This window comes from Enterobacter cloacae complex sp. IR53030, from assembly GCF_049238365.1.
GTDB classification, from domain to species: Bacteria; Pseudomonadota; Gammaproteobacteria; order Enterobacterales; family Enterobacteriaceae; genus Enterobacter; species Enterobacter kobei.
The window spans coordinates 1-46,969 of sequence record NZ_JBMKHA010000029.1; the positions used below are offsets into that span (position 1 = coordinate 1).

48 protein-coding genes, 3 tRNA genes and 3 pseudogenes are annotated in these 46,969 nt (G+C 48.3%); 20 read left to right on the plus strand and 34 right to left on the minus strand.

What is annotated here, in order from left to right:
- Positions 1 to 101: 101 nt before the first annotated feature.
- Genes ACOTXR_RS22135 through ACOTXR_RS22155 form a run of 5 tightly spaced genes read right to left on the minus strand, consistent with a single transcriptional unit; the run spans position 102 to position 7,649 of the window.
- Positions 102 to 857 carry a M48 family metallopeptidase gene (locus ACOTXR_RS22135; RefSeq protein ID WP_222834565.1) on the minus strand — a complete coding sequence of 252 codons (756 nt, stop codon included), beginning with the start codon at positions 855 to 857 and terminating at the stop codon, positions 102 to 104.
- Positions 854 to 4,138, minus strand: a complete 3,285-nt coding sequence (locus ACOTXR_RS22140) for a type I restriction endonuclease subunit R (RefSeq protein ID WP_222834858.1) — start codon at positions 4,136 to 4,138, stop codon at positions 854 to 856. The genes ACOTXR_RS22135 and ACOTXR_RS22140 overlap by 4 nt, the downstream gene beginning before the upstream one ends.
- A 52-nt stretch (positions 4,139 to 4,190) precedes the next feature.
- Positions 4,191 to 4,874, minus strand: coding sequence for a YecA family protein (locus ACOTXR_RS22145; protein WP_045619632.1), 684 nt, complete (start codon positions 4,872 to 4,874; stop codon positions 4,191 to 4,193).
- Positions 4,871 to 6,136 carry a restriction endonuclease subunit S gene (locus ACOTXR_RS22150; protein ID WP_047719921.1) on the minus strand — a complete coding sequence of 422 codons (1,266 nt, stop codon included), beginning with the start codon at positions 6,134 to 6,136 and terminating at the stop codon, positions 4,871 to 4,873. The genes ACOTXR_RS22145 and ACOTXR_RS22150 overlap by 4 nt, the downstream gene beginning before the upstream one ends.
- Positions 6,126 to 7,649, minus strand: a complete 1,524-nt coding sequence (locus tag ACOTXR_RS22155; protein ID WP_222834566.1) for a type I restriction-modification system subunit M — start codon at positions 7,647 to 7,649, stop codon at positions 6,126 to 6,128. The genes ACOTXR_RS22150 and ACOTXR_RS22155 overlap by 11 nt, the downstream gene beginning before the upstream one ends.
- 306 nt (positions 7,650 to 7,955) lie before the next feature.
- Here ACOTXR_RS22155 and ACOTXR_RS22160 point away from each other — a divergent pair, with 306 nt between their 5' ends.
- The 7 genes from ACOTXR_RS22160 to ACOTXR_RS22190 all read left to right on the plus strand — a co-directional run bounded on the left by ACOTXR_RS22160 (position 7,956) and on the right by ACOTXR_RS22190 (position 15,684).
- Positions 7,956 to 9,005, plus strand: a complete 1,050-nt coding sequence (locus tag ACOTXR_RS22160) for a hypothetical protein (RefSeq protein WP_421767117.1) — start codon at positions 7,956 to 7,958, stop codon at positions 9,003 to 9,005.
- A gap of 359 nt (positions 9,006 to 9,364) precedes the next feature.
- Positions 9,365 to 10,486 (plus strand): tyrosine-type recombinase/integrase, encoded by a 1,122-nt coding sequence (locus ACOTXR_RS22165; protein ID WP_222834567.1) that lies wholly within the window; start codon positions 9,365 to 9,367, stop codon positions 10,484 to 10,486.
- A 138-nt stretch (positions 10,487 to 10,624) separates the two neighbouring features.
- A complete protein-coding gene (locus ACOTXR_RS22170) occupies positions 10,625 to 10,813 on the plus strand; it encodes a helix-turn-helix transcriptional regulator (RefSeq protein ID WP_063135760.1) in 189 nt (62 codons plus the stop codon).
- Positions 10,814 to 10,844: 31 nt separating this feature from the next.
- Entirely contained in the window at positions 10,845 to 11,447 is a 603-nt protein-coding gene (locus tag ACOTXR_RS22175; RefSeq protein ID WP_222834568.1) for a hypothetical protein, read from the plus strand.
- A gap of 59 nt (positions 11,448 to 11,506) precedes the next feature.
- Positions 11,507 to 14,107, plus strand: a complete 2,601-nt coding sequence (locus ACOTXR_RS22180) for a hypothetical protein (protein WP_410023221.1) — start codon at positions 11,507 to 11,509, stop codon at positions 14,105 to 14,107.
- Positions 14,108 to 14,369: 262 nt separating this feature from the next.
- Positions 14,370 to 15,296 (plus strand): helix-turn-helix transcriptional regulator, encoded by a 927-nt coding sequence (locus tag ACOTXR_RS22185; RefSeq protein WP_222834569.1) that lies wholly within the window; start codon positions 14,370 to 14,372, stop codon positions 15,294 to 15,296.
- Complete coding sequence (locus ACOTXR_RS22190) at positions 15,289 to 15,684, plus strand: hypothetical protein (protein WP_222834570.1); 396 nt, start codon at positions 15,289 to 15,291, stop codon at positions 15,682 to 15,684. Before ACOTXR_RS22185 ends, ACOTXR_RS22190 begins: the two co-directional genes overlap by 8 nt.
- A gap of 81 nt (positions 15,685 to 15,765) precedes the next feature.
- On the opposite strand, the gene ACOTXR_RS22195 is transcribed toward ACOTXR_RS22190, so the two are convergent.
- The 7 genes from ACOTXR_RS22195 to ACOTXR_RS22225 all read right to left on the minus strand — a co-directional run bounded on the left by ACOTXR_RS22195 (position 15,766) and on the right by ACOTXR_RS22225 (position 20,152).
- Positions 15,766 to 16,158: a hypothetical protein gene (locus ACOTXR_RS22195; protein ID WP_023293999.1), complete on the minus strand. Its 393-nt coding sequence runs from the start codon at positions 16,156 to 16,158 to the stop codon at positions 15,766 to 15,768.
- A gap of 42 nt (positions 16,159 to 16,200) precedes the next feature.
- A complete protein-coding gene (locus ACOTXR_RS22200) occupies positions 16,201 to 16,521 on the minus strand; it encodes a hypothetical protein (RefSeq protein WP_045331642.1) in 321 nt (106 codons plus the stop codon).
- Between the two features lie 85 nt (positions 16,522 to 16,606).
- A complete protein-coding gene (locus tag ACOTXR_RS22205) occupies positions 16,607 to 16,843 on the minus strand; it encodes a DeoR family transcriptional regulator (RefSeq protein WP_077871873.1) in 237 nt (78 codons plus the stop codon).
- Positions 16,844 to 17,138: 295 nt separating this feature from the next.
- The gene (locus ACOTXR_RS22210; protein ID WP_222834571.1) at positions 17,139 to 17,573 is read right to left on the minus strand and encodes a DUF2787 family protein; all 435 of its coding nucleotides are present in this window, start codon (positions 17,571 to 17,573) and stop codon (positions 17,139 to 17,141) included.
- An 87-nt stretch (positions 17,574 to 17,660) separates the two neighbouring features.
- Complete coding sequence (locus ACOTXR_RS22215) at positions 17,661 to 18,176, minus strand: hypothetical protein (RefSeq protein WP_222834572.1); 516 nt, start codon at positions 18,174 to 18,176, stop codon at positions 17,661 to 17,663.
- A gap of 25 nt (positions 18,177 to 18,201) precedes the next feature.
- Positions 18,202 to 18,573: a hypothetical protein gene (locus tag ACOTXR_RS22220; RefSeq protein ID WP_021536919.1), complete on the minus strand. Its 372-nt coding sequence runs from the start codon at positions 18,571 to 18,573 to the stop codon at positions 18,202 to 18,204.
- A 376-nt stretch (positions 18,574 to 18,949) separates the two neighbouring features.
- Positions 18,950 to 20,152 carry a site-specific integrase gene (locus ACOTXR_RS22225; protein WP_047601065.1) on the minus strand — a complete coding sequence of 401 codons (1,203 nt, stop codon included), beginning with the start codon at positions 20,150 to 20,152 and terminating at the stop codon, positions 18,950 to 18,952.
- Positions 20,153 to 20,232: 80 nt separating this feature from the next.
- Here ACOTXR_RS22225 and ACOTXR_RS22230 point away from each other — a divergent pair, with 80 nt between their 5' ends.
- Positions 20,233 to 20,973, plus strand: a complete 741-nt coding sequence (locus ACOTXR_RS22230; RefSeq protein ID WP_063160733.1) for a hypothetical protein — start codon at positions 20,233 to 20,235, stop codon at positions 20,971 to 20,973.
- 241 nt (positions 20,974 to 21,214) lie between these two features.
- Here ACOTXR_RS22230 and ACOTXR_RS22235 read toward each other — a convergent pair.
- From ACOTXR_RS22235 to uvrY, 6 genes are all read right to left on the minus strand, one after another.
- Positions 21,215 to 21,301, minus strand: a tRNA-Leu gene (locus ACOTXR_RS22235).
- 11 nt (positions 21,302 to 21,312) lie between these two features.
- Positions 21,313 to 21,386: transfer RNA gene (locus ACOTXR_RS22240), tRNA-Cys, on the minus strand.
- A gap of 46 nt (positions 21,387 to 21,432) precedes the next feature.
- Positions 21,433 to 21,508, minus strand: a tRNA-Gly gene (locus ACOTXR_RS22245).
- Positions 21,509 to 21,660: 152 nt separating this feature from the next.
- Positions 21,661 to 22,209: a CDP-diacylglycerol--glycerol-3-phosphate 3-phosphatidyltransferase gene (gene pgsA, locus ACOTXR_RS22250; protein WP_008500348.1), complete on the minus strand. Its 549-nt coding sequence runs from the start codon at positions 22,207 to 22,209 to the stop codon at positions 21,661 to 21,663.
- A 56-nt stretch (positions 22,210 to 22,265) separates the two neighbouring features.
- On the minus strand, positions 22,266 to 24,098 hold the full coding sequence (uvrC, locus tag ACOTXR_RS22255) for an excinuclease ABC subunit UvrC (protein WP_032636125.1): 1,833 nt from the start codon (positions 24,096 to 24,098) through the stop codon (positions 22,266 to 22,268).
- Positions 24,095 to 24,751 carry a UvrY/SirA/GacA family response regulator transcription factor gene (gene uvrY, locus ACOTXR_RS22260; RefSeq protein ID WP_023330806.1) on the minus strand — a complete coding sequence of 219 codons (657 nt, stop codon included), beginning with the start codon at positions 24,749 to 24,751 and terminating at the stop codon, positions 24,095 to 24,097. The genes uvrC and uvrY overlap by 4 nt, the downstream gene beginning before the upstream one ends.
- A 370-nt stretch (positions 24,752 to 25,121) precedes the next feature.
- On the opposite strand from uvrY, the pseudogene ACOTXR_RS22265 reads away from it, so the two are divergent.
- A pseudogene (locus ACOTXR_RS22265) lies at positions 25,122 to 25,190 on the plus strand (hypothetical protein); the annotation flags it as partial.
- Positions 25,191 to 25,215: 25 nt separating this feature from the next.
- Positions 25,216 to 25,440 (plus strand): DUF2594 family protein, encoded by a 225-nt coding sequence (locus tag ACOTXR_RS22270; protein WP_058691011.1) that lies wholly within the window; start codon positions 25,216 to 25,218, stop codon positions 25,438 to 25,440.
- 66 nt (positions 25,441 to 25,506) lie between these two features.
- Here the strand turns inward: ACOTXR_RS22270 and sdiA are convergent, their stop codons facing one another.
- From sdiA to ACOTXR_RS22310, 8 genes are all read right to left on the minus strand, one after another.
- Positions 25,507 to 26,229 carry a transcriptional regulator SdiA gene (sdiA, locus tag ACOTXR_RS22275; protein WP_222834573.1) on the minus strand — a complete coding sequence of 241 codons (723 nt, stop codon included), beginning with the start codon at positions 26,227 to 26,229 and terminating at the stop codon, positions 25,507 to 25,509.
- A gap of 221 nt (positions 26,230 to 26,450) precedes the next feature.
- Positions 26,451 to 27,203, minus strand: coding sequence for an L-cystine ABC transporter ATP-binding protein TcyN (gene tcyN, locus ACOTXR_RS22280; RefSeq protein WP_014884379.1), 753 nt, complete (start codon positions 27,201 to 27,203; stop codon positions 26,451 to 26,453).
- Positions 27,200 to 27,868 (minus strand): cystine ABC transporter permease, encoded by a 669-nt coding sequence (gene tcyL / locus ACOTXR_RS22285; RefSeq protein WP_014884380.1) that lies wholly within the window; start codon positions 27,866 to 27,868, stop codon positions 27,200 to 27,202. Before tcyL ends, tcyN begins: the two co-directional genes overlap by 4 nt.
- A 21-nt stretch (positions 27,869 to 27,889) precedes the next feature.
- Positions 27,890 to 28,876: a D-cysteine desulfhydrase gene (dcyD, locus tag ACOTXR_RS22290; protein ID WP_023330807.1), complete on the minus strand. Its 987-nt coding sequence runs from the start codon at positions 28,874 to 28,876 to the stop codon at positions 27,890 to 27,892.
- 108 nt (positions 28,877 to 28,984) lie between these two features.
- The gene (gene tcyJ / locus ACOTXR_RS22295; RefSeq protein WP_014884382.1) at positions 28,985 to 29,785 is read right to left on the minus strand and encodes a cystine ABC transporter substrate-binding protein; all 801 of its coding nucleotides are present in this window, start codon (positions 29,783 to 29,785) and stop codon (positions 28,985 to 28,987) included.
- Between the two features lie 86 nt (positions 29,786 to 29,871).
- Positions 29,872 to 30,423, minus strand: a complete 552-nt coding sequence (gene fliZ / locus ACOTXR_RS22300) for a flagella biosynthesis regulatory protein FliZ (protein ID WP_014884383.1) — start codon at positions 30,421 to 30,423, stop codon at positions 29,872 to 29,874.
- A 54-nt stretch (positions 30,424 to 30,477) separates the two neighbouring features.
- Positions 30,478 to 31,197 (minus strand): RNA polymerase sigma factor FliA, encoded by a 720-nt coding sequence (locus ACOTXR_RS22305; RefSeq protein ID WP_014170714.1) that lies wholly within the window; start codon positions 31,195 to 31,197, stop codon positions 30,478 to 30,480.
- A 163-nt stretch (positions 31,198 to 31,360) separates the two neighbouring features.
- Entirely contained in the window at positions 31,361 to 32,671 is a 1,311-nt protein-coding gene (locus ACOTXR_RS22310) for a FliC/FljB family flagellin (RefSeq protein WP_222834574.1), read from the minus strand.
- A 269-nt stretch (positions 32,672 to 32,940) separates the two neighbouring features.
- Here ACOTXR_RS22310 and fliD point away from each other — a divergent pair, with 269 nt between their 5' ends.
- From fliD to amyA, 4 genes are all read left to right on the plus strand, one after another.
- Positions 32,941 to 34,353 carry a flagellar filament capping protein FliD gene (gene fliD / locus ACOTXR_RS22315; RefSeq protein WP_014884386.1) on the plus strand — a complete coding sequence of 471 codons (1,413 nt, stop codon included), beginning with the start codon at positions 32,941 to 32,943 and terminating at the stop codon, positions 34,351 to 34,353.
- 30 nt (positions 34,354 to 34,383) lie between these two features.
- Positions 34,384 to 34,794, plus strand: a complete 411-nt coding sequence (fliS, locus tag ACOTXR_RS22320) for a flagellar export chaperone FliS (RefSeq protein ID WP_014884387.1) — start codon at positions 34,384 to 34,386, stop codon at positions 34,792 to 34,794.
- Positions 34,794 to 35,165 (plus strand): flagella biosynthesis regulatory protein FliT, encoded by a 372-nt coding sequence (gene fliT, locus ACOTXR_RS22325; protein ID WP_014884388.1) that lies wholly within the window; start codon positions 34,794 to 34,796, stop codon positions 35,163 to 35,165. The genes fliS and fliT overlap by 1 nt, the downstream gene beginning before the upstream one ends.
- A gap of 97 nt (positions 35,166 to 35,262) precedes the next feature.
- On the plus strand, positions 35,263 to 36,750 hold the full coding sequence (gene amyA / locus ACOTXR_RS22330) for an alpha-amylase (RefSeq protein ID WP_058691014.1): 1,488 nt from the start codon (positions 35,263 to 35,265) through the stop codon (positions 36,748 to 36,750).
- A 93-nt stretch (positions 36,751 to 36,843) separates the two neighbouring features.
- On the opposite strand, the gene yedD is transcribed toward amyA, so the two are convergent.
- From yedD to ACOTXR_RS22345, 3 genes are all read right to left on the minus strand, one after another.
- Complete coding sequence (yedD, locus tag ACOTXR_RS22335; protein ID WP_014884390.1) at positions 36,844 to 37,257, minus strand: lipoprotein YedD; 414 nt, start codon at positions 37,255 to 37,257, stop codon at positions 36,844 to 36,846.
- A 229-nt stretch (positions 37,258 to 37,486) separates the two neighbouring features.
- Complete coding sequence (locus ACOTXR_RS22340; RefSeq protein ID WP_200923617.1) at positions 37,487 to 37,807, minus strand: hypothetical protein; 321 nt, start codon at positions 37,805 to 37,807, stop codon at positions 37,487 to 37,489.
- Positions 37,807 to 38,046, minus strand: a complete 240-nt coding sequence (locus tag ACOTXR_RS22345) for a hypothetical protein (RefSeq protein ID WP_013096002.1) — start codon at positions 38,044 to 38,046, stop codon at positions 37,807 to 37,809. Before ACOTXR_RS22345 ends, ACOTXR_RS22340 begins: the two co-directional genes overlap by 1 nt.
- Before the next feature lie 132 nt (positions 38,047 to 38,178).
- Between ACOTXR_RS22345 and ACOTXR_RS22350 the strand changes: the two genes are divergently transcribed.
- Genes ACOTXR_RS22350 through ACOTXR_RS22360 form a run of 3 tightly spaced genes read left to right on the plus strand, consistent with a single transcriptional unit; the run spans position 38,179 to position 41,284 of the window.
- Positions 38,179 to 38,565, plus strand: coding sequence for a GtrA family protein (locus ACOTXR_RS22350; protein ID WP_200923618.1), 387 nt, complete (start codon positions 38,179 to 38,181; stop codon positions 38,563 to 38,565).
- Positions 38,565 to 39,518 (plus strand): glycosyltransferase family 2 protein, encoded by a 954-nt coding sequence (locus ACOTXR_RS22355; protein ID WP_222834577.1) that lies wholly within the window; start codon positions 38,565 to 38,567, stop codon positions 39,516 to 39,518. The genes ACOTXR_RS22350 and ACOTXR_RS22355 overlap by 1 nt, the downstream gene beginning before the upstream one ends.
- Positions 39,515 to 41,284 carry a hypothetical protein gene (locus ACOTXR_RS22360; protein WP_257410883.1) on the plus strand — a complete coding sequence of 590 codons (1,770 nt, stop codon included), beginning with the start codon at positions 39,515 to 39,517 and terminating at the stop codon, positions 41,282 to 41,284. The genes ACOTXR_RS22355 and ACOTXR_RS22360 overlap by 4 nt, the downstream gene beginning before the upstream one ends.
- A 32-nt stretch (positions 41,285 to 41,316) precedes the next feature.
- Here the strand turns inward: ACOTXR_RS22360 and ACOTXR_RS22365 are convergent, their stop codons facing one another.
- From ACOTXR_RS22365 to ACOTXR_RS22385, 5 genes and pseudogenes are all read right to left on the minus strand, one after another.
- A complete protein-coding gene (locus ACOTXR_RS22365) occupies positions 41,317 to 43,299 on the minus strand; it encodes a glycosyl hydrolase family 28-related protein (protein ID WP_410023155.1) in 1,983 nt (660 codons plus the stop codon).
- A gap of 58 nt (positions 43,300 to 43,357) precedes the next feature.
- Positions 43,358 to 45,082 carry a host specificity factor TipJ family phage tail protein gene (locus ACOTXR_RS22370; protein WP_410023178.1) on the minus strand — a complete coding sequence of 575 codons (1,725 nt, stop codon included), beginning with the start codon at positions 45,080 to 45,082 and terminating at the stop codon, positions 43,358 to 43,360.
- A gap of 52 nt (positions 45,083 to 45,134) precedes the next feature.
- A pseudogene (locus tag ACOTXR_RS22375) lies at positions 45,135 to 45,275 on the minus strand (DUF2213 domain-containing protein); the annotation flags it as partial.
- Positions 45,276 to 45,341: 66 nt separating this feature from the next.
- Positions 45,342 to 45,920: an HNH endonuclease gene (locus tag ACOTXR_RS22380; RefSeq protein WP_222834581.1), complete on the minus strand. Its 579-nt coding sequence runs from the start codon at positions 45,918 to 45,920 to the stop codon at positions 45,342 to 45,344.
- Between the two features lie 67 nt (positions 45,921 to 45,987).
- Positions 45,988 to 46,197, minus strand: a pseudogene (locus ACOTXR_RS22385) (DUF2280 domain-containing protein); the annotation flags it as partial.
- Positions 46,198 to 46,221: 24 nt separating this feature from the next.
- Between ACOTXR_RS22385 and ACOTXR_RS22390 the strand changes: the two are divergent.
- The 3 genes from ACOTXR_RS22390 to ACOTXR_RS22400 all read left to right on the plus strand — a co-directional run bounded on the left by ACOTXR_RS22390 (position 46,222) and on the right by ACOTXR_RS22400 (position 46,947).
- Positions 46,222 to 46,416 carry a hypothetical protein gene (locus ACOTXR_RS22390; protein WP_047723658.1) on the plus strand — a complete coding sequence of 65 codons (195 nt, stop codon included), beginning with the start codon at positions 46,222 to 46,224 and terminating at the stop codon, positions 46,414 to 46,416.
- A 161-nt stretch (positions 46,417 to 46,577) separates the two neighbouring features.
- Positions 46,578 to 46,787 carry a hypothetical protein gene (locus ACOTXR_RS22395; protein ID WP_058683364.1) on the plus strand — a complete coding sequence of 70 codons (210 nt, stop codon included), beginning with the start codon at positions 46,578 to 46,580 and terminating at the stop codon, positions 46,785 to 46,787.
- 1 nt (position 46,788) lies between these two features.
- Positions 46,789 to 46,947: a hypothetical protein gene (locus ACOTXR_RS22400; RefSeq protein WP_179239895.1), complete on the plus strand. Its 159-nt coding sequence runs from the start codon at positions 46,789 to 46,791 to the stop codon at positions 46,945 to 46,947.
- Positions 46,948 to 46,969: the final 22 nt, after the last annotated feature.

Sequence of the window (46,969 nt, forward strand, 5' to 3'; positions counted from 1 at the left end):
AGAAACAGAAGCCACTGGAGCACCTCAAAAACACCATCATACACTAAATCAGTAAGTTGGCAGCATCACCGACAAATGAGCCCATTGGAATAGGTTAGAAACTACATATCTGCCAACAACATCCCAGCCATACCATCCAGTCGCTTCTTGACCTTTTCCCACCCCGGCATAACCTGCCCCATCAAGCGGTAAAACTCCTCACTATGGTTGTGCTCAGCAACATGACATAACTCATGTAGCAAGACATAATCGATACATTCTGAGGATGCCTTAACCAGCCATGGATTCAGGGTCAGACAACCTTTCGCAGAACAGTTTCCCCATTGCGTTTGCATCGCTCGCAAACGTATCGGCGGACGCTCACTAACCCAAAGGGTCTGCGCAATCAGTAAATCAAGCCTGCGCTGAAAAACATGTCTGGCACGTTCCCGATACCATTCAGCCAGCAACGCTTTAATCTTTTCTGCCGATTTGTGTCTGACAGTCACTTCCAGACGCCCACGCAACATTTTCACTCGTTGCGGCACAGTAGCGTCTTCTGTCACTTTCAACTGATATTGCTTACCGAGATAATAATGGCTTTCTCCGCTGACATACTGACGCGGAACAATGTGTGTCTGTTGCTCCCTGAAATCACGCAGTTGCTGGTATATCCAGCGCCCTCTTTTTTTCAGCGAAGACAACAGCTCGTGCTCCGGTGTTTCTGGAGGTACAGAGACAATAACCCGGCAGTCCGGATGCACCTTGATGAGCACCCTGCCCTTTACGACCTGACGCGGAACACACTGTACGACGATGACCTCATCACCATAGACAATGCGTAACGCTTTCATTGATGGCGATTCTTTTTCACTCATGATTTCATCAAACCAACGCGCAGTATCTGGATGATGGTTTCCACAATACGGTTAACCTGATTCATTCCGGCACCAATTTCCCGGCAGGCCGTAAACAGCAGTGGTAGCAGACTTGTCTTAACGACTTTCTCAATGTCCTGGGGGTTCAGGGAGTTTTCTGCCACCGCTTTGACGATAATGTTGTCCACTTCAAAAGCCAGCTTGGTCCACTTATCCTGCACCTGAACGTCGTTTACCGCAAAAACCTCAGGTAGCTCTTTTTTAAATACACCGTAATACGCCTGAGCATGCTTGTTTACCGCCAGTGCATCCGGGATATCGCTGAGCTTACGGGCTTCAACCTGTTCTTCAAATTCACGGAACAAAAGGTACTGTTTCAGCGGATGGTCAAACAGTTTTTCAGCCTCTTCGATAGCCATACGCAGGAGTTTTGAAAATGCCTCCTGAGCATACGGGTCATCACGCAATTCCTGCTCAATCATCTTCGTCACGCGGGTTTTAATGATGTCGGTTTCATTGCGGGTTTTGTTGCTGTCCCACTCTTCGGGCTTTTCGCTCTTGCCCATTTTACCGACTTCATACACGCCATCCGGTTCACGAACCTCAACGCCGGTGACATGCTTATCCAGCAGTTTTTTCACCTGCTCAGCGTAGTCGTCATAATTGACCTGCTCCCCACTTACCTGCATCGCCCACTGGCGCAGGCTGGACATCTGTTTTACGGTTTCTTTATAGAGATTTCGGTCTTGTTCCGTAAAGCTCTTGTCGGTGAAGAAGGTAGCGGACTGCAGTGCCACTTTCAGGCATCCGGCAAAGGCCGTTAACGCCTCGAAGAAATCATCACGGGTTTTCTGATGGATATCGACCATCTCTCCGTCACGTTCTTCCATTTTAGGCACCAGTACCGCACGTAACTGCTCAGTATCATTTTTGTTTTTAACACCGGCAAATATGGCCCACAGCTGGTTATACAGATGCGGTAGACGCTTGTATTCAGAGCTCATGGCGCTGTACAGCCCGTCAATATCCTTGATGTCGTATCCTCCCTGCGTTCGGGAGGCGAGGTCCTGATATTTGCCGATAGTCGTGTCCAGTTCAGCCAGAATGCCGCGATAATCAATCAGCAGGCCAAACTTTTTCAGTGGATGCAGTCGGTTCACCCGGGCAATCGCCTGGATAAGGTTGTGGGACTTAAGCGGCTTGTCGATATACAGCACGGTATTCTTCGGTTCATCAAACCCGGTGAGCAGTTTATCAACAACAATCAGCAATTTGAGCTTATCATCAGTATCGAAACGACTGATGATATTGCGGGTATACACAGACTCATCCTGCGTGCCGACATTATCCTTCCACCATTTCGTCACTTCCGGCAGTTTGCTTTCATCCACCTCGGTGTTCCCTTCCCGGGTATCCGGCGGACTGATAACTACAGCTGATTCAAATAATCCCGCTTCATCCAGATACTTTTTATACTTAATTGCAGAGATTTTACTGTCGCAGGCAAGTTGCCCTTTCAGTCCCTCATCAATGTTTTTCGAGAAGTGTGTGGCAATATCGAGAGCAATCAGACGGATGCGGTCATCTGCACTGTAGACCTCACCTTTACGGGCATATTTACGTTTAAGGTCGGCTTTTTGCGCTTCGCTTAATCCATCGGTAATACGGTCAAACCAGGCATCTATTGCCCGATCGTTAACCTCAAGGTCGGGAATACGTTCTTCATACAGCAAAGGTGTAACGGCTTTATCTTCTACCGCTCGCTGCATGGTATAAGCGTGGACAATCGGCCCGAATTTATTGGTGGTCTTATCTTCTTTTAGCAATGGCGTACCAGTAAATGCTACAAAGGCGGCGTTCGGCAGTGCCAGTTTCATTCGCACATGGTTCTCACCACCCTGGCTACGGTGTCCTTCATCAATCAGAACGATGATATCGGGGCTGGTATTGACGCATTCAGGAAGTTTTGTCGCTGAATTAAATTTCTGGATTAGGGTGAAAATGATGCGTTCTTTACCGGAGCCAATCTGTTTCGCCAGCATCTGCCCGGATGTCGCCATTGCATTGGCTTTGTCTTTTTTCCCGGCCAACTCGCCGCCGGATGCAAAGGTACTGCTGAGCTGTTCTTCAAGATCGATACGGTCCGTCACCACCACGATACGACACCGCTTCAGGCTGTCATGAAGAATCAGCGCCTTGCTGAGGAACACCATGGTGTACGATTTGCCAGAGCCGGTGGTATGCCAGATAACACCACCTTCCCTGCCCCCATCGGGTCTGCGGGTACTGATGCGCTCCAGCAGTCTTTTAATACCGAACACCTGCTGATAGCGGGCGACAATTTTCCCGGTCTTTTTATCAAACAGAGTGAAGAAGCGGGTCATCTCCAGCAGACGTTCCGGCGAAAGCAGGCTGATGAGCAATTTGTCCTGTCCACTGACAGCCAGTTCACCGGCGGCGATTAACTGTTGGTACCAGTTGAGATCGGCTGATGGACGATGATCAAACAACGCATGAATTTGTTCAGTCGATAACTGATGGTTGCGCAGCGCATACATCTGCGGATCGGTAATATCTTCTTCGCGCCATGCCGCCCAGAATTTCATTGGCGTATGGCATGTACCGTAGCGCCCGTCATGACCGTTAATCGAAAGTAATAACTGGCTGTAGACAAACAGCTGCGGGATTTCATCGTTGAACTGGTTGCGGATACTCTGGGATATCCCCTCGTCAATGGTTGGCCCTTTCTTGCCATGACCAGCCGGGCTTTTCGCTTCAATAACAGCCAGCGGGATACCATTAACAAAGCAGACAATATCTGGCCTCCGGGTTTCAACACCACCTGACCGCAATACCGTAAATTCTTCAGTAAAATGGAACTGGTTATTTTCCGGATGTTCCCAGTTGATCAGCGCAATGGTGGGGTTGACCTTCTTGCCATCGACAAACTCCGTGACGGCGATACCGTAGAGCAGATGGTTATACATCCGTTCATTGGCTTTGAGCAGCCCTTCATTCAGCGCCGGAGAACAGACCTGTGATATCAGGTTATCCAGTGCTTTTTCCGATAACTGGCAGGTTTTGCCACCCGCCATAAAGGAACGCTTCGACAGCTCTTCACGCAGAACCGGACGCAGCACCACCTCATCCTGTTTATAGCCCCGGTAATCCATAATCTGTTTCGGAGATAAAAACGTCCAGCCGAGGCTGGTCAGTAACGTCAGTGCCGGAATTTTGGCGCTGTATTCTTCCTGGAATTTTGGCGTGTACGTCTGGTTCATCATTAATCCTTTTCTTTCTGGCGCTACTCGCTACTGGTCACATGAAGATTCATCAATGCAGACAGCACTTCTTAAATTTTTTACCGCTGCCACACGGACACGGGTCATTTCGCCCGGGCATGTTTTCTGCCCCCTTCACTGGAACAGGCCGGGATGATGCCTCTGACATTCTCACTGACAACCAGTACTGATAAAGTGCCAGTGCAGCAGGCTGAATAAGGGAAATACTTTTCTCAAACTGCTCTCCGGTCATTTTCTCAAGTACAGGAAAATTCTTCTCCACGCCATGAAGAGCGATCACTTCCAGAGAAGGCCGTAACTCACCGGGAAGACCAGACCAGTCATCCAGTGACTTTCCTTTCATATAACCAAAACACCACTCTTCCACAATGGTATATTTTTCCCCCTTTACCTCACGCTCATTGAAAATCGGCTCAAACAGTTCAGGGGCGTCATAAAGGCAACCAGCGATATCGTTCATATGCTGAAAACACAGCCCCACAAAACGCGTCATCTCTTTTTCAGTGGTCCAGCGAGGGTGGTAATCACCTCGCCCCCAGATAGCACTGAGCCAGGTATTAGGGGAAATCGTATTCGGGCCAGAGACAATCGCTGTCAGAAAGCCATCCAGCTCAGAGAAACAGAGCACAGAGTCATCATTGCCGTATTTCAGCAACACCTCTTCCAGCCAGTCGATTTCCCGGTCAGTCAGTGGACCGCTTTTCGTCAGTTTCATTCGGCAACCGCCTCATCGACCTTAACACGACGTTTGCCAGTCAGTAGCTGTTGCATCAGGGCTTTTTTCTCATCTCTCAGGCAGGCGAGTTTTTTCTCAAGTGTGGAGATTTCAGCATCTGCAGCAGAAAGTACGGCTGCGATTTTTTGCTGTTCTTCAACACAGGGGAGTTTAAGCTCTAACTTTATCAATTGCCTTTTTGAGAGGTTGTAGCGAGTTGCTCCCTGACCTAATGTCGAAATTTGACGGCGTACATGTTCACTACGGAATAGGTAACGAGCATATTTTGGAATAAGAGTCTCGAAGTTATTCAATCGAAATCCGAAGCAAAATGAGTTTAAGAAAACCTCACTAACCTCTTCCAATAAAACCGAAGACATCCCAACCTCTTCTGGCGTCTCCGATGATGTAGTGAAAAATATATCGCCGTACTTTACAACGGATTGGCGCTCATCATCATTAACCTGTACGTACTCTAGGTTTTGAATATCGATTCTGGAATTTTTGAAAATATTGATGTAAGGGATATATGGCTTACCTGCACCAAAATCCTCCTTGGTCTTCCCTGTTAAACCGGTATAGGTATCACCCAAGTTGCCGAAAATGGTATATTCCCACTCCCCACTAAACCTCACCCCATTCTCATCCCGCAACCGCTTCCTTCCAGTAAGCAATTGCTGCATCAGGGCTTTTTTCTGCTGCTGACTGTTGGTGAGAAGCTTTTCCGTCACCGAAATCGCCTTATCCCAGATTGACAGGATTTCCGCGATTTTTTTTTGTTCCGCCAATGGGGGGATAAGAACTGGTAACTCCTGTACCTGTTTAGCGGATAAGTTAGCTTGCTTCGTTCCACCTGGAAATGAATACAATACAGATAGAATCAACTCACTCCGGAGTAGGTTCAAAATATAACCAGAGCTCGAATTATTTTTAGGAACTATCTTTAGTACCCGCTGGTTTAGCAATGAGTATTGAGTGTTTGAAGGAATTTCAACTGTAAAACCATAGTCACGTTTTCCCATTGTGCCCGTCATAGACATGACTAAATCACCTGGCTTCACCAAGAACTTTTTATAGTCAACTTTAAAGGAGTCCGGTAAATACACAGGGTTACGGTTTAAATCTAAAGAATTCTGGTATAGATTGCCCATCCTAAGCAAAGGAATACCTGTTGGAACAAAATCTTCACTTCTAAAGGCATATCCCATAATTGTATCTGCCAAATCATTTAAGGTTCCAAGCGTCCACCCCTTAGGCACCATAACCCAACTCCTCCAGATAACCCGCCATCTGCATTTCCAATTTCGCCAGTTCCGCTTTCAGTTGATCACGCTCAGCACGCACGGCCAGCAAATCAATCTCGTCTTCTTCTTCAAAGGTATCGACATAGCGCGGAATATTAAGGTTGTAATCATTGTCCTGAATCTCCTTCAGGCTGGCGAGATAAGCATATTTCTCGACGTTATCCCCTTCACGATAGGTGTTTACGATCTTCTGGATATTTTCTGCGCTGAGCTGGTTCTGGTTTTTTCCCGCCTTATATTCACGGCTGGCATCGATAAACAGCACCTTGTCATCAACTTTCTGCTTTTTGAAAATCAGAATCGCAGCCGGAATCCCCGTACCGTAGAACAGTTTTTCCGGCAGACCAATTACCGCATCCAGCAAATTTTCGTCGATCAGTTTCTGGCGAATTTTACCTTCGCTGGAGCCACGGAAAAGCACACCGTGTGGCACAACTACGCCCATACGGCCAGTTCCCGGTTTCAGGGTTTCGATCATATGCGAGATAAAAGCGTAATCTCCTTTAGTCTTCGGCGGTACACCGCGACGAAAACGGCCAAACTTATCGTTCTCGGCCTCGTCATGGCCCCACTTATCGAGGCTGAACGGTGGGTTAGCGGTCACGATATCAAACAGCATCAGGTCGCCATTTTTATCGAGCAGCTTCGGGTTACGAATGGTATCGCCCCACTCGATTTTATGGTTGTCTTCCCCGTGCAGGAACATATTCATTTTCGCCAGCGACCACGTAGAACCGATCGCTTCCTGACCGAACAATGCATAGTTACGACTATCATGCCCGGAGACAATTTTACGCCCACACTTCATCAATAATGAACCGGAACCACAGGCTGGATCGCAGATGGTATCACCCGGTTGCGGATCGAGCAGTTCTGCAATCAGGTCCGAAACTTCCGGCGGGGTATAGAACTCCCCGGCTTTCTGCCCACCGCTGGCGGCAAAGTTTTTGATCAGGTATTCGTAAGCATTGCCGATAACGTCCAGCGTACCGACACGACTCGGCTTCAGGTTGAGATCTTCACCGGCGAAGTCTTCCAGTAGCTGACGCAGGATGGTGTTTTTCTGTTTTTCTTCACCCAGACGGTCAGTGTTAAACGAGATATCCTGGAACACGCTTTTCCCGGCATCTTTAAGTTTGGTACCGTTGGCTTCTTCAATGGCATGTAATGCCTGATCGATGCGCTCACCGTTGCCAGGCTCATGACGTCGCTCGTACAACGCATAGAAACTGGCGCTTTTCGGCAACACGAAGCGCTCGTTCGCCATCATCGCTTCAATCAGTTCCGGCTCATCACCATATTGCACTTTATATTCGTCGTAGTGATCTTGCCAGACATCCGAAATGTACTTGAGGAACAGCATGGTAAGGATAAAGTCTTTATAGGTATCAGCACTGATGGTGCCACGGAACGTATCACACGCTGCCCACAGGGCTTTGTTGATCGTGTCCTGACTGATTTTGTCGTTCATGAATAATCCTGCTATGAAGGAAAGCTAACGATACAGGGCGTTGCATCGTAAAATTTGTGATCGATGATACCTCAAGAAGCGCCCCTGGACACACCTGAATCACAGTTTCTTTAGGGGGATTGTCCACCTGATACCGACAGATGACTTGCTGATCCCCTCATGTTTGCAAGTTAATAAATTATAATGATATTAGAAGGATAGACTCGATGTAAGCCATGGTGTAAAACTTCCGTTGGGGTAATGTTATACTCCCTTAACTCTCAACCAGCCAGCCTCACTAGGCATTGCATCACAAAGGACTTTATTATGTTCGAAACTTATCTGGATCTACCCAACCGCAATGCTAAAAACGCACGCCTTCTCGCAAACTATCAACCCGATATTGATGCCCTGTCTGATCTCTTCTCTGAAACTGATTTGCTAAATTTGATGCTCATAACCGATTCAAATGGCGATATATGGATGAAACCCTCGAGCGACATAATCAACGTCATCAACTCATCGGCGATAATGTCTAATCAGATTAATTTTTTTCAGGATACAACTGTTCTGAAAAAATGGTGTGAGCTTCAAAGTAAGGAATTTTCCCGACTGGCAATAGAGATTTATGCTCACAAAGTGAAACGCCAGAATAAAATACCCAAGCATGTAATTGATAAACTAGATTTGTTCATTGAAAATGAATTTCGTTATGTAGAAGTTAATGGCCATCCATTACTTATGCCCTTCATGGAATTACTTGCTGACATGGTCACCCCTGCAACGTTTAGCACCCTTGATGGTTTTTCCTTTGATGGAAAGAAAGCCATGCGGGAATATGTCAGATCGATTAAATACTATAAGTTATATATCACAAAACACTTAACATCAGAGGATTGGCTCAATAAATTCCATGAAGTTCAAGAGCTTAAACCTGAAGAAACTTCTTGGTTAGTTTTTTCTCATTTTTGTGAAAAATACCTTTTCAATATAATCAGTAAGACACTCGATGATATGAGAGCGAAGTTAATCATCGTTGATGACTATCTTCATCACCCCAATATGGTCATGTTAATCATATTGGCCATGTTACCTTATGAGATAATGCAGCCTGTTATATCCTATGAAAATTATAAAAACTCGCTTACTAATCCAGATACTTTCATTGTGAAAAGCACGATCAATCTTGGCAAAGCCAATTTGACAGGATATACAAAAGACATTGAACAGCTCCACCGTAAAGCCTACATTTATATTGCATTACTACTGAATCCTCAATGGATGCCGACTTCTAAAGAAATTATTTATTTTCTAGAGGGGCATAAATACTCTGAGGTTAAGGAGGGTGCGAATAAGTACCCTCCGCAACGAAAATGAAACTTTTAGTCAATTAAATTCAATCACTTACATAGGCGTTTTTTTGCGTTTGGTGACTTATTCGCACCTTCCTTAAAGGATTTTTAAAATTCCCTCCGATAACAAAGACCCCGACTCCATCACCTGATTCTCTGATTAATGATATTACCCGACTCAGTTCAGTAAACTACGTCGAGAAACTTATAGCGCGAGCGCATAATAAATAAGCACTGCAAATATCGCTTCACTATTTCTATTTCTCTCATTTCCTACAGTTTATCACTCTTGCAAATTGACATGATGAACTGTTAAAATGACAACTCGCAATTAGCTCACCTTTCATCGTATTTTTCCTGGCACACATTCACAGGAGAACTACGATGTCCATTATTGATCTGCGTTTCAGCACTAAATCACTTCAGCAACTACAGCATCCGACGACTGGTTGTCAGGAATACCGTGATATTCACTGCCCCCATCTGAGGGCGCTGGTCTATCCCAATCAAATCACGCTCGCGTTTCGGGCGACCATCAACAATCAGCGTATTTATGAAACGCTGGGCACTTTCCCGCATCTTGATATTGAAGATGCCCGCCTGAACACTATGATTCGGCTTGGTAATAAAAAACGCCTTGCCATACAGTCCCGCCGTCATACCGTCGAGCAGGCTATCAACGAGTTGTGGATTCCTGATATGCAGTTATATAAGAAAAGTCCACAGTCTGAACTATCGAAGCTCAATCGCCATATCCGTCCCTTCTGGGGGAAACGTCGCCTCTGTCATATCACCCCAGGGGAAATCGAAAAATTCGCCGCTGGCCTACGACCGAAATTAAGCCCGGCAACAATAAACCGCCTTCTGGCTCTGCTCTCAAAGATATGCTCTCTGGCTGTACGCGCTGAATGGATAAATCATTCTCCGATGACCCACGTTCGTTATCTGAAAGAGAACAACGTCCGGTATCGCACACTTTCTGCCACTGAAATTCCATTATTTATTGCTGCCGCTGAGGCCCTGAATACGCCCGCTGCTGATGCCATATTGCTTGCACTCTATACCGGTATGCGTATTGGTGAAGTTTGTACGCTGAAATGGGATTACTGGCATCCAGATGCACAGCAATTACTTCTTCCGGATACGAAATCAGGGCACCCATTCACCTGCCCGCTTGCAAATCCCGCAGTGGTCATTATTCAGCGACAGGCACAACTGGCACTCAGTACGACCTGGATTTTTCCACGCATTACCGACACGACTCGTCAACTGAGCTATCCGCGTGAAACCTTTGCACGTATCTGTCGGGATGCCGGTATAGAAAACCTGCGCATGCATGACCTTCGCCGGACGTTTGCCACCCGCGTGCTACAGGCAACCAGCGATATCGCCATGGCTTCCAGATTGCTGAATCACCATTCACTCACGGCCACCCGCCGGTATGCCTTTCATAATACTGCAGACTCTCAGGCGGTAGTATCACAAGTTGTTGATACATTTAAATAAAGTAAATCTGACAGCATGAGCTGTGAGTTTTATGGCGTGTAATCAAACTGTGCAGCTCGTATGGTTAGAGCACACCACTGCAGGGCCCGGCAGTGACTGACAACCCCCTAACGACTTTTAGCTCTGAGGAGCCCTGATATGTACCTCAATAGTAAAGAACTTGCGCAACGCTGGAGAATTTCGCCCAGCACGATTGCCAGCGATATCACCCGAAATCCGGCCAAGCTCCCTCCGTTCATCCGGCTGGGACGTGCGGTCCGTTTTCCCTTGGCTGAGGTGGAAGCCTGGGAAAAAAAGCAACTCACGAACATCCAAATTTCACGTTAGTTAAATTAATTTCTGATAAGGCGAAAAAATCATGACAACCGCAACAACACTCAGCACTGATTACCTGGTGAACTCAAGCGATAAGATCATCCCTGTCTCTGATGTCAGTGGCATCAGTATCGCTGAAAACCGGCTGTACTTTATAGGCCGAGCAAGCCGTGCACTGTACATTGAGCACTTTGATTCGGACGATGCTGCGAAAGCCGCATTTACCATCTATGCCAGCATTTTCAAAAGCAGCCTGTCTGACGAGGCTATTTACGAAGGAAATAGCTGCATTGCCCGACTGCGATTCGTATACGGTATCAGCCTGTTCCAGAACGATGAGCAGGCTACCCTCATGATCACTAACCGTTATGGCGGAACGCTCGTCAGTGAATCAGCCAAACCTGACACTCTTGATGAGGCATTTCAGGAACTGGCTACCACTCTTGGTGGTCGCGAATTTGAAGTAATGCACTTTCGTTGGGTGCATGCCAATTGTCTGCTTTCATCGCGACTCCTCCCAATGGTTGAAAAAACCCCCAACGGCGTCGTCATCAAAGTCAACGACAAGTTCGTATCTTTCGTAGCAACGGAAGACGAAGAACACAAAGACCAACTGTTTAGTGAAATTCGTACAGCCCTCGTCTAATTCCCCCTTACTTCTCGGTGCCAGTAATGGCACCGTTCACCTGAATAAGAGAACCTCCAATGATTGACATGAATGCACTGCTCGCAGAGGCGGCGGGAGTGACGCAACCTGTCGCCCGCTCTGCTAAAACGCTTGATAACTTTCCGTTAATACCTCAAAAATCAAAAAATCGACTGGACGTCAGCAGCGAGCTACATCTTGATATCGGCTTTGATACTGAATATGTCTATAACCCACAGACAAAGCAAAACGACATTCTGTCTTATCAGAGTTATGTCGTGCTGCCTGATGGAACGGGTGTTCCCGGAATCCTGTATCCCGCCAGCGCCCACAAAAAAGATCGCCTCTCCCTGAAAAACTTTCTCGCGCAAACCCTGACGCCGCTATTAAAGAATGATCAGATTACCGAATGGCCGGGTTCGATTACGCTGTATGCTCATTTCCTGCGGGCTGATGTTGCCTCGTTTGCCAATTTCTGGAGCGATCACAAAATACTGCTGAAAGGAATTCGCAGCACAGTTAGCAGTTTTAAAAACCGCTACGGTATTGATTTTGATGAAGTCGAAACTCGTCGTGAAAAAAATAGCCTCATCACGTTTGATAAACGGACCAGCCCGCCTCGTTGCAGCAATGTGACGTTCACCGATACGTTGTTGATCACTCCTGGTGGGATGGGGCTGGCGGAATGTGGCCAATTACTTGGCCTGCCGAAACTAAACATTCCAGCACCTTATTCAATCAGCGATATGCGCCAGTATTTAAAAGGCGATCGACGCGGTTTCGAAGCCTATGCAGTTCGTGATGCCGAAATTGCCGTGCGCTATGCATTACAGGTGAAATCGTTCTGCACTGAAAGTCTGCTGATTGAGCGCGTCCCCACCACGATTGGTGCGATGGCTGTTTCCCGGTTTATCAAAACCATTAAGGAAAGCGGCCAGTCTCCTGAAGTCTGTATGGGAACCTGGACGGAATCGCGCCAGCGCTGGAACCCGGACACTCAGGGATTCAGAACATTGAAATCGACGCAGAGTATACCCGCAAGGGAACTCTATGAGACGTTCGCCATAAACTGCTATCACGGCGGTCGAAATGAGTGCTTTATGATGGGCATCACCCCTGAAAGCCAATGGTATGACTACGATTTGGCAGGCGCATACACCACAGGCCTGTTAGATGTTTTGCAACCCGATTATGACAATCTTTATACGAGCCAAAATCCTGAGGAATTTTGCGGACATACCATGGGATTTGCGCTGGTCAGTTTTCGATTCCCCGACACAGTACGTTACCCCTGTCTGCCTGTCAGAACAGACCAGTATGGGTTGTTTTTTCCCTTGACGGGTGAGTCATGGGCGACCGCCCCGGAAATAGCCCTCGCACTGTCTCTGGGTGCGGAAATAACTATTCAGCACGGTATTATAATCCCATGGCGTCAGTATAAATCTGATAATGCCTCGTCCCCGACAAAACCAGCAAGCTCCGTGTTTTTACCCTTTGTGCAACAGGTACGCGAAAATCGTAATCGCCATGATAAAGGGTCTCTGGAGGAAAAATTCTGGAAAGAGATCGGAAATTCACTGTATGGAAAACTCGCTCAGGGTCTTCACGCAAAGACTGCATTTGATACCGCCCGTGGGCTGAACAGCCCTCTGCCGCCTTCGTCAGTCACCCAGCCATTTTTTGCTGCACATGTCACGGGATTTGTCCGCGCGGTGGTGGGCGAGTTGATGAATGCACTTCCGCCGAATGCAATAGTGGTCAGTGTGACTACAGATGGTTTTCTGACAGATGCCTCTACCGAGAATATCGATATGTCTGGTCCGTTATCGTCACGTTTTCAGGCGTTATGTGACATTGCGGATCCGGGCTCGTCTATGCTGACCTGTAAACATCAGGTCCGACAACTTGTCGCCATGAAAACCCGGGGACAGTTGACCTATAAAGAACTTGCAGGCTACCCAATAGTACACGCCCGTGCAGGCGTTAAACCGCCTGCTGATATTCCACGCGACGACTATAACCGCTATATGGTGGACCTCTATCTTAACAGGGCTCCGGGTCAGAAGCTTCGCAGGGGCTCTCTCATTTCAACCCGTGACATGTGGTTGAATGAAAGCGACCTTGTCGCTGTTGAGTCCGAGATCAGGTTAAACCTGGAATTCGACTTCAAACGCCAATTGATAACACCCACTATGAATGAAGGGCATTTGTTAATGCATTCCCGTCCGTGGGATGATATGTCACAGGCACTTAAGCAACGCCAGCTATTCGATGACTGGCGGCAGACACATGCATTGAAAGATGAAGCCGAGTGGGAAGACTGGTGTGATTTTCTCTATTGCAGAAACGTTTTTACCCCACTGAAACTAAAAGTAGGACAAAATCGAAGCGATGATGTCCTTGTTCGCCTTTTCCTGCGGGCCCTGGCTCAACATCAATGGGGGCTCACGCCGGACGACAGAAAGCGGCAAACCAGTGTTGAGATAGCTGCATGGCTGGTCGAAGCAGGCTACTCTGTGACACCCAGTGATGTTAAAAATGCAGGTCGGGCTAAGCTCCCACCCATTATCTTTGGTTCGCTGACTTCCCGAATGACTCGCCTGATGGACCATATAAAGCTGAAATATCCTGGCTTCGCATTGCCCTCGGTAGTTTTGTAAATCCTTCACGCTGAATACCTGTTTGCTAAGCCCACTCTCCCTGTCGTGGGCTTTACTGTTTGGGGGTAATGAGGCACCGGTAATAAAGCTGCTTCCCGCAACCACCACAACATGGACAGGTTGAGTCCACAAAAACCATACAGAAAATATATCACTGAATTTTATGGTTTTTATTTTTTAGAAATCCTGCTTCAGCCTGGACTCATCTTGTCCAGCACCCTGCTGAAAATATCCTTCCAGCTTCAATTGATTGGATGCCTGAATGGATAAGCATGACAAACTTGGGTATCGCCTTGGATTGATACTGACTCGCCTTAACAACGGTGAATCAGTCACGGTGAGTGGGCTCGCTGAAGAGTTTAATGTCTGTGATAAGACCATCCGGCGTGACCTCACGCAGCGGCTGGCTTATCTCAACCTTCTTCGCAGTGGTAAGAAATATCATCTTCCCGTTGGTGTTCTGGGACAGCGCAGCAATACTGACTTGCGCCGCCTTACGCGTATTCTGGGTATTGAAGGGTTATTTCCACGCTGGGATGACCGCCTGTTAGGCATATTGCTGGGCAATGCCGAAAATAATCCGTTTCTGATCAAACAGCGTCCCTACGAAAATTGTGGGGTTTTTATGTCTACGTTGAATACATTGTCAGACGCGATTCGCGGCAGCAAAAAAATAAGCTTTATGTATAAAGCGAAAAGTTACAGCGCCATTGAACCCTATCGTCTCGTCAGTGACAGAGGGATCTGGTATCTCGCTGCCATTGAGGGAGGAGTGCTGAAAAGTTTCGTCATTTCAGCGATGAAACAGGTTCTCCCCAGTAACATGTCATTTGCCATGTCGCCGGAAATTCATCTGCAAATCGAGAATGCGGAAAGTATCTGGTATGGCGCAGAGCTTACTGAAGTACTGATGTCAGTTTCTGCACGTGTAGCCCCGTGGTTCTTGCGCCGCGCGCTGTTGCCGGGTCAGGAAATTATTCACACTTCCGCAAGCGGTGATTTGCTCGTGATTTCACGGGTGGCTCACTTCGGCCAAATTATCCCTCTCATCAAATACTGGATGCCCGAGGTTGAAGTTCTAAAACCAGCATCGATTCGTAATCAGGTTACGCAAGACATACGCCTTGCCCTGAAACGATACGAGCAGAATGAAAGTACGGAATCAACCGGAGATACCTCTAATGAATAAAGATGAAAAAGCGCTCGAGAATTTTTTCGAAAACATAGCAACGGACTTACTCAGCGGTCTTCTTGACGCCAACGATAATGAACAGAATGCGCATCTTAAAGCCTGGCTTGACGCGCCATTCAATGTAGTTCCCGAAAACCTACTCAGGCATGCCGAGATGATTTGCAATCACTTCAGTGCTGGTGAAGACGGTCATTTGTTAATGCACGGTATTGATGATCAACTGGCCGCAATGAACCTTTCCCGCAAGGAACGCTTCAGCCCTATGAAAAAAGGGATCGTCGGTTACGCGGCACCCCGTGATCTGGAAAAAGTGAATGCCTTGCTAAAAGTAATTATTTCTTATTACGAGTGTGCATTAATCAAAGCGAAGATGGGTGCTGATTAAACAATTAAATTTTTAAAAACATTATTGTTGATTATTTTCTGTAAAAAAATGCGGGAGTGATTACTCCCGCATACTTTATCGTCAAAGTTTAACTAACCCTGCTTTAATTGCCAGACGGACACATTTATTGGCCTCCTGCATAATCACATCCTGGGGATATCTGTTCATTTCTCGATACCCATCAGATTTAGCCATGCGGCCTTCCATTCCGGCATTATCCAGAATGGTCTTCCAGGCATCCCGAATTTTCTTTGAGTCCTTTTCACCTACTCCACCGGAGAGTGTGCCAAATAGCTCTTTGGCATTACTGTTGAGATTTTTGTATTCCGCAGCATTTGGATCCAGCAACATCGCCATTTGAGTTGACTGGCGAGTTGCTTCATAACAACGCCCTGCTGTATCAAGTGAAACAGAAGCGGCTATTGAGGTGACAGGCACGATGGCCGCAACACATCCGGCAATTATCTTTTTCATATCATGATTTCCCAATTGGGTGAGAAGGATTATCTGTTCTCACTACTGTCTGTTTGATGGTTTTCGGTAAAATGTCACACACTTATCTGCAAACGCTGCCTGCTGGTATGCCCGAGGCAGTTCATTCTCCAGGGCGATGGTGTTTTCATTAATAGATTCTTCGTCAACGCCATAACGTTGTAGTTCTCCCTCCAAATATTTATATATTTCAGCAGTGACTTTTTTATCTGACTCCATGAGTTGCCTGTTTATACTGTCCATCGCAAGATAACAGGCTACACGGTTATTTACCTGAACAAGCCCGGCATGCGCCTGCGACAGAAAACCTGTGAATAACAGAGCCGCCATTATCGTTCTTTTCATCTTACATCCTTAATTAAGGTGGTTTATTTGGTTCATTGCAGAGCCTAATGCAATGCGAGGACAGGTTATGTCCATGTAGAGAAAATTATTTGAATATTCCTTGCCTGACTCGCTCTCTTATCAGAGGAGCCAACCGCACTTTCCCGGGAGAAAGAACCTCCGTTACTGTTTCCACCCTCAATAAGTCCCGTCGTCCTGTCCGACGGGAAACAGAAAACTGCTGGCAAATATCATTAACCGACAGAGAATTGCCGGTATAGAGCTGGAGCAATATCCACCCCAGTCTTTCAGCGATCTTCTCGCCTCGTGACTGACGCATCATGGGTACCTGTCTAGTTTTGTTTCAACAGTCCATCGGCCAAAATCGCCACTAACACACTGTAATATCGATGTTATTTATGCGGTGTAAAACTGCCGTTGGGGTAATGGAGTCATCGTTATCACCCTGTCACTGAGGAATGCGCCATTTGGGCCTAAACCACGAGGGATCTGAGATCCCCCGTGTCTGCACATGTTTATGCGAACAGCCAAGAATAAGAGATATCATCCCCATGCTGTGATGCACGCCGCATGCAGAAAATTACAAAGCCGCCCGCTTTCTTCCTGTTCATAACGGGTCAACAACTTTCCACAGTTACCGTTACCTGGTAAACCCCCATTGCCAGGTATTCAATAAAATTACTCTCCCATAAAGACCAGAGCTCATTCATCTCTGTTGTTATCGAAATATCGCCAATCAGATAATGGAAGACGTAATGACCCGACCAGCAAAAGTCTATTTCCTTTTCCAGTTCAGGATAGACTCGCCCCATGTAACTAAAGTCTGTGACATAATCGAAATACCACTCGTTATCCTTACGGATGAAACGCATTTCAACCGGATGAAATCCGCCGGATTCTGCACTGTAGTCCGGGTCACGAAAATTAATGACTACTGCCCTGACCGATGTTTGCTGAGATTGTTCTGCCAGAAGCGTAACGATGTGCTGCTGAAATAATTTAGTGACAGGCAGCGATAATCCTGCCTGTTTTAAGACATACTGGGTTTGCATAATGAATATTCCTGAAAAAGATGAATGGTGGTGAGTAGCTGTTTCTGGTTGTATGAACGTACGGATAAAGAATTAATCCTCCGAGATCTATTCTCGATCACCAATTTTGCTGAGTGTTTTCAGTCTTACCCGCCAGTCAGCATATAAAACATGCGTAAATAATTTCTCCGGATGCGCCTCCAGCAGGCATATATCTGGCGAGCGTAGAACAGCAGCCAGAAAACCAGCATTATTGGCACTAGCCCCTTTAAACAGCGGTCTGAATACACCAGATGTGAAGCCCGTTGTCGGTTGAACTTCGAGTACACTTTCAATCTTAGAAAGTGGGACCCAGTCTTTAGAGAACAATCCACCGCTGCCATTTGCCATGAGACGCAGGTAAAGTTCATTATCCGTTTCAGACATAGCCAGTTGCCATGTCAGAATACCGCTGGCTTTAGGGCTGATTTTTTCCGCCTGACCTGATTCAATTAGCAGCTTATAACTCTCTTCAGGTAATATTTGGCCATCTTCAGTGATACCTTTTTCAATATCACTTAAATCATTATTTAACTCCTGCTTCTCGTGTTCATTATTATTTTTCCCTAACTTTGATTTTCTCATTTTCATCTCCTGATTTTAATCTGATTTACAGACGGGATTCCGCCATAGACATTAATGTGTCAATCCCCTTCAAAGGGCATTCCGGATGAAATAGCAGATAAATACCATTTCCATTATCTTCTGTAATTGATAGCATCAAGTAATATTCATCTGTCAGATGGACCACGAACTCAGGGTTTGCAATTAAATGATGAATTACATCCAGTACGTGTCGTTTAATATCTTCGGGAACATCACCGGGTTCAATGTACATTAATGTTACACCCACCTCGCCCCAAAAATTCATTGCGGAAAGTTCATCATCAAATGGGAGTATCAGTTCTTTTCTCAAAACAGACATAACTGAATCGGGAAGAAGGAGCGACGGCAGGTCTTGCCAGTTCGAGATAAATTTCATTGAATAATCCTCATAAACAAAAAACCCGATACGTTTTAAGTATCGGGATTACATAGACAGGGTAAAGAATCTGGAATTGCCTTCAGTGGTCATCTATATTCTTTCATAATATCCACAATCCTTGCAGATAAGCACTGGCGCATTATTCCTTTCACGCTGTTCAAGGAATCCAAATAGACGCTGTATCGCCCTGATGATTTCTTTAAGCAATTCTGGTAATTGCTCCGGGCTAATATAACCGGATGTCGATGTCAGAAACCGGTCATCGCGAGTCACCTTTGCTATATTTCCGGCAGTTGCTGTGACTGTATTCCGACTACCGCACTTAGGGCACTTTAACGGCATAATCATTCTCCACGTTTAAGAGATGCAAAAATCACTGTTCTTTACTGGTAGCTACGGGGGGTAAAAGAAGGTCGGTAACACCCTGCCCGGTCTGACGCATTCGCTCTGGTGTCAGTTTTGCGTAGCGCTCCGTACTCTGAATACTGGCATGCGCAAGCTGGGCTTTAACGTCATACAGACTGTACTGTCCGCTGGAGACAAGTAATGATGCGACGGAATGGCGCGTAGTGTGGAAACAGACTTCACTTTTATCTATCCCGCACTCTGCCAGTATTTTTTCATAGGCCCACCGGGGTTCTGATATTGGTTTTCCATTATCTTTTACGGCAAACAGATAGGGGTTGCTGCCAGCCCGTGGGATCGAATCAATAATGGATAATGCAACATCACTGAGATACACAGTTCTGCTGCGACCATTCTTAGTATAAGGAATGAATAACGACCTGTTATCCCGATCAATATGTTTGTGCATGACATTCAGCATTTCTGATTTGCGTGTACCGGTTAACAGCAGCATGGCTATCAGTCCCCCGGCTGCCTTATTGGGGTATCGTGCCGCAGCGTCGAGGATCCTTCTGATCTCATCGGCGTCAAAAAAGCGCGTCCGCTGATTATTCTCCTTCAGCAAAGGGATCTTATCGGCTTCATTCTTCTCTAAGACATCCTGTCGTAGCGCATAACGCCCCATAGTTTTCAGAATAGCCAGTGCCCTGTTACAGGTAGACGGTGCATACTGCTGGCCGTGAATACGACCCTCAAGCATGTCGAAAAGCACCTGCTGGATTTCCCGGGCCCGAAGGTCGCAGTAACGTATCTTCCCCAGACGAGGTTCAATGTATTGCGTGAAACGCTGAACATCCTTATCCCAGGACTTTTTATGGCGCTTGATGAACGGAACATAGGTCAGGTGAAAAAACTCACTAAGCGTTGGCATCGCACGATAATTATCGCGCTCTGCCTTAGGGTCATTTCCCAGTGCAATCGCCTCCTTGTGACGACGGGCTATCTGACGGGCTGTCCCCACATCAATTTCAGGGAATCTGCCAATACTGATACTTTTTTTGGTACCGTGGAATGTGTATCGCAGGAGGAAACGTTTGTTACCCGTTCGACCTGAGAGGCATTTGAGGCCAATGACCTCAGTATCGGATACCTCAAGCTCTGTAGATCGGGTATCTGTGTTTGCCGGAAGGGCTTTGATGGATGAATTGGTGAATCGGAAGGATTTTTGCATATTTATCCTCATGTATCTAATTGATATCATGAAAATAATATATATCTGAAGGTGTTTTTATTACGGGGCAGGATTGAAGAATGGAAAGGCTATTAGACGCGTACAAACGGATATTACAGGAAGTTGACGCCCAGTCATTTAACCTGAATGAAGATAAATACTCAGGCGTCTTTTTACCCGTGCCGTTTGAAGAATACTGGCATTCACCGGTAAAAATCATGCTGGTTGGACGTGAAACCGCAGGCTGGAATACGCTGAATGGTAAGAATACGATATCACGGGTGTTGGGACTTATACCTGACGTCACCATCGGGCAAGTGGTTGAAGAAGCTGTAGATCGTTACAGGAAACATCTTCCGGTACAAAATGATGGCACCACCAACCTCAAATCACGTAGCCGCTTCACGCAATATCATTTCAGGCTGGCCCGGGAGCTTAATATTCCTCCTCAGGCTATCGTGTATGCCAATCTACTGGCGTGGGATTACGACGGACTGACCCCTCTCAATCGCCCTCAAAATGAAGTGCAGGAAGTCATATTAGCCTCGCTGAAGCTGCTGGCGGTACAAATTAAACACCTTGAGCCTGATTTCATCATCTTTGCATCCGGAGCCCGGAGAACAGACTACATCATAAAACAGGTGCTTACTGAGCTAGGCGGCTATGAGACTTCTTCAGTCATACCGGGGAAGCTATGGGAGTTCAAAACAAGTAATGCAATCTGTTTCAGAATTGCCCATCCAAGGGCTATGCGCGGACACCAGAAGTACAGAAATGAGGTGATTGCACGAATTAAGCAACTTTGTACTCAGGGTGGCTAGAGCATTACAGCTTGCTCAGCAGGGTCCCCTTCCCGGAAGAGTACCGGAAAACAGGCAAAACGACCTGGTTCTCTATGCTGGAGGCGACACGTTCGATTCGGCATTACCACGCTGGAGATTGCAGCTCATTGCACCCCGTGAGCACAGGATATGCACAGGGCGTGAATTTCAGGCACAAAAAAACCACCCGTAGGTGGTTTCACGACACTGCTTATTGCTTTGATTATTCTGCTTTTTCCCATGGTAGCCGGAGTGGGACTTGAACCCACACAGCGCGAACGCCGAGGGATTTTAAATCCCTTGTGTCTACCGATTCCACCATCCGGCCAGGGAAGAAAGTGGAGGCGCGTTCCGGAGTCGAACCGGACTAGACGGATTTGCAATCCGCTACATAACCGCTTTGCTAACGCGCCGTAAAACTTTTCTAACTGACACCCGCTACTGCGCATGTCTTTAATCTGGAGCGGGAAACGAGACTCGAACTCGCGACCCCGACCTTGGCAAGGTCGTGCTCTACCAACTGAGCTATTCCCGCATGTCATCAAGTCAACTTCTAAACACTTGATTTCATTATCGTCCGGCTTACTGTGCCGCCGTTCGATGCGTTGCATTCTACTGATATGACGTTATGAGTCAACGTTATTTTTTGCTTCCCTGGATCGTTTGCTGAAAATTACGGCGAAACGATCACTGATCAAGCAAATCCCCGCGCGCAGCGTTCAAATATTGCAGCATTGACCACAACGTCAGCACTGCCGCTACCCACAGCAGACCAATTCCCGCCCACTCAACCCAGGCGTTTGGACGCCAGAGCATCCAGACCAGCGCCGCCATCTGTGCGGTCGTTTTCACTTTCCCGATCCAGGAGACCGCCACGCTGCTGCGTTTACCCAACTCCGCCATCCACTCACGCAGCGCAGAAATGATGATTTCACGGCCGATCATGGTTGCCGCAGGCAGCGTCACCCACCAGGTATGATAGTGTTCAGCCACCAGCACCATCGCGATAGCAACCATGACCTTATCCGCTACCGGATCGAGAAACGCGCCGAAGCGGGTGCTTTGATTCCAGCGACGCGCCAGATAGCCATCAAACCAGTCCGTTACCGCTGCGATAAGGAAGATCAATGCGCAGGCAAAAGGTGCCCACACAACCGGCAGATAAAACGCCAGCACAAAGAACGGAATGAGTACAACACGAAAGAGAGTGAGCAACGTAGGGATATTATATTGCATAGTGACGGTAACTATTTGTTGTCAGTAAAATTTAGCTCTATGTTGCTACAGAGCCCTCAATGTTTCAACGAGTAGTAGATCTTTTCTGCCAGCCCTTGCGAAATACCCGGCACTTTTGCAATTTCCTCCATGCTGGCGTTGAGTAATCCTTGCAATCCGCCCATATACTTCAGCAGCATCTGGCGACGTTTTGGCCCGACGCCCTCAATGGTTTCCAGAGTACTGGTATTTTTCACCTTCGCCCGTTTTTTACGGTGCCCGCTGATAGCATGGTCGTGCGATTCATCGCGAATATGCTGGATGACATGCAGCGCCGGGGAGTCTGGCGGCAGACTGAAGCCCTCACCTTCCGGTTCGAAGAACAACGTCTCCAGACCCGCCTTACGATCGGCCCCTTTCGCCACACCTAACAGCAGCGGATGATTTTTGTCCCACTCAACGTCGAGTGATTCAAATACCGCTTTCGCCTGGCCAAGCTGGCCTTTACCACCGTCAATCAGGATCACATCCGGGATCTTGCTCTCTTCAATCGCTTTACCGTAACGACGACGCAGCACCTGATTCATGGCGGCATAGTCGTCCCCCGGCGTAATGCCGGTGATGTTATAGCGTCGATACTCGGCGCGCAGCGGGCCATTAGCATCAAACACGACGCAGGATGCTACCGTCTGCTCCCCCATCGTATGGCTGATATCGAAACACTCCATACGTTTCACTTCCGGCAACCTCAGGAGCGTTGCCAGCGCGGTTAACCGCTGGCTGACCGTCGATTGCTGAGACAATTTTGTGGTCAGCGCCGTCGCCGCGTTGGTCCGCGCGAGCTTCAGATAACGCGCCCTGTCGCCGCGGGGTTTGGTTTGTACGTTGACCCGACGGCCCGCCAGCTCGGAAAGCGAATCGGCCAGCAGGGTTTTATCGTCAAGGTTGAAATCGAGCAGGATCTCCGAGGGGAGCGTGCGCATCTGGCTTCCCTGTAGATAGAACTGGCCGACAAAGGTTTCCACCACTTCCCCCAGCTCGGTGCCACCAGGCACTTTAGGGAAATAGCTGCGGCTGCCGAGTACTTTGCCCTGGCGGATAAACAGCACGTGAACACAGGCCATTCCGGCGTCAAAGGAGACGCCGATAACGTCGAGATCGTCACCGGTATTCGAGACAAACTGTTTCTCGGTGACCCGGCGCACCGCCTGAATTTGGTCACGGATCCGTGCGGCCTCTTCAAACTCAAGTGCGGCGCTGGCTTTTTCCATCCGCGCGATCAGCTGGGTTAACACCTGATCGTCTTTTCCGGCTAAGAACAGGCGTACATAGTCCACCTGCTGGGCATACTCATCTTCACTGACCAGCCCGGCGACACAGGGGCCCAGGCAGCGTCCAATCTGGTACTGCAGACACGGACGCGAGCGGTTACGGTAGACACTGTTTTCGCACTGACGAATCGGGAAGATTTTTTGCAGCAGTGCGAGCGTCTCCCGCACGGCATAGCCATTCGGGAAAGGACCAAAATATTCCCCCTTCGCGTGTTTTGCACCACGGTGCATCGCCAGACGCGGATGGGTATCGCCACTCAGGAAGATAAAGGGATAGGATTTATCGTCCCGCAACAGCACGTTATAGCGCGGCTGATAGAGCTTTATATAATTGTGCTCAAGCAGCAGAGCTTCGGTTTCGGTATGCGTGACGGTGACATCAATATTATGAATGAGAGAGACCAGCGCTTCAGTCTTACGGGAGGCAAGGTTGCTGCGAAAATAGCTGGAAAGGCGTTTTTTAAGGTCTTTCGCCTTCCCCACATAGATAACCGTACCGCCAGCGTCATACATCCGATAGACGCCAGGCTGGCTGGTTACCGTTTTCAGAAATGCTTTTGAATCGAACACATCACTCACTGACTTAACAACGTCTCCGCATTACATAAACCATGTCGGATGGCCAGATGAGTCAGTTCAACATCACCATGAATGTTCAGTTTACTGAACATTCGATAACGATAGCTGTTCACCGTTTTCGGGCTGAGGTTCAGCTGTTCCGAGATCTCATTTACCTTCTGACCTTTCGTGATCATCAGCATAATCTGCAATTCGCGCTCAGACAAACTGGCAAACGGGGACTCGTTTTTCTCGGGTTCGATCTGGCTCAAAGCCATCTGTTGCGCAATGTCAGAGGCGATGTAACGCTGCCCGGCAAACACGGAGCGGATGGCATTGACGACCTCCTGCGGAGCGGCACCTTTGCTCAGGTAACCGGCCGCACCCGCCTGCATCACTTTCGCAGGCAGTGGATTTTCAGTATGCACGGTCAGCATGATGACTTTGGTATCTACGAAGGTACGCGCAATTTTGCGCGTTGCCTCAAGGCCACCGATGCCGGGCATGTTCATATCCATCAGCACCACATCGGCGGAGTTTGTGCGGCACCATTTTACGGCATCTTCCCCACAGCACACCTCTCCGGCAACTTTAATCCCTTTTATATCTTCAAGAATGCGTCGTATCCCTGCGCGCACCAGTTCGTGGTCATCAACAAGAAGGACGTTGATCAAAGGAAATGTCTCCAGAATAGGGATAACGCTACTGAGTGATAATTTGGTTTATATTAACGGTTTTCCTCACAAGATTAAAACGTTAAAAAATCGGCTATTCGATTTTGCTCTCGTTTTTGGAAATTAGCCTGTACAGTCCGTGGAAAGAGAGTCCTTGCCATCAGGGCTTTTGCGCTTTTTTTTAAGCATCCGTATTCAAAAAGTTACAAAAACCTTGCTCCTTTTCCTCGGGGAAAACAGTTTTCAGATTTTTGTAACAATAATTAACGGTAAGCAAACCACTCATAAACAATTAATAGTCATACCAGGGCATCAGTCTACCGCCTGGCGGAGTTTACGCAAATAAACAGCGCAGTAAAAGTACGAAAAACAACCGCTGCATTTTTTGCTACAGCTTGTGGTATACTCCGCCGCCTTGACTTTCGTCGTCGCGCTTTAGCGCCGTTTAATAATGAGGAAAATAAATGAGCACACCTGAATTTGCCACTGCGGAGAATAACCAGGAACTGGCACAGGAAGTAAACTGCCTGAAAACACTGCTGACGCTGATGCTGCAGGCGATGGGCCAGGCTGATGCTGGTCGTGTGATCATTAAAATGGAAAAGCAAATCGCGCAGATGGAAGACCAGGCGGAATCGGCTGTATTTGCAAACACCGTTAAGCAAATTAAACAAGCGTACCGCCAGTAACAAAAAACGGCTGGATGCACTGCATTCAGCCGTCCGCTCGTCTGTCACGCAGAACGTACTCTCTAATCAGATCAGTCCCGTTGCCGCCGCGTAACAAGCAATCTGGGTTTTGTTGGGTGCATTGATTTTTTTCTGCATATTCTTCTGATGGAAGTTAACCGTATTCTCTGAAATGGAGAGAATGATCGCTATTTCCGCTGACGTCTTCCCTTCCGCAGTCCATTTCAGAATTTCCCGCTCACGCTTGCTGAATTTCATCTCTGGCGGCATCACCATCCCATCTTCAAAACGCAACAGCGTGGTTAATGCCATTTGCACCAGCATTTGCAACCGTAGTTCTATTTCTTCCTGCCTGTACGGCACATCCTGCACACTCGTACGGGAAACCGAGAGGAAACCGAGCGCGTGATTAGGCAGCATCAGACACTGCGTTATTCCCGTGCGTAAACCGTGATCCTGTGCGTTATGCCATAACTCCTGCGCATCCGCGAATAATGCGTCCGTCCAGGGAAGATGACCCTGAATGAAATTCTCCGGCTTTAAAACCGGATCAATCGCGAAATAGTTCGCGGATTGATATTGCGCCATCCACTGCTTTGGATAAGTGGTTTGCAGCGAGACCTTGGGTCGCGTAAATGGCACGGGATGGCGCACGCAGAGCGCGTAATAATCGAATTCAAGCGCCTGCGTTTGTCGCTGAAGTTCCTGATATACCTCGTCGGCACAGGTCAATTCCTGAAACCGGAGGAAGCAATCCCGTCGCCAGGTGAAAAAGTCTGAATCCTTCATACTTACTAAAAGAAGCCTCTGAAAAGATAATCATTATTACGGTGAATATAACCTAACACATAAAACTTATTTCTAACCACAAAATATCGGCAATAGCACAATTAACTTTACTATTGATAAGGCTTATCTGCGTCGGGTGGAATAAAAAAGCAGACGCCCGGGGCAACAGGGAGAATAATTTGCTCCAGAAAAGATTTCCGGAGCAAATAAGGACAAAAATGCTACTGCATGAGGAATTTTTCAAGGAACTGGCGGGTTCGCGGCTGTTGAGGATCCGCAAATAAACTTTTCGCCGGCCCCTGCTCCACAATCCGCCCCTGGTCCATGAAAATGGCCCTGTCCGCCACGTCACGAGCAAAGCTCATTTCATGGGTCACGATGACCATCGTGCGCTTCTCCTGCGCCAGCTGGCGAATGGTGTTCAGCACTTCGCCCACCAGCTCGGGGTCGAGCGCCGAGGTCGGTTCATCAAACAGGATCACGTCAGGGCGCATCGCCAGCGCACGCGCTATCGCCACGCGCTGCTGCTGGCCTCCTGACAGGCGGCGCGGATAGCTGGTCTCTTTACCTGCCAGCCCAACTTTAGCGAGCAGCTCGCGGGCACGCGCCGTCGCGTCCTCTTTTGGCTCACCTTTTACGATGACCGGCCCTTCAATAATGTTTTCCAGTACCGTGCGGTGCGGAAAAAGATTGAAGTTCTGGAACACAAAGCCCACATGCTGACGCAGACGGCGAATTAATCCTTTCTGCTGGCTAATGGATTTACCGGTATCAATCGTAATCTCCCCGACCCGGATGGTGCCCCCTTCCGGCTGTTCAAGCAGATTAATACTGCGCAGCAGCGTCGTTTTTCCCGACCCGCTCGGCCCGATAATCGCCACCACTTCGCCCTGCTCCACTTCCAGATCGATCCCGTGGAGCACCGTTTGACCATGGAATTTTTTCACCAGGTTTTTAACGTCGATAGCACTCATTTTGGATCACGCTCCTGGCGGTTAAGCTGGTTTTCAAAATAGTTTTGCAGGGCAGACAACACCGTTGCCATCACCCAGTAAATCAGCGAGGCAGCCAGATACATGGTGAAGACTTCAAGGGTGCGCGAGGTAATAAGCTGCGCTTGACGGAACAGTTCAGGCACCTGAATCGTTGCGGCCAGAGAGGTATCTTTGACCAGGCTAATGAAGCTGTTGCTCAGCGGCGGAAGCGCCACACGCGCAGCCTGCGGCAAAATAGCGCGACGCAATGTTTGCCACGGCGTCATCCCGATACTGGCCGCCGCTTCCCACTGACCTTTATCAATGGACGAGATTGCCGCGCGCAGGGTTTCAGAGGTATAGGCCGCCGTATTGAGCGACAGGCCAATCATCGCCGCCGGGATCGGATCCAGCTCGATACCGAATTGCGGTAGACCGTAGTAGATCATAAAGAGCTGAGCAATGAGTGGCGTACCGCGAAACACGGAGATATAGAAGCGCGCCAGCCAGCGTACCGGCAGAATGGGCGACATACGCATTAAGGCCAGCACGAAGCCCAGCACGAGGCCGAAGAACATCCCGCCAATACTCAGCTGGAGCGTAAATACCGCACCTTTCAGCAGATACGGCAGGGAATCAATAACCAGTTGTATACTTTCTTGCATTATTATTTTTCGACCTGATTTTTAGACATGAGGATGATAAGCAAACAGCGCGGGCGCCCCGCCGGTGTGCACAAATAAAATCGGCCCTTCATCCTTAAAGCGTTTCTGCGTAATGCCATCTATAAGCCCGGCCATCGCTTTACCCGTATAAACCGGATCAAGCAGTATACCCTCAAGGCGCGCCAGCAGTTTAACCGCCTCCATCCCCTCTTCATTAGGCGTGCCGTAGCCCGGCGCAAAATAGTCATCCCAGAGCAGAATATCGGCTTTTGCCTTAAGCGCCAGCTGCTCTGCCACCGCCTGCTGTAACGTGACCACTTTGGGCTTCTGATCCGCAACGCTGCGGGACACCGTCACGCCTATCAGTTCCACCTCGGGCATCAGCTGCTCCAGCCCCACCGCCAGCCCGGCGTGCGTGCCCGCACTGCCAGACGCGACAACCACGGAGGAGAGGCTCACCGCCCCCTCACACTGCTGCGCGATCTCCAGCGCACTTTCCACATAACCCAGCGCGCCCAACGCATTCGAACCGCCGACAGGGATAACATAAGGACGGAAACCCTGCGCTTCGAGGCGCGTAGCCAGTTCGTCGAGCTGCGCAGTCGGGTCGGTCAACGCATCGACCATCTCCACCTGCACATTAAAAAGATCCAGCAGCAGACGATTACCGTTGGTGAGATAATTTTCTGCCCGCGTGCCAATCGGGTTTTCCAGCAGTGCCACGCAATGGAGACCAAGCTTCGCCGCGACAGCCGCCGTCTGACGAACGTGGTTGGACTGGATTGCCCCGGCGGTGATGAGCGTGTCCGCCCCTTCACGCAGTGCATCCGCGGCCAGAAACTCCAGCTTACGCAGCTTGTTGCCCCCCATCGCCATCGGCGTCACGTCATCGCGCTTAATGAAAATATCGCGTCCTACGTAATCAGAAAATCGCGGCAGATACTCCAGCGGAGTCGGCGCGCCGATAAACTCCAGGCGGGGAAAGCGCGTTAAATTCTGTAGTGACATGGGTTCTCCGGTAACTCAGACAAAATGTGATATTTTTCATTATGCACGCAGACGCGTAAGAAATAAAAAAGGCGCTTTTAAAAGCGCCTTTTTTTTCACGTCAAAGACTTATTTGGTGACGTCTGCGCCGAACCACTTCTCGGAGAGCGCCTTCAGGCTGCCGTCTTTTTGCATATCAGCAATCGCAGCGTCGATCGCTTTCACCAGGTCTTCGTTACCTTTACGGACCGCAACACCGGATTCCTGACGAGAGAACGCATCACCGGCAACCGCCAGAGTGTTGTTGGTTTTCTTCACCAGATCCAGCGCGGCCAGGCGGTCAACCAGAATGGCGTCAATACGACCTACGCGCAGATCCTGGTATTTCGTCGGGTCATCATCATAGGTACGGATGTCCACGCCCTGAACGTTCTGACGCAGCCACTCTTCGTAGTTAGTGCCCAGACCGACACCCACTTTTTTACCTTTCAGGTCGGCCGCGGTTTTGATGGTGCCTTCGTTACCTTTCTTCACCAGCGCCTGAATACCGGACACGGTGTACGGCGTGGAGAAGTCATACTTCTTCTTACGCTCGTCAGAAATGGTCACCTGGTTAATCACCACGTCAATGCGTTTGGAATCCAGCGATGCCAGCATACCGTCCCATTTGGTCGGTTTCAGGGAGGCTTTCACGCCGAGGTGTTTTGCCAGTTCTTCGGCAAATTCCACTTCAAAACCGGTCAGTTTGCCGTCGTCGCCCTGGAAGCTGAACGGAGGATAGGTTCCTTCCAGCCCAACCAGCAGCGTTCCGCGCTCTTTTACTTTGTTCAGCAGATTTTCTGCAGCGAACGTTTTCACGCTCATACCCGCAACCAGCGCCACGGCCATAACGCCCATCAACGCCTGACGACCCAGAAGTGCTAATTTCATAAATACCCCGATAGCGTAGAATTTTTACGTAGTGTAGAGAAATCGCCTGCGACGTCAAAGGCGACTGCGCTACATCTTATTCTTTTTTAATATATATCAGAAGTTGTTCCGGCGTGGCCTTTCTGCTTCATCGCACCCGGCATTTGTACCTTATATTGCGCATACTTGCGCAGCGCAATACGGTAGTTGTTGGTGCTGGTGGCAGGCAGCCACGGCTCCAGATTCTCATCCAGATAACCGGTTTTTAGCAGATCGCGAGAGATGTTGTTAACGGTCAGATGCTGTCCAAGGCGGCGCAGGCGAACCACATATTCGCGCACGGTGCCGTGGCTCATCTCCGTTTGTTCAAACAGGAATTGTTTGAAGCCGATAATGTCGAAGAAGTCGCTTTGCTCTTTGCAATGGAGATCGCCACAGAAACGGCAAAGCGCCACCCACTCTTTCTGCTCTTCGAGCCACGCCGCTTCGTCCATCAACGTGTCGAGGCGAGAGATCGCGATTTTATTCACGATCTCGCCACGGCGAACCAGCGTGATACGATCGAGTAGTTTCTTACAGTGGGCGCAATGCGTCTGGCTGTGTTTAAAGTCTTTCAGGTAGCGGCTTAAAGGCCGTCTTTTTGATTGCTGCACCGTCATGATAACTCCTGGTTGTCAATACGTTGTGCGGCATTTTTCGGGTGAAAAAATCACCTATAACTTACCCAGCTTGGTTCGTAAGCGCTTGATGGCCTGGCTGTGCAGCTGGCTCACCCGAGACTCCCCCACCTCCAGAACAGCGCCAATCTCTTTGAGATTAAGCTCTTCCTGGTAATAAAGGGTCAACACCAGCTGTTCGCGTTCAGGCAGCGCTTCAATCGCTTCCATTACGCGCTGGCGTAAATTCCCTTCCATTAAATGGTGTAACGGGTTTTCCTGCTGGTGTTCATCCGTCACCAGCTCGATGCTATCGCCATGCTCTTCGCGCCACTCGTCATAAGAGAAGAGTTGGCTATTATTGGTATCGAGCAACATCTGACGATACTCTTCAACAGCAATGCCAAGACGTTCCGCCACTTCGGTTTCCGTTGCGTTGCGTCCCAGTTCCTGTTCCAGCTGCCCCATCGCATGCGCCACTTCGCGGGCGTTGCGGCGAACACTGCGCGGCACCCAGTCACGGCTGCGCAGTTCGTCCAGCATCGCACCACGAATACGCTGAACTGCGTAAGTCGTAAATGCCGTTCCTTGCAGAGCGTCGTATCGGTCAACTGCATTCAATAACCCGATACCGCCCGCCTGTAGCAGATCGTCAAGTTCCACGCTCGCCGGCAAGCGCACCTGGAGGCGCAATGCTTCGTGACGCACCAGCGGGACATAACGCTGCCACAGCGAGTGTTTATCCATTACACCTTCAGCGGTATAGAGTGAATTCACGATAAACAGCCCTGCGTTAATTGAGTTATCGGCATGATTATCCGATTCTGCAGGGGTTTCAATTGGGTGAATAGTGGGTGAAATGAGGGGTTATTTGGGGGGTTATGCGAATAGCGCTAAATAAAAAACCCCGCCGAAGCGGGGTTTGAGCATTATCAGGCTATTAGCCCTGCAGCAGAGACAGAACCTGCTGAGGAACCTGGTTAGCTTTGGACAGCACGGAGTTACCGGCCTGCTGAACGATCTGCGCTTTAGACATATTTGACACTTCGGTCGCATAGTCGGCGTCCTGAATACGGGACTGCGCTTCAGACAGGTTGGTGGTGGTGTTGTTCATGTTGGTTACCGCAGAGCTCAGACGGTTCTGTACCGCACCCAGAGAAGAACGGAATTTATCAACAGACGCGATAGCTTTGTCCAGCAGAGCCAGTGGATCTGCAGTCGATGCACCTTTGAATTCAGGTGTTGGAGTTGCAGTAGAAAGCTCAACAACAACTTTGTTCGCAGAACCAGCAACTGCATTGTTATCATCCAGAGCGGTAGCAACTGTTGTACCGTAGTTTTTACCTTGGAAGGTAACATAACCAGCAGCGTCACCATTAGAATCAGCAGCAACTTTAATCAGTTGGTTTGCCTGAGTTGCAGCAGTTGTCAGACCATTATCTGTATCAGTGTATTCAACATCTGCTTTGTTTAGGGTAACCGCACCACTAGTATGGTCTACAGATGCTGAATAGAAATCATTACCGTACTGAACAACGAACTGACCAGTCGCTGTACCATCACCTTTCTGGGTGTTGTGCAGTGTCAGACTTGATGCATCAACAGTTTTACCCAGTGCAGTGGACAGGTCACTAGCAACAGCTGTGAAAGTAACATCAACAGGAGCAGTGCCGGCAGCGCCAGTGATTTGAGAAATAGAATCACTAACTTTCAGAGACTGACCAGATACAGAGAAGCCACTCAGACCCAGAGTAGAAGAGTCAATCTTCTGTAGGTCAATGTTGATAGTCTGGCCATCGTTTGCACCAACCTGAATCGCCATAGAACCGTTTTTAGCCAGTACGTTCACGCCGTTGAACTGAGTCTGACCCGATACGCGGTCGATTTCAGACAGACGGGATTTGATTTCGTCCTGGATTGAAGACAGGTCAGAATCGGAGTTAGTGCCGGTGGTCGCCTGAACGGTCAGTTCACGAACACGCTGCAGGTTGTTGTTGATTTCAGACAGCGCGCCTTCAGTGGTCTGCGCCAGAGAGATACCGTCGTTAGCGTTACGTGCAGCCTGAGTCAGACCTTTGATGTTAGACGTGAAGCGGTTAGCGATAGCCTGGCCCGCAGCATCATCTTTAGCGCTGTTGATACGCAGACCAGAAGACAGACGCTCGATAGAAGAAGACAGAGCAGACTGGTTCTTGTTGATGTTGTTCTGAGTGATCAGCGAGAGGCTGTTGGTATTAATGACTTGTGCCATGATTTCGATTCCTGTTGTTCATCAAATCTGTTTGGTTAGATTTGGGTTTCCACCCTTCGGCTTCATCGCCGTCAAAGGTGTTATCGTCTGGTCCAAAACAACCTTTAGATTTTTTTTCAGGATCTCGATAATTTTTTTAGCCACGGAAATACTCTTCTCTATTACCGTTATTCCCGCCATTAAAAAAAAGAAATTAACCGTAAACTTTCCCCCATTAAGGCCGATAACCCCACTATTCGTTCTACGTGTCGATAGATTAAGGAATAAATATGGCAAGTATTTCATCATTGGGGATTGGTTCGGGTCTTCAGTTAGCAGACATTCTGGATAGTCTGACCAAGGCCGAAAAAGAGCAGCTGACACCGATTTCCAAACAACAGTCATCTTATACCGCCAAGCTTAGCGCTTACGGCACGTTGAAGAGTTCACTGGAAGCGTTTCAGACCGCCAACACCGCGCTGAATAAAGCCGACTTGTTTACGGCCACCAGCACGGCGAGCAGCACCACGGCATTCAGCGCCACCACCTCCGGCAGCGCGATTGCGGGGAAATACACCGTTAGCGTGTCGCAGCTGGCGCAGGCGCAAACGCTGACCACCAAAAATACCCAGGCGGATACTAAAACCGCTATCGCCACGACAGATAGCAAAATTACCTTTACCGCAGGCAACGGTAAAAAACCGGTGACGGTAGATATCAGCGCCGCCAACTCCTCGCTGACCGGCATTCGCGATGCGATTAACAAAGCTGACGCTGGCGTGACCGCCAGTATTATTAACGTCGGTAATGGTCAGTATCGTCTGTCCATCACCTCTACCGAAACCGGGGCGGACAACGCGGTCAGCATCAGCGTGAGCGGCGACAGCGCTCTGCAATCCTTTATGGGTTATAACGGCACCAGCACCGACGCCAGCAACGGGATGACGGAAAGCGTCACCGCGCAGAACGCGAAGCTGAAGGTGAACAACGTAGATATCGAAAACAGCAGCAACACCATCAGCGATGCGCTGGAAGATATCACCCTGAACCTGAACGATGTCACCACCGGCAACCAGACGCTGACGATCACCAAAGATACGTCGAAAGCGGAAACGGCAATGAAAGCCTGGGTGGATGCCTACAACACCCTTCAGGACAGCTTTGCAACATTAACCAAATATACGGCGGTGGATGCAGGTACAGATGCACAGGATGCCAGCAACGGTGCCCTGCTCGGTGACAGCACGCTGCGTACGATCCAGACCCAGCTGAAAACCATGCTGAGCAACACCGTAGGCGGCACCACCTATAAGACGCTGTCGTCACTGGGCATTACCTCAGACCCAAGCTCAGGCAAACTGGAGCTGGACAGCACGAAGCTGAAAAAAGCGCTAACTGATAACCCGACCGCCGTAAAAGATCTGGTTGTGGGCGACGGTAAAGCCACCGGTATCACCACCACCATGGCCACCAATCTGACTGACTGGCTCTCCAGCAAAGGGATTATCCAGGCGGCAAAAGATGGGGTCAGCAAAACGCTGAACAAGCTGACGGATCAATACAACTCAGTCAGCGATCGTATTGATGCTCGTGTGGCACAGTATAAAGCTCAGTTTACCCAGCTGGACGTACTGATGACCTCATTGAACAACACCAGTAGCTACCTGACGCAGCAGTTTGAAAATACGTCCAGCAACAAGTAGTAAACGCTAATCAGACCCGAGGGGGATAACATGTACGGCGCAAAAGGTACACAAGCCTACGCAAAAATAGAGGTTGAAAGCGCGGTAATGAGCGCCAGCCAGCAACAGCTGGTTATCATGCTATTTGATGGAGCCCTCAGCGCGCTGGTTCGCGCGCGTCTGTTCCTGCAAGACGGCAATATCCCGGCAAAGGGACTCGCGATTTCGAAAGCGATCAACATTATCGAGAACGGTCTGAAGGTCGGCCTGGTGGAAAGTAATGGTGATGAGCTCACACAAAACCTGATCGCCCTTTATGCCTATATGGTTCGTCGCCTCCTGCACGCCAATGTGAATAACGACGCCAGCGCCATCGAAGAGGTGGAAACATTGCTGCGCAATATCGCTGACGGGTGGAAGGAGGTTGCCGGTACCCCACAACTGATGCAGGACGCCGTCTAATGAGTAATGCACCGCAGCTCTATACCCTTTATCAGCAACTCCTTGAGCAGAGCCAGTTGATGTTGCGACTGGCCCGGCAGGGGCTATGGGATGATCTGATCATCTGTGAAACCGACTATGTTAATGCGGTGCACTCACTGGCTCGTCTCACTCAGGAAAGTGAACCTTCGATGCAGATTCAGGAGCAGCTTCGCCCGACGCTGCGGGTGATCCTGGACAACGAAGGCCAGGTAAAAACATTGCTGCAAGCCAGAATGGATGAGCTGGCGAAACTGGTTGGGCAATCCTCCATCCAGAAAACCGTTCTCTCCACCTACGGTAATCAAGGCGGCCATGTCCTGGTTCCGCAAAGTAATAGCGATATCAGTTAGCCATTTTACTGGCGTACGAGCATTAACCGTTTCGTACGCCAGCATTTCTGCCAAACCTGCGCCATACTTGAGTCTCGCGACCTCATGGAGATGGTGCATGCGCAACCCAACACTTTTACAATGTTTTCACTGGTATTACCCTGCAGGCGGTGAATTGTGGCGCGAAGTCACGGCGTTGGCCCCTAATCTTAATGAAATCGGCATCAATATGATCTGGCTTCCCCCCGCGTATAAAGGTGCGTCCGGCGGGTATTCGGTTGGCTATGACTCATACGATCTGTTCGATCTCGGCGAATTTGACCAGAAAGGCAGTATTGCCACGAAATACGGTGACAAAGCGCAGCTGCTGGAGGCCATTGAGGCGCTGAAAAGCAATGAAATCGCCGTGCTGCTGGACGTCGTGGTGAACCACAAGATGGGGGCAGACGAGAAAGAACCTGTCCGCGTTCAGCGCGTGAACGAGCAGGACCGCACGCAAATTGATGATGAGATCATTGAGTGTGAAGCCTGGACCCGCTACACCTTCCCTGTCCGTGCCGGGCAATATTCCCAATTCGTCTGGGATTACAAATGCTTCAGCGGCGTGGACCATATTGAAAACCCGGATGAAGACGGCATCTTTAAAATCGTCAACGACTACACCGGCGAAGGCTGGAACGATCAGGTTGATGATGAGATGGGTAACTTCGATTATCTGATGGGCGAGAACATTGATTTTCGCAATCACGCGGTCACCGAAGAGATCAAATACTGGGCCCGCTGGGTCATGGAACAGACGGGCTGCAACGGTTTTCGTCTGGATGCCGTCAAGCATATTCCCGCCTGGTTTTATAAAGAGTGGATTGAGCACGTCCAGGATGTCGCTGACCAGCCGCTGTTTATTGTGGCGGAATACTGGTCCCATGAGGTGGATAAGCTGCAGGCCTATATTGACCAGGTCGACGGTAAAACCATGCTCTTTGATGCTCCCCTGCAGATGAAATTCCACGAAGCGTCTCGTCAGGGACGGGATTATGACATGAGCCAGATCTTCACCGGTACGCTGGTGGAGGCGGATCCGTTCCATGCGGTCACTCTCGTCGCTAACCACGACACCCAACCTTTGCAGGCGCTGGAAGCACCGGTAGAAGCCTGGTTTAAACCGCTGGCGTATGCGTTGATCCTGCTGCGGGAAAACGGCGTGCCGAGCGTGTTTTATCCGGATCTCTTCGGGGCGAGCTATGACGATACGGGTGGAGATGGCGAGACCTACCACATCGACATGCCGGTCATTGAGCAGCTTCATGAACTGATCCTCGCCCGGCAGCGTTTTGCCCACGGCGTGCAGACCCTGTTTTTTGACCATCCTAACTGCATCGCCTTCAGCCGCAGCGGTACGGAAGACGATCCCGGCTGTGTGGTAGTGATGTCGAACGGCGACGACGGCGAGAAAGTGATTTGCCTTGGGGAAAATTACGGCGACAAAACGTGGCGTGATTTCCTCGGCAATCGCGAAGAAACGGTCACCACCGCGGCAGATGGCGAAGGCACCTTTACCTGTAATGGAGGGAGTGTCAGCGTTTGGGTAATAGAGGATGCGCTGTAGAAACAATGCCGGGTGGCGACTTCGCCTGACCCGGCCTACAAAAGTACCGTCCCGTAGGCCGGGTAAGCGTCAGCGCCACCCGGCAACAAACGGCTACGGTAGTTTACTCTCCAGCGGGTTTTTGCTCAGGTAATCAGTACATTCCACCGTTGGGCGGTCAACCTTCTGCAGCTCCATCCCGTCATACTCAAGCGTCGCGCCATCGCGCTCCAGCGGATAGATATCCAGCTTGCGGGTAACGTTGTAGTAGCTGTCTGAACGCAGCATGATTTTACCCGGCACGGCAATCACGCGCTGCCACTGGCGGCAGTCCAGCGTATCGCCCTCTTCGGTCACCACCAGCGTGGCAATCGCTTCAGGACTGACCAGGCTACTCTGCGGTCCTTTTGACTGCCAGTATCCCGCCAGATGCGCCGGGACAGGATGCTTGATCACATCCTGATAGTTATCGACCTGTACGCACCCGGTCAGTGCCAGCAGCGCGCCAGCAATTGCTATTTTTTTCATCATCTTTCCTGCTTTCGAAGAAAAAAATATTGTGGCATTAAAGCGCTGCGGCTGCCAGCGAAGATAAAGGGCTTAAACCTGCATGCCCATCACATGAGCATACATTTTTCATAATCGACAAAGAACGTCCAAGAGCGCACCAAATAACAGATGGTTATAGTCGTCGAAAACATCAGTCGTCTAAGTTCACCTTAGATCTAGTGCTGTTTTGTGTCCCATCCATGCCCCATTACACCACCGGACAGTCATCTTCCCTTACTCGGTTGATGAAGAACGTCGCCACTCCTAACACCTCCACATCTGCAAGCGCAGCACCTTCTATTGCCTCGCCATCATCTGTAATGAGCGCCTTGCCCATCAGCTTGGCAAACTGCGTGCGCCCATCGCTAAGAATCAGGAGGACATCCCCTTCGCAGGTTTTCACGCACGGCTCGATAACCGCAAAGCCAATATCTGTCTCAAGCACTCTGCTATCCGCTCCAATGTTACACAGCACAACAGGTGAGAGCTGTTGCTCAACGTAATCTGACGCCGGTGAAGGAAAGCCCATTATTGCACCCTCCCCATGTTACGCAGGATCCAGTATCGGTTATCGCTGTGGTCTGTTGTCTTATCCACAAAGTCTTGCTGGTAACGTTTTATCCATGCATTGGCATCTGACCGGGTAAAGTGCCAGTTGTACTCACGCAGCTTCTCGATGAAGCTCTCGGTCCGAAGGTACTGGTACCCCTTTGGGTTTAGCTGTATTGCCGCAATAAAGGCGGTCTTTATGTCTGCTGTGCGCGGCATGATTACCTCACAAAATAGCTGTATACATATACAGTATCGTTAAATATGAGGGTCGATCAAGTTTCGATGTGGTGCTAAACTTCAGACCTTTCCGAATTGACTGATTTTTATAATGTTAAAGATGAGCGGCTCATGAGTATCAATCTTGCTTCCATTTACCGTAACCAAGCGTTGCGTTACTGTCTTGTGGGGGGAATGAACACTGCGGTGACCGCAGTCGTTATCATCACGCTTACTGCCGCTGGTGTCGGTCTTTACTTCTCCAATTTTGCTGGTTATGTAGTAGGTGTATTGTTCAGTTTTATACTAAATACGGTATTTACGTTTTCATCCAAGCCTTCAGCAACAAAGCTTCTGAAATTTTTAACATGCTGTGGCGTTTGTTATGCTATAAATTTATTTACTATGAATATCGCCATGCTTTCTGGTGCTGAGAACGTATATTTTGTTCAGTTGACAGGGATGTTTTTCTACACAGTCTCTGGCTTTATTATTAATAAATCATGGGTTATGAAATAATGAAAGCTCCAGTTCTTTCAATAGTTGTGCCTTGCTATAATGAGCAAGATGTATTTAGCTTATGCCTAAAAGAGCTATCATCAGTATTAGTCAGTATGATGGATAAAGGTAAAATTGATAAAACCAGCCATATTGTTTTCGTTGATGATGGAAGCAATGATTTAACATGGAACCTTATAAAAGAAGAGTCTAATACTAATTCTCTAGTAAAAGGGGTGAAACTATCTCGCAATAAGGGGCATCAAACGGCATTGATGGCAGGCCTGTCTTCTTGCATTACCTCTGATATAACAGTAAGTATTGATGCTGATCTGCAAGATGACACATCCATTATCGAGAAGATGGTTGATTCTTACCTGTCTGGACATGACATAGTTTATGGTGTTCGCAATGACAGGGCTTCGGATAGTTTTTTCAAAAAATTCACCGCTGAAACTTTCTATAAAATCATGACAAATCTTGGCGTTAGCCAGGTGGAAAATCATGCTGATTTTAGACTTTTGAGCAAACGTGCGCTAGATGCCTTATTGCAATATAGAGAGCAAAATCTTTATATCAGAGGGCTAATCCCTCTCATTGGTTTCCCTAGTGAAAAGGTGTATTACTCCAGGAGTGAGCGTGCAGCCGGTGAATCTAAATACCCACTCAGAAAGATGCTTGCGTTAGCACTTGAAGGTATTACGTCTTTTTCTGTTACACCGCTTCGCATAGTTACCGCTATGGGATTTGTAATATCCATATTATCATCTCTTGGGATAATTTATACGTTTGCTCAGTATTTTATGGGTCGCACTGTAAGCGGGTGGGCTTCTGTTATTTTGGCAGTTCTTTTTATTGGCGGTGTTCAAATGCTTTGCCTTGGTGTTATTGGGGAGTATATAGGAAAGATATATATGGAGAGTAAAGGAAGACCTAAATACTTTATTGAAGAAACATCATGGAGAAAGGAATGATGTCATTTGCTAATTATAAATACCTACCTTCAATGCAGGCACTGTCTATTTTGTCATGCTTTTTGGCAACAACGATATTTGAGGTTGTAGTTTTTGCATTGCCAACCAAAGGAATCTTGATTTATAACATAATTGCATTCTCTTCAATTTGTGTATTGTATGCATTCCTCAATAAAAATGACTTAGAAACGGTAGGCAAGCCAAGTGATTTAATATTGCCTGTTGCTTTAGGTGTTTTATGCTTTTTTGTCTCTCTAAGCATGTATGATTCATACCTATCGCAATATTATAGCTTTTCTCCAATATTTGATGTTGACTCACACAATAAATGGCATCAAGATACATCCTTTAATATCTCAATCATACAAAGCATAATAAGTTTTGGATTTCCAAGTGTTGGCCTTGATGGGCATAGACTGACTACTTACCATGTCCTCACTCATTATTTTGATGCAGCCTTGCTGACTGTGTCAGGGCTTGATCCATATAATAGCTACGGTTTGACAAGTCTAACAAAAGCATCAATATTTGTCTGCTTGTGCCTTGCGTTATGTCAAAGCTTATCAACAGGTAAATTCAGACAATGTGCGTTGTTTTTAATTTCATCTCCTTTGATAATTTCGTCGTGGCATTCGGTTGCATCTCACGCGCTATGGATGCCAAGCACATTATTAATAATTACAGCCATGTTTACATTTAGATTTGTTTTCCGAAGCGAATCACCATCCGTTAAGGAATATATACTAGCATCCGCATTATCAGTCCTGCTATGCCTTGGTAAAATATCCACCGGGTTAGCTTACATAATGATAGTGTTCTCAATTTCATTTTTTAGGGACTATTGCAAGGCGCGCATGTATTTGTGTGCAGCATCTTTGTTTGTATTCATTCTTGCCTACCAAAAGTTTATAAATTATTCATACGGTATAGATTCTGCAATTTCCATCGATTCCCTGAACTTTTCCGGGTTATACAATTTAATCTATTCCTCTGGCATAAGATATGCGTCTGCCATTCCTATTTTAATTCTACTTTTTGGCGTTTTGTCATGCGTTAATAGAAACAAGGCTACTCTGAGAGTGTTATTTGGCATAGGCGTTTCATTTCTGCTTATATGCGCCTTATCTATCATGATGAAGTCATTTAGCTGGAGTGATAAGTTTTATTTCTTCCAAGGAGTATATGCAACTGCCATACTGATTTTCATCATATCATTATCATGTGTACCGCAGGCACTACGAAAGGAGTCAAGCAATCTTTGGTTTGCCTTTTCTCTGATGTCGCTCTCATTTTTTTCTTTTTTTGTATATCAACCCTTACTCTCGTTCTCTGAGATGTCATTCAAGAGAATAGAAAATAAGGTGAAATACATAAAAAACGAAAAAATCAAAGAGGCGGGTGAGATTTCCAACGGGAATCTATCAAACCTTAAATATTTTATTGAACACGTAAAGAATGATAATGATTTAGAAAACTCGAGCCTTGCTATTTTTATACCTAAGAACGTAGTACAAAATGAATTCGTAAAGAGCAATGACAAAAGAAGGAATAATTTTTATACAATGAACATTTACGCTGCCACGGGCATTCAGATAATACACGGAGTTATTGGAAATGAAAGAGCTTACGGATTTGCAAACTATAGCAATGACTCAAGACTCGTCAACTCTATTGATTATTCTGAAGCGTGTAGCGTTTATAACGTATCAGGGATAATTACCATCGAAAGTTATACGAATCAAAAATACCATTACCACAAATGCTAAAAATATGGGGGAGATACCTCCCCCTTTTTTTTTTATACTAGCGCACCTGAGTTCTTCCATGTCGCCGCAGATCCATTACCCCCAACTGTACAAACAGCCTCTTTATATCCTGTTGTGGCTGGGTTCAGATACTTACAAACATCGCCAGGCTTGTAGTTACCTGCTGGGTAGTTTGAGTTGCTAATAAGACCGGTTATCGCTGTTATCTTTGTTTTAGATGATACGGCAGAGACATCACCAATAGCATATCCACTACCTGTTTCAATCACTGGGCCAGATGGGGTATAACTTGCGCTTCCGTACAGGGCTCCAATAACTGTTGACGCGCAGGCGGTTTTGACATGGGCAGCCAGCTGATTTCCGTTAAAAACGGTTGTTCGCGTCATCAGATGAGGAATAATCACGTTTGCGCAATTAGCGTCGATATCAACTGAACTGTAGAGGGTAGATGTCGATTGGTTTGCAATTGAACTAGGATCCTTGACTACACCCGTGATAATTACTTCAGAACTGCTAACCAACTTGATCCCATCTTTCCATGCCTTGTTAATAAGGTTTTCAGAAAGGATAGCGCCTCGTACCTGTGTTAATCGGATGCCCATATCAGGACAGTATTGTATCCCATTCTGATAAACAGGAAGGTCAAATCCACCCAAACTGTTGTCTGAAATAATTACACCGTCAGAGCTAGTGTTGCCAGCTGTTGAGGTGTTATCTATGTCTATAACAATTGCACCTGAGCCACCGATACGGAACATACTGTTAGCACTCATAATGCTGCCGCGGTGAAATGGTCCTTTGAAAAATTGATAACTGCCACCATCAACAACATTATTCATAATGGATACGTTTCCCGCATAATTATCAACATTATTGGTATTGGTAGTTGTTAATCTAATGCATACAGAGTTAAGAAGTGTTGGTTCAGAAGATGCTTCGACACCTCCACAAGAATGAAAGCGATTATGATTAATGATATGACCGCGAAATTGTTGATTTGGCACGCCATAAAGATCAACTCCGAAACGGCAGAACGTAAACATTGTATTTGTGACAGTTAAATTTCTGCCATGACCTTCTGCTCCTGTTTGCAAATACCAGAAAATACAATCATCTACAAATGAATCAATATCTGCAAGCGTACCTGTAGAAGGCTCAAAATTTACCCCTTTGCAAGTTGTGCCTTTACCAAACTCATTGGCAACTGCCGCTTCATAGCCTTCAAAAAGTAAGCCTTCTACCCTGCATCCATTTCCGGTAAATTTCATTAAGGTGATATTTGGAGCGCTAGCTTTTAATTTAGTCGTACTTTGTCCGTAGGCGTATCTATATGCCCCACGTATTTTTAATGAATTATTTGATATGATAAGTCCGCTAATTTTGTACGTTCCAGCTGGCACGTATACCTCACTCCCATCACTTAGAGAATCAAAAAAGTTTTGAAGTGCTGCTGTTGAGTCTTCTGTGCCGGTGGAGTCAACCCCTGGGATTGATGCAATACTTATCTCTTCATCAAGTCGCTCTTTAACGGTATAGGCGCGATAATGGCCGATTGCATTCTGAACAGTCGTTGCATTTCCATCTGAGTCCAGCGCGCCGATCATTCCCGCGCCCGCAGATGTAGCTAGCATTGCTCGCAGGCTCGCATCACCAATACCTACCCACGCGCCTACGCCAACCCCGCCGGAAGATGATGGCGTAGAGCCGGCATCCACATGCTTCGGCAGCGCGCCGTCCCAACGATAATATTCGCCGGTATCTTCGTCACGTAGCGCCTGGTTTGGCAGGGTGATATTAGCGCCGTCCTGGAAGGAGTCAATGAGGATCCATCCATACTGAGCAATAGCCTGTTGAGCCAGCCAGCGCAGCCCCTCGATGGTGTAATGCTCGTTACCAAACCGGTCAACATAGGTGTTAACCAATGAGGTAACGAACTCGTCAATTTTTCCCGCGTTAAACTTCAGATCGCGAGGGGATTCACTTGGGACAGGCAAATTGGTAGGTTGCGTAGCCATATTGATTCCATAAAAAAACCCGGCGCGGTGGCCGGGTTAGGTTGGTCGGGGACGGTTCTTATTGGTAGATGGCGTCGCTGTATTCCGCGACGGTCAGAGATACCGTGTTATCTGTGTTCGGTTTGATGCTGTTGACCGTCCATAGCTGACTGTCCAGCTCCTCCACTGTCGCAATGAGATAGCGCGACGGGAGCTGCACAGTGTCTCCGTTCCATATGTTGAGCTGAATGTTGGGGATAGCCGCGGTGAAGCCGTACTTCGTGTCGCTACGGGCGGTGGCTGGATAACGCAGAGTGGGATTGCCAAGACTGTCGGTTACCAAGACAAACATATCCCCGGAAAAGGTGATCGGTTCGCTGGTATCAAAGTCATTCCCGGTGCGGCCTGTTATGTAACCCTGCTGCTGGTTGCTGTCGTAGATGTCCGGCATCTGAATGACGCTGCCAACCTGGATAATGCCGTCTTCGAACACTTTGGCATTCATCTTCACCCTGGAGTAGATCAGGCGCTTGGTTTCGCGCAGAGCTCGCTCCCGGGCCTGATACTCATTACGGAAGCCGACGATCTCCAGCTTGTTCGGGTTCTCAGCTTCCTGCTCGACGATAGCGCCGTTCACCACGCGGTAGTTGATGTACGTCTTGTTGTTTGTTGTCGGGTGGACGTATGACACCTGCACGCCGTCATAACCGCCTGGCAGCGTGGCCTCGTACGTTATTTTGTACTCGTCCGTCTTCATGTTGGCCCGGTTGAATACTGCAGCCGGGTAATCCACTTTCTGGTCACGGGTAAACGTCAGCACGCCGTCATCCCAGTACGCCACAACCGACGCCGCATTGCAGATCGCCTGCACGCGGTCGCCCAGCGAGTCGTTTTCGTCGTCAAACGTGTAGTCGAAGTAACCCAGGCGCTCATCAGGAAGACTTTCGGCAATTGAATACAGTCCGTAAAGGTCAATGCTGCTTACCGGCTGCTCGCCCATAACCAGCCAGGTGTGCGCCACCGCATCAGCGAACGAGCGCGACGGACGCAGCGTGTAATCCACCGTCTGCGTGTCCAGGTCGTATGTGATGGTGTGGCGGGTCACCAGCGCGTTATATTTGCGCTCACGGCTGCCCAGGGCATTCTCTGTCGCCCGGACTTTTACGCGCACCAGCGTGTCTGTCGGGTGAACGACGTTCGTACGGATGTTGATGCTCTGGATCTCTTCGACCTTCAGCAGGGAAGCGTCGCCGGAGTTATCCGTGCGCTGGAAGCTGACCGCGTATTTCCCGAACCCGCCGGTCGGCGTGATTTTGTCAGTGCGATAGAACACTTCACTCGTCGACTGGTGAGGTGTCGTCTGCCGGTATGTAAACGTCTGCTGCGTTCCCGGGACCTGGTTGTAGTCATCGTCAATTTTCCAGATGACAACCTTCCAGTTCGTCTCTTTCTTCCCGCCCAGGCTGGACTGGGTATGCAGCCACAATTGCGTTGACTCGACCGGGGAGAAGAACGGGCCGACCACCAGCGCCTCGTTATCGTTCAGGATGAACTTCGTTGTGTTAATCGTGGCATTCGCCGGGATGTCCTGCGGGCCTTCGAGCTGGTTCATCGTAAACGTGTACCAGCGTACCGGGTTAACCACGGCACCGTCGTTCGTTTCAACGGCGGAGATCAGCGAGCCGGAGAATGTCGCATCGGTAGTAACGCTACCGGACGCGGTGCTGTACGTCACGTTGATTGTGAAGGTAACCGCATGCGGCAGAACAAGGCCCATGAAGTAATCGAACTCTGCCTGCTTCACGATTTTCATCGCAATCTGGCCGCCGGAATACGTTCCGCTGACAACTGTGTTACAACTTCCGGTTCATCACGATATCGTCCACGACAGGCGTGATGCCGCGAACCACGATATGTGGCTTGCCGTCGATGGTTTCAGTGGTGATGTTTGAAGCGGAGTTGACGACGGTCAGCACGTTAACGCGGTTGCGTTTCATGCTGGGTCCTCATTGGTGGATTTTGGACAATAAAAAAGGCCGCCTGAGCGACCTCGTTGGTATTCATTAGAGCCCCATTTCTCGGAGCTTATTCAAATTATGCTCTATCTTGCGCTTGCCGTATTCGCCATGAACTCTTTCACATTCGGCGTTATAGGCAAGGACGGCAATTTTTAAATCATCGTAAATTCCAATATACCGCTCTGAGTCCTCGCAGCGAATTCTAGCCATCCATTTGCTTCGCTGTTGATGCCAATACACGCCGATAAAGTTATTCCCAGATCCCAATCCTCCAACCATGTTTCTATTGTTTTCAGTCATGGTTACATCACGGAGGTTTGCCAATCTGTTATCACTTTTAATGCCATTAATATGGTCGGTGAATTCGCTATCAGTACCGGTAATCATCTTCCATATAACTCTATGAGCCAAATAGCTCACTTTGTTAACGGAGATTTTTACATATCCATCTGGCCTAATGCACCCACAAGGCTTATTTGCATATCGCCCATTCCATGCTGAACATGCGTTCTCTGATTTAAAGTGACTGATTGGCCTTGCATTCCAAAACAACTCGCCAGTATCTGGATTGTAAGAAAAGCATTCACGTAAAAAATCCGCGCTTGGTGCTGGTTTCGAATTCATAACTAATCGCTCCATTAGTTCGCTCATGATGGTGCTGGAAGGTCCTGAGCGCAGGACTTTTCGGGTGAAAGCGCTTACGGGTTTCGTGAAATAGCTCAACCCATTTCTGCGCCAGCCCCCTGCCGTTTGCTTTCGTCGGGTCGTGTGATTCGACCTGCTGACGAGTGATGTTCAGGCCAAATTCTTTTTTGACCAGCTCAACCACCTGGGATGGAGTATCGAAGCAGGCAAGGGACTGAACGATGAAGGCTTTGACCTCACCTTTCAGTGTCGCCATGGATTAACGACAGAGGGTAAGGCGATGAAAAGCAGTTTATTAACAAGTGATATTGAAAAAGATAAGGCTAATGAGATTAGCGAAATCATCTTTCAGGCATTGCAGGAAATCGACCCAGCAGAGTTTAAAGATGAGGACTCTGGTGGCCCTGAGCGGGCATCAGGCCTTGCTGATCAAATTTCAGAACGCCTTGTACTCAAGGGCGCATCTATCAACTAACCCGCTCCGGCGGGTTTTTTATTGGCCATACCCAAACGGGTTCAAAGAGCCTGTTTCGTTATGACAACCGGCGGCCATACACCGCCCATTGAAACACTGAATAAATGCGTTGAAGTCTTGTATTAACCGTTCCGTTCGCCGCGATAAGGCCAAGAGGATTTATGAGTGATTTGGAGTTGGGCTTAAAGATATACGCATTATGGTTTGTCGGGACGTTTCTGCTCGGCATAGCAATAAACTCGCTGACGAAAAAAGAACATCGTCAGCCACTTTCAAAACTAGCCATTGACCATCTACGCATGTCTTCCGCAATAACCATTGTGGGCCTGATTGTGTGCGGTATGGGCTGGTTCTTATTCAAGGTGGTGTGAGATGACAGTCACCCACAACGGCAAGCAGTACACCGCCAAAAAGCTCAACGATAACGAGTGGCAGCTGACGTCGGTATCGAACCCGCGTGAAAAGATTACGCTTAACCGCCAGCAGATGCATATCGCTGGCCTCCTGAAACAGGTTGAGGTGAAGGTATGAGCATACCCTCTCATTATCGACA

Coding starts and splice junctions, on each gene's coding strand:
- ACOTXR_RS22310 (WP_222834574.1), bottom strand. CDS start 32,671: ATGGCACAAGTCATTAATACCAACAGCCTCTCGCTGATCACTCAGAAC.
- ACOTXR_RS22200 (WP_045331642.1), bottom strand. CDS start 16,521: ATGAAAAGAACGATAATGGCGGCTCTGTTATTCACAGGTTTTCTGTCG.
- ACOTXR_RS22225 (WP_047601065.1), bottom strand. CDS start 20,152: ATGCAAAAATCCTTCCGATTCACCAATTCATCCATCAAAGCCCTTCCG.
- ACOTXR_RS22155 (WP_222834566.1), bottom strand. CDS start 7,649: ATGAACGACAAAATCAGTCAGGACACGATCAACAAAGCCCTGTGGGCA.
- ACOTXR_RS22205 (WP_077871873.1), bottom strand. CDS start 16,843: ATGATGCGTCAGTCACGAGGCGAGAAGATCGCTGAAAGACTGGGGTGG.
- ACOTXR_RS22185 (WP_222834569.1), top strand. CDS start 14,370: ATGGATAAGCATGACAAACTTGGGTATCGCCTTGGATTGATACTGACT.
- tcyL (WP_014884380.1), bottom strand. CDS start 27,868: ATGCAAGAAAGTATACAACTGGTTATTGATTCCCTGCCGTATCTGCTG.
- ACOTXR_RS22270 (WP_058691011.1), top strand. CDS start 25,216: ATGAGCACACCTGAATTTGCCACTGCGGAGAATAACCAGGAACTGGCA.
- amyA (WP_058691014.1), top strand. CDS start 35,263: ATGCGCAACCCAACACTTTTACAATGTTTTCACTGGTATTACCCTGCA.
- ACOTXR_RS22220 (WP_021536919.1), bottom strand. CDS start 18,573: ATGAAATTTATCTCGAACTGGCAAGACCTGCCGTCGCTCCTTCTTCCC.
- ACOTXR_RS22400 (WP_179239895.1), top strand. CDS start 46,789: ATGACAGTCACCCACAACGGCAAGCAGTACACCGCCAAAAAGCTCAAC.
- ACOTXR_RS22135 (WP_222834565.1), bottom strand. CDS start 857: ATGAGTGAAAAAGAATCGCCATCAATGAAAGCGTTACGCATTGTCTAT.
- ACOTXR_RS22390 (WP_047723658.1), top strand. CDS start 46,222: ATGAAAAGCAGTTTATTAACAAGTGATATTGAAAAAGATAAGGCTAAT.
- ACOTXR_RS22170 (WP_063135760.1), top strand. CDS start 10,625: ATGTACCTCAATAGTAAAGAACTTGCGCAACGCTGGAGAATTTCGCCC.
- ACOTXR_RS22380 (WP_222834581.1), bottom strand. CDS start 45,920: ATGAATTCGAAACCAGCACCAAGCGCGGATTTTTTACGTGAATGCTTT.
- tcyN (WP_014884379.1), bottom strand. CDS start 27,203: ATGAGTGCTATCGACGTTAAAAACCTGGTGAAAAAATTCCATGGTCAA.
- fliD (WP_014884386.1), top strand. CDS start 32,941: ATGGCAAGTATTTCATCATTGGGGATTGGTTCGGGTCTTCAGTTAGCA.
- ACOTXR_RS22230 (WP_063160733.1), top strand. CDS start 20,233: ATGGAAAGGCTATTAGACGCGTACAAACGGATATTACAGGAAGTTGAC.
- yedD (WP_014884390.1), bottom strand. CDS start 37,257: ATGAAAAAAATAGCAATTGCTGGCGCGCTGCTGGCACTGACCGGGTGC.
- ACOTXR_RS22140 (WP_222834858.1), bottom strand. CDS start 4,138: ATGAACCAGACGTACACGCCAAAATTCCAGGAAGAATACAGCGCCAAA.
- fliZ (WP_014884383.1), bottom strand. CDS start 30,423: ATGACGGTGCAGCAATCAAAAAGACGGCCTTTAAGCCGCTACCTGAAA.
- ACOTXR_RS22190 (WP_222834570.1), top strand. CDS start 15,289: ATGAATAAAGATGAAAAAGCGCTCGAGAATTTTTTCGAAAACATAGCA.
- ACOTXR_RS22360 (WP_257410883.1), top strand. CDS start 39,515: ATGATGTCATTTGCTAATTATAAATACCTACCTTCAATGCAGGCACTG.
- fliT (WP_014884388.1), top strand. CDS start 34,794: ATGAGTAATGCACCGCAGCTCTATACCCTTTATCAGCAACTCCTTGAG.
- ACOTXR_RS22395 (WP_058683364.1), top strand. CDS start 46,578: ATGAGTGATTTGGAGTTGGGCTTAAAGATATACGCATTATGGTTTGTC.
- ACOTXR_RS22180 (WP_410023221.1), top strand. CDS start 11,507: ATGATTGACATGAATGCACTGCTCGCAGAGGCGGCGGGAGTGACGCAA.
- ACOTXR_RS22175 (WP_222834568.1), top strand. CDS start 10,845: ATGACAACCGCAACAACACTCAGCACTGATTACCTGGTGAACTCAAGC.
- dcyD (WP_023330807.1), bottom strand. CDS start 28,876: ATGTCACTACAGAATTTAACGCGCTTTCCCCGCCTGGAGTTTATCGGC.
- ACOTXR_RS22145 (WP_045619632.1), bottom strand. CDS start 4,874: ATGAAACTGACGAAAAGCGGTCCACTGACTGACCGGGAAATCGACTGG.
- ACOTXR_RS22345 (WP_013096002.1), bottom strand. CDS start 38,046: ATGCCGCGCACAGCAGACATAAAGACCGCCTTTATTGCGGCAATACAG.
- ACOTXR_RS22150 (WP_047719921.1), bottom strand. CDS start 6,136: ATGGTGCCTAAGGGGTGGACGCTTGGAACCTTAAATGATTTGGCAGAT.
- ACOTXR_RS22365 (WP_410023155.1), bottom strand. CDS start 43,299: ATGGCTACGCAACCTACCAATTTGCCTGTCCCAAGTGAATCCCCTCGC.
- ACOTXR_RS22210 (WP_222834571.1), bottom strand. CDS start 17,573: ATGCAAACCCAGTATGTCTTAAAACAGGCAGGATTATCGCTGCCTGTC.
- ACOTXR_RS22195 (WP_023293999.1), bottom strand. CDS start 16,158: ATGAAAAAGATAATTGCCGGATGTGTTGCGGCCATCGTGCCTGTCACC.
- ACOTXR_RS22160 (WP_421767117.1), top strand. CDS start 7,956: ATGTTCGAAACTTATCTGGATCTACCCAACCGCAATGCTAAAAACGCA.
- ACOTXR_RS22355 (WP_222834577.1), top strand. CDS start 38,565: ATGAAAGCTCCAGTTCTTTCAATAGTTGTGCCTTGCTATAATGAGCAA.
- fliS (WP_014884387.1), top strand. CDS start 34,384: ATGTACGGCGCAAAAGGTACACAAGCCTACGCAAAAATAGAGGTTGAA.
- ACOTXR_RS22215 (WP_222834572.1), bottom strand. CDS start 18,176: ATGAGAAAATCAAAGTTAGGGAAAAATAATAATGAACACGAGAAGCAG.
- ACOTXR_RS22340 (WP_200923617.1), bottom strand. CDS start 37,807: ATGGGCTTTCCTTCACCGGCGTCAGATTACGTTGAGCAACAGCTCTCA.
- pgsA (WP_008500348.1), bottom strand. CDS start 22,209: ATGCAATATAATATCCCTACGTTGCTCACTCTCTTTCGTGTTGTACTC.
- tcyJ (WP_014884382.1), bottom strand. CDS start 29,785: ATGAAATTAGCACTTCTGGGTCGTCAGGCGTTGATGGGCGTTATGGCC.
- sdiA (WP_222834573.1), bottom strand. CDS start 26,229: ATGAAGGATTCAGACTTTTTCACCTGGCGACGGGATTGCTTCCTCCGG.
- ACOTXR_RS22165 (WP_222834567.1), top strand. CDS start 9,365: ATGTCCATTATTGATCTGCGTTTCAGCACTAAATCACTTCAGCAACTA.
- ACOTXR_RS22350 (WP_200923618.1), top strand. CDS start 38,179: ATGAGTATCAATCTTGCTTCCATTTACCGTAACCAAGCGTTGCGTTAC.